60 protein-coding genes and 1 pseudogene (2 of these 61 cut by a window edge) are annotated in these 57,671 nt (G+C 37.2%); 44 read left to right on the top strand and 17 right to left on the bottom strand.

Annotated elements, in window-relative coordinates:
* A protein-coding gene (locus tag RCG25_RS16900) for a DUF4352 domain-containing protein (RefSeq protein ID WP_308079991.1) crosses the window boundary here: on the top strand, positions 1-390 show its 3' portion. It extends 1,215 nt beyond the left edge of the window; only the last 390 of its 1,605 coding nucleotides appear in the window; its start codon lies beyond the left edge, outside the window; its stop codon occupies positions 388-390.
* A 58-nt stretch (positions 391-448) separates the two neighbouring features.
* Here RCG25_RS16900 and RCG25_RS16895 read toward each other — a convergent pair whose 3' ends face one another.
* Positions 449-1,021, bottom strand: a complete 573-nt coding sequence (locus tag RCG25_RS16895; protein WP_308079990.1) for a cysteine dioxygenase — start codon at positions 1,019-1,021, stop codon at positions 449-451.
* 15 nt (positions 1,022-1,036) lie between these two features.
* A complete protein-coding gene (locus RCG25_RS16890; protein WP_308084206.1) occupies positions 1,037-1,972 on the bottom strand; it encodes a DMT family transporter in 936 nt (311 codons plus the stop codon).
* Between the two features lie 361 nt (positions 1,973-2,333).
* Here RCG25_RS16890 and RCG25_RS16885 point away from each other — a divergent pair, with 361 nt between their 5' ends.
* Complete coding sequence (locus RCG25_RS16885; RefSeq protein ID WP_308079989.1) at positions 2,334-2,573, top strand: hypothetical protein; 240 nt, start codon at positions 2,334-2,336, stop codon at positions 2,571-2,573.
* Between the two features lie 63 nt (positions 2,574-2,636).
* On the opposite strand, the gene RCG25_RS16880 is transcribed toward RCG25_RS16885, so the two are convergent.
* Positions 2,637-2,936, bottom strand: coding sequence for a DUF3243 domain-containing protein (locus RCG25_RS16880; RefSeq protein WP_308079988.1), 300 nt, complete (start codon positions 2,934-2,936; stop codon positions 2,637-2,639).
* Between the two features lie 110 nt (positions 2,937-3,046).
* Entirely contained in the window at positions 3,047-3,301 is a 255-nt protein-coding gene (locus RCG25_RS16875; protein WP_308079987.1) for a hypothetical protein, read from the bottom strand.
* A 176-nt stretch (positions 3,302-3,477) separates the two neighbouring features.
* On the opposite strand from RCG25_RS16875, the gene RCG25_RS16870 reads away from it, so the two are divergent.
* On the top strand, positions 3,478-3,825 hold the full coding sequence (locus RCG25_RS16870; protein WP_308079986.1) for a hypothetical protein: 348 nt from the start codon (positions 3,478-3,480) through the stop codon (positions 3,823-3,825).
* Between the two features lie 45 nt (positions 3,826-3,870).
* Here RCG25_RS16870 and RCG25_RS16865 read toward each other — a convergent pair whose 3' ends face one another.
* Positions 3,871-4,758 carry an AraC family transcriptional regulator gene (locus RCG25_RS16865; RefSeq protein WP_308079985.1) on the bottom strand — a complete coding sequence of 296 codons (888 nt, stop codon included), beginning with the start codon at positions 4,756-4,758 and terminating at the stop codon, positions 3,871-3,873.
* A 390-nt stretch (positions 4,759-5,148) separates the two neighbouring features.
* Here RCG25_RS16865 and RCG25_RS16860 point away from each other — a divergent pair, with 390 nt between their 5' ends.
* The 6 genes from RCG25_RS16860 to RCG25_RS16835 all read left to right on the top strand — a co-directional run bounded on the left by RCG25_RS16860 (position 5,149) and on the right by RCG25_RS16835 (position 11,122).
* Positions 5,149-6,642, top strand: coding sequence for a sugar ABC transporter ATP-binding protein (locus RCG25_RS16860; RefSeq protein WP_308079984.1), 1,494 nt, complete (start codon positions 5,149-5,151; stop codon positions 6,640-6,642).
* The gene (locus RCG25_RS16855; RefSeq protein WP_308079983.1) at positions 6,639-7,646 is read left to right on the top strand and encodes an ABC transporter permease; all 1,008 of its coding nucleotides are present in this window, start codon (positions 6,639-6,641) and stop codon (positions 7,644-7,646) included. Before RCG25_RS16860 ends, RCG25_RS16855 begins: the two co-directional genes overlap by 4 nt.
* Positions 7,647-7,666: 20 nt before the next feature.
* Entirely contained in the window at positions 7,667-8,617 is a 951-nt protein-coding gene (locus RCG25_RS16850) for a substrate-binding domain-containing protein (RefSeq protein ID WP_308079982.1), read from the top strand.
* A gap of 46 nt (positions 8,618-8,663) precedes the next feature.
* On the top strand, positions 8,664-9,587 hold the full coding sequence (locus RCG25_RS16845; RefSeq protein WP_308079981.1) for a phytanoyl-CoA dioxygenase family protein: 924 nt from the start codon (positions 8,664-8,666) through the stop codon (positions 9,585-9,587).
* 249 nt (positions 9,588-9,836) lie between these two features.
* Positions 9,837-10,784 carry an aldo/keto reductase gene (locus tag RCG25_RS16840; protein ID WP_308079980.1) on the top strand — a complete coding sequence of 316 codons (948 nt, stop codon included), beginning with the start codon at positions 9,837-9,839 and terminating at the stop codon, positions 10,782-10,784.
* A gap of 23 nt (positions 10,785-10,807) precedes the next feature.
* Positions 10,808-11,122, top strand: a complete 315-nt coding sequence (locus RCG25_RS16835; protein WP_308079979.1) for a Dabb family protein — start codon at positions 10,808-10,810, stop codon at positions 11,120-11,122.
* 60 nt (positions 11,123-11,182) lie between these two features.
* Here RCG25_RS16835 and RCG25_RS26115 read toward each other — a convergent pair whose 3' ends face one another.
* A complete protein-coding gene (locus RCG25_RS26115) occupies positions 11,183-11,956 on the bottom strand; it encodes an NUDIX domain-containing protein (RefSeq protein WP_374121004.1) in 774 nt (257 codons plus the stop codon).
* 244 nt (positions 11,957-12,200) lie between these two features.
* Between RCG25_RS26115 and RCG25_RS16820 the strand changes: the two genes are divergently transcribed.
* The 3 genes from RCG25_RS16820 (at position 12,201) to RCG25_RS16810 (ending at position 16,443) form a co-directional block, all read left to right on the top strand.
* The gene (locus tag RCG25_RS16820; RefSeq protein ID WP_308079978.1) at positions 12,201-14,582 is read left to right on the top strand and encodes a polyprenyl synthetase family protein; all 2,382 of its coding nucleotides are present in this window, start codon (positions 12,201-12,203) and stop codon (positions 14,580-14,582) included.
* A 360-nt stretch (positions 14,583-14,942) separates the two neighbouring features.
* Entirely contained in the window at positions 14,943-15,470 is a 528-nt protein-coding gene (gene hpt / locus RCG25_RS16815; RefSeq protein WP_308079977.1) for a hypoxanthine phosphoribosyltransferase, read from the top strand.
* 178 nt (positions 15,471-15,648) lie between these two features.
* Positions 15,649-16,443, top strand: a complete 795-nt coding sequence (locus RCG25_RS16810) for a rhamnogalacturonan acetylesterase (RefSeq protein ID WP_308079976.1) — start codon at positions 15,649-15,651, stop codon at positions 16,441-16,443.
* Positions 16,444-16,501: 58 nt separating this feature from the next.
* Here the strand turns inward: RCG25_RS16810 and RCG25_RS16805 are convergent, their stop codons facing one another.
* Both RCG25_RS16805 and RCG25_RS16800 read right to left on the bottom strand, forming a co-directional pair.
* Entirely contained in the window at positions 16,502-17,158 is a 657-nt protein-coding gene (locus RCG25_RS16805) for a Crp/Fnr family transcriptional regulator (RefSeq protein WP_308079975.1), read from the bottom strand.
* Positions 17,155-17,790, bottom strand: a complete 636-nt coding sequence (locus RCG25_RS16800; protein ID WP_308079974.1) for a Crp/Fnr family transcriptional regulator — start codon at positions 17,788-17,790, stop codon at positions 17,155-17,157. Before RCG25_RS16800 ends, RCG25_RS16805 begins: the two co-directional genes overlap by 4 nt.
* A 291-nt stretch (positions 17,791-18,081) precedes the next feature.
* Between RCG25_RS16800 and RCG25_RS16795 the strand changes: the two genes are divergently transcribed.
* From RCG25_RS16795 to RCG25_RS16720, 16 genes are all read left to right on the top strand, one after another.
* Positions 18,082-19,560 carry a 4-hydroxyphenylacetate 3-hydroxylase family protein gene (locus RCG25_RS16795; protein WP_308079973.1) on the top strand — a complete coding sequence of 493 codons (1,479 nt, stop codon included), beginning with the start codon at positions 18,082-18,084 and terminating at the stop codon, positions 19,558-19,560.
* A gap of 32 nt (positions 19,561-19,592) precedes the next feature.
* Entirely contained in the window at positions 19,593-20,132 is a 540-nt protein-coding gene (locus RCG25_RS16790) for an FAD synthetase family protein (protein WP_308084204.1), read from the top strand.
* Positions 20,133-20,170: 38 nt separating this feature from the next.
* Positions 20,171-20,737: an NADPH-dependent FMN reductase gene (locus tag RCG25_RS16785; protein ID WP_308079972.1), complete on the top strand. Its 567-nt coding sequence runs from the start codon at positions 20,171-20,173 to the stop codon at positions 20,735-20,737.
* Positions 20,738-20,741: 4 nt separating this feature from the next.
* On the top strand, positions 20,742-20,933 hold the full coding sequence (locus RCG25_RS16780) for a tautomerase family protein (protein WP_308079971.1): 192 nt from the start codon (positions 20,742-20,744) through the stop codon (positions 20,931-20,933).
* A gap of 19 nt (positions 20,934-20,952) precedes the next feature.
* Entirely contained in the window at positions 20,953-21,492 is a 540-nt protein-coding gene (locus RCG25_RS16775) for a 3-hydroxyanthranilate 3,4-dioxygenase (RefSeq protein ID WP_308079970.1), read from the top strand.
* Positions 21,477-22,487, top strand: coding sequence for an amidohydrolase family protein (locus RCG25_RS16770; protein WP_308079969.1), 1,011 nt, complete (start codon positions 21,477-21,479; stop codon positions 22,485-22,487). Before RCG25_RS16775 ends, RCG25_RS16770 begins: the two co-directional genes overlap by 16 nt.
* Before the next feature lie 16 nt (positions 22,488-22,503).
* On the top strand, positions 22,504-22,983 hold the full coding sequence (locus RCG25_RS16765; protein ID WP_308079968.1) for a RidA family protein: 480 nt from the start codon (positions 22,504-22,506) through the stop codon (positions 22,981-22,983).
* The gene (locus tag RCG25_RS16760) at positions 22,973-24,442 is read left to right on the top strand and encodes an aldehyde dehydrogenase (RefSeq protein WP_308079967.1); all 1,470 of its coding nucleotides are present in this window, start codon (positions 22,973-22,975) and stop codon (positions 24,440-24,442) included. Before RCG25_RS16765 ends, RCG25_RS16760 begins: the two co-directional genes overlap by 11 nt.
* Positions 24,443-24,705: 263 nt before the next feature.
* Complete coding sequence (locus tag RCG25_RS16755; RefSeq protein WP_308079966.1) at positions 24,706-25,485, top strand: 2-keto-4-pentenoate hydratase; 780 nt, start codon at positions 24,706-24,708, stop codon at positions 25,483-25,485.
* 14 nt (positions 25,486-25,499) lie between these two features.
* On the top strand, positions 25,500-26,396 hold the full coding sequence (locus RCG25_RS16750) for an acetaldehyde dehydrogenase (acetylating) (protein WP_308079965.1): 897 nt from the start codon (positions 25,500-25,502) through the stop codon (positions 26,394-26,396).
* A 25-nt stretch (positions 26,397-26,421) separates the two neighbouring features.
* Positions 26,422-27,456 carry a 4-hydroxy-2-oxovalerate aldolase gene (dmpG, locus tag RCG25_RS16745; RefSeq protein WP_308079964.1) on the top strand — a complete coding sequence of 345 codons (1,035 nt, stop codon included), beginning with the start codon at positions 26,422-26,424 and terminating at the stop codon, positions 27,454-27,456.
* Positions 27,453-28,241: a 2-keto-4-pentenoate hydratase gene (locus RCG25_RS16740; protein WP_308079963.1), complete on the top strand. Its 789-nt coding sequence runs from the start codon at positions 27,453-27,455 to the stop codon at positions 28,239-28,241. Before dmpG ends, RCG25_RS16740 begins: the two co-directional genes overlap by 4 nt.
* A 45-nt stretch (positions 28,242-28,286) precedes the next feature.
* Positions 28,287-29,558 (top strand): kynureninase, encoded by a 1,272-nt coding sequence (gene kynU, locus RCG25_RS16735; RefSeq protein WP_308079962.1) that lies wholly within the window; start codon positions 28,287-28,289, stop codon positions 29,556-29,558.
* A 41-nt stretch (positions 29,559-29,599) separates the two neighbouring features.
* Complete coding sequence (locus RCG25_RS16730) at positions 29,600-31,012, top strand: amino acid permease (protein ID WP_374121083.1); 1,413 nt, start codon at positions 29,600-29,602, stop codon at positions 31,010-31,012.
* 61 nt (positions 31,013-31,073) lie between these two features.
* Positions 31,074-31,922 (top strand): tryptophan 2,3-dioxygenase, encoded by an 849-nt coding sequence (gene kynA, locus RCG25_RS16725; RefSeq protein ID WP_308079961.1) that lies wholly within the window; start codon positions 31,074-31,076, stop codon positions 31,920-31,922.
* Between the two features lie 86 nt (positions 31,923-32,008).
* Positions 32,009-32,794 carry a hypothetical protein gene (locus RCG25_RS16720; protein ID WP_308079960.1) on the top strand — a complete coding sequence of 262 codons (786 nt, stop codon included), beginning with the start codon at positions 32,009-32,011 and terminating at the stop codon, positions 32,792-32,794.
* 702 nt (positions 32,795-33,496) lie between these two features.
* Here RCG25_RS16720 and RCG25_RS16715 read toward each other — a convergent pair.
* The gene (locus tag RCG25_RS16715) at positions 33,497-33,817 is read right to left on the bottom strand and encodes a hypothetical protein (RefSeq protein ID WP_308079959.1); all 321 of its coding nucleotides are present in this window, start codon (positions 33,815-33,817) and stop codon (positions 33,497-33,499) included.
* A gap of 169 nt (positions 33,818-33,986) precedes the next feature.
* Positions 33,987-34,499 (bottom strand): DUF3231 family protein, encoded by a 513-nt coding sequence (locus tag RCG25_RS16710; RefSeq protein ID WP_308079958.1) that lies wholly within the window; start codon positions 34,497-34,499, stop codon positions 33,987-33,989.
* A gap of 217 nt (positions 34,500-34,716) precedes the next feature.
* Between RCG25_RS16710 and RCG25_RS16705 the strand changes: the two genes are divergently transcribed.
* The 4 genes from RCG25_RS16705 to RCG25_RS16690 all read left to right on the top strand — a co-directional run bounded on the left by RCG25_RS16705 (position 34,717) and on the right by RCG25_RS16690 (position 40,148).
* Positions 34,717-35,085 (top strand): carboxymuconolactone decarboxylase family protein, encoded by a 369-nt coding sequence (locus RCG25_RS16705; RefSeq protein WP_308079957.1) that lies wholly within the window; start codon positions 34,717-34,719, stop codon positions 35,083-35,085.
* A gap of 219 nt (positions 35,086-35,304) precedes the next feature.
* Entirely contained in the window at positions 35,305-37,257 is a 1,953-nt protein-coding gene (locus tag RCG25_RS16700) for a lipoteichoic acid synthase (protein ID WP_308079956.1), read from the top strand.
* A gap of 142 nt (positions 37,258-37,399) precedes the next feature.
* Positions 37,400-39,427, top strand: coding sequence for a YhgE/Pip domain-containing protein (locus RCG25_RS16695; protein WP_308079955.1), 2,028 nt, complete (start codon positions 37,400-37,402; stop codon positions 39,425-39,427).
* Positions 39,428-39,683: 256 nt separating this feature from the next.
* Entirely contained in the window at positions 39,684-40,148 is a 465-nt protein-coding gene (locus RCG25_RS16690) for a hypothetical protein (protein WP_308079954.1), read from the top strand.
* Positions 40,149-40,418: 270 nt separating this feature from the next.
* Here RCG25_RS16690 and RCG25_RS16685 read toward each other — a convergent pair whose 3' ends face one another.
* Positions 40,419-40,862 (bottom strand): hypothetical protein, encoded by a 444-nt coding sequence (locus RCG25_RS16685; RefSeq protein ID WP_308079953.1) that lies wholly within the window; start codon positions 40,860-40,862, stop codon positions 40,419-40,421.
* A 117-nt stretch (positions 40,863-40,979) separates the two neighbouring features.
* Positions 40,980-41,435 carry a hypothetical protein gene (locus tag RCG25_RS16680; RefSeq protein ID WP_308079952.1) on the bottom strand — a complete coding sequence of 152 codons (456 nt, stop codon included), beginning with the start codon at positions 41,433-41,435 and terminating at the stop codon, positions 40,980-40,982.
* Between the two features lie 373 nt (positions 41,436-41,808).
* Here RCG25_RS16680 and RCG25_RS16675 point away from each other — a divergent pair, with 373 nt between their 5' ends.
* Complete coding sequence (locus tag RCG25_RS16675) at positions 41,809-42,297, top strand: DinB family protein (protein WP_308079951.1); 489 nt, start codon at positions 41,809-41,811, stop codon at positions 42,295-42,297.
* A gap of 323 nt (positions 42,298-42,620) precedes the next feature.
* On the opposite strand, the gene RCG25_RS16670 is transcribed toward RCG25_RS16675, so the two are convergent.
* On the bottom strand, positions 42,621-43,055 hold the full coding sequence (locus RCG25_RS16670; protein WP_308079949.1) for an OsmC family protein: 435 nt from the start codon (positions 43,053-43,055) through the stop codon (positions 42,621-42,623).
* Between the two features lie 712 nt (positions 43,056-43,767).
* Between RCG25_RS16670 and ltrA the strand changes: the two genes are divergently transcribed.
* Positions 43,768-44,961 carry a group II intron reverse transcriptase/maturase gene (gene ltrA / locus RCG25_RS16665; RefSeq protein ID WP_308079948.1) on the top strand — a complete coding sequence of 398 codons (1,194 nt, stop codon included), beginning with the start codon at positions 43,768-43,770 and terminating at the stop codon, positions 44,959-44,961.
* Positions 44,962-45,437: 476 nt separating this feature from the next.
* Complete coding sequence (locus RCG25_RS16660; RefSeq protein WP_308079947.1) at positions 45,438-46,436, top strand: aldo/keto reductase; 999 nt, start codon at positions 45,438-45,440, stop codon at positions 46,434-46,436.
* Positions 46,437-46,640: 204 nt separating this feature from the next.
* Here the strand turns inward: RCG25_RS16660 and RCG25_RS16655 are convergent.
* Positions 46,641-47,875: pseudogene (locus RCG25_RS16655) on the bottom strand (IS110 family transposase).
* A 339-nt stretch (positions 47,876-48,214) separates the two neighbouring features.
* On the opposite strand from RCG25_RS16655, the gene RCG25_RS16650 reads away from it, so the two are divergent.
* From RCG25_RS16650 to RCG25_RS16620, 7 genes are all read left to right on the top strand, one after another.
* Positions 48,215-48,448, top strand: a complete 234-nt coding sequence (locus RCG25_RS16650; RefSeq protein WP_308079946.1) for a hypothetical protein — start codon at positions 48,215-48,217, stop codon at positions 48,446-48,448.
* Positions 48,449-48,639: 191 nt separating this feature from the next.
* Entirely contained in the window at positions 48,640-49,299 is a 660-nt protein-coding gene (locus RCG25_RS16645) for a hypothetical protein (protein ID WP_308079945.1), read from the top strand.
* 300 nt (positions 49,300-49,599) lie between these two features.
* Positions 49,600-49,881, top strand: a complete 282-nt coding sequence (locus tag RCG25_RS16640; RefSeq protein WP_308079944.1) for a hypothetical protein — start codon at positions 49,600-49,602, stop codon at positions 49,879-49,881.
* A gap of 26 nt (positions 49,882-49,907) precedes the next feature.
* A complete protein-coding gene (locus RCG25_RS16635; RefSeq protein WP_308079943.1) occupies positions 49,908-50,870 on the top strand; it encodes a helix-turn-helix transcriptional regulator in 963 nt (320 codons plus the stop codon).
* Positions 50,871-50,944: 74 nt separating this feature from the next.
* Entirely contained in the window at positions 50,945-51,577 is a 633-nt protein-coding gene (locus RCG25_RS16630; RefSeq protein WP_308079942.1) for a type 1 glutamine amidotransferase family protein, read from the top strand.
* Between the two features lie 566 nt (positions 51,578-52,143).
* Positions 52,144-52,974 carry a hypothetical protein gene (locus tag RCG25_RS16625; RefSeq protein WP_308079941.1) on the top strand — a complete coding sequence of 277 codons (831 nt, stop codon included), beginning with the start codon at positions 52,144-52,146 and terminating at the stop codon, positions 52,972-52,974.
* 101 nt (positions 52,975-53,075) lie between these two features.
* Positions 53,076-53,255: a hypothetical protein gene (locus RCG25_RS16620; RefSeq protein ID WP_308079940.1), complete on the top strand. Its 180-nt coding sequence runs from the start codon at positions 53,076-53,078 to the stop codon at positions 53,253-53,255.
* Positions 53,256-53,443: 188 nt separating this feature from the next.
* On the opposite strand, the gene RCG25_RS16615 is transcribed toward RCG25_RS16620, so the two are convergent.
* The 3 genes from RCG25_RS16615 to RCG25_RS16605 all read right to left on the bottom strand — a co-directional run bounded on the left by RCG25_RS16615 (position 53,444) and on the right by RCG25_RS16605 (position 55,968).
* Positions 53,444-53,674, bottom strand: coding sequence for a hypothetical protein (locus RCG25_RS16615; RefSeq protein ID WP_308079938.1), 231 nt, complete (start codon positions 53,672-53,674; stop codon positions 53,444-53,446).
* Between the two features lie 695 nt (positions 53,675-54,369).
* The gene (gene deoD, locus RCG25_RS16610) at positions 54,370-55,074 is read right to left on the bottom strand and encodes a purine-nucleoside phosphorylase (RefSeq protein ID WP_308079937.1); all 705 of its coding nucleotides are present in this window, start codon (positions 55,072-55,074) and stop codon (positions 54,370-54,372) included.
* 177 nt (positions 55,075-55,251) lie between these two features.
* Complete coding sequence (locus RCG25_RS16605; protein ID WP_308079936.1) at positions 55,252-55,968, bottom strand: Crp/Fnr family transcriptional regulator; 717 nt, start codon at positions 55,966-55,968, stop codon at positions 55,252-55,254.
* Positions 55,969-56,073: 105 nt separating this feature from the next.
* Here RCG25_RS16605 and RCG25_RS16600 point away from each other — a divergent pair, with 105 nt between their 5' ends.
* Together RCG25_RS16600 and RCG25_RS16595 are read left to right on the top strand one after the other, a co-directional pair.
* Positions 56,074-57,360 (top strand): NCS2 family permease, encoded by a 1,287-nt coding sequence (locus RCG25_RS16600; RefSeq protein WP_308079935.1) that lies wholly within the window; start codon positions 56,074-56,076, stop codon positions 57,358-57,360.
* A gap of 120 nt (positions 57,361-57,480) precedes the next feature.
* Positions 57,481-57,671 carry the start of an ABC1 kinase family protein gene (locus tag RCG25_RS16595; RefSeq protein ID WP_308079934.1) on the top strand. 1,417 nt of this gene lie beyond the right edge of the window, so the window shows 191 of its 1,608 coding nt (coding positions 1-191); its start codon is at positions 57,481-57,483; its stop codon lies off the right edge, out of view.

The raw sequence follows: 57,671 nt of genomic DNA, 5'->3' as shown, positions 1-57,671 counted from the left end.
GTGAAACAGAAACCACATGCAGTAGGGGAAGAAATTAAACTAACAGATTCGACACTAACGGTAACAAAGGTAGAAAAATCAAAAGGAACCTCTGAAGAAAAACCTAAGGCAGGAAATGAATTTTTCATCATTACAGTTGAACTGAAAAATACAGGAAAAGAGAAGGTGCGGTTTGCACCCCATTTCTTCAATGTTAAGGATAGCAAAGGGAACATATATATGCAGCCGTTCTTGATGATCGATATTGATACAACCCTCTCATCTGGTGAACTAGATCCTGGCAGTAGTGTCACGGGCACACTTGCTTATGAATTGCCAATGAATGCGCAGTTTCAACTAGAGTACGTCCCTTATCAGCAAGTGAATGGCCCAGTAATTAATTTACAATAGATAAATAAAGTAAAAATCCCTTTACAATAATTGCAGAGGGATTTTTTTAAGTAAACTATTATTCTTCAATAATTCCAACCCTCTTAAGCTGTATCTCTTTCACCTTCTGATATTGCTCATCAGGCCACCATGCTCCGCAATCATCGGATACCACACAGGCCGCACATTTTTGTAGGTCGTAGACAATCATACCTTTGATGGGAGGGGAGTATAGGTGGAGAGTGACTAAATCGGACTTATGGGAAGCTTGCATTTTATGAATAGCTTTCTTCGGTGCATAGAAATATTTTCCTTGATGATGGTATTGATGAAACAATTCGGTAGGCAAGCCGTTGCCTTTTACCTCATAAACCGAATTAAGCGAGGTACCGGACAGGACTTGGATCCAACCGTGGGAATGGCCATGGTCATGTGGGGCACACTCTAATTGCGACCAATTCATTACAAGCAGTTCAACTTCATCATTTTTATAAAGAAGCCTTCGATTGTACGGTTTACCCTTTGATGGTTCTGGCAAGCTAGCAAGATCATCGATTTTTATATCAAGTTTTAATAGAGCCTCTTTTAATTCGTCCTTTGATGGTTTTTTTAAAGGATCTAAAATAATCTTAATCCTATTTGTAAAAGTCATGAAGTATTACTCCTCCTATAGTCGTTTTTTCTTAAAGAAGTTGAACAACATAGGCATCAGATGTCCATTAACAATAATGACTCCAATAATAATTATGATTCCTCCAGCAACACTTATGAGTAAAATTTTCTCCTGTAAAAGTAGAACCGCAGCAATTAAGGTTGTGATTGGCTCTAAGTAGAGAAACATAGATACCTTTGAAGCCTCCAGCACTTCAAGTGCCTTTCCCCAATACCAATATGCGATGCCTGAAACAAAAATGCCGAGAAACAACAAATGAGCCCATTCTGTATGGGTCAAAAGGGAAAGGGATTCCCATCCTCTATTCCTTATGATAAAAGGGGTTGTGAGGATTAGGCCAAGTAAACTCATATAAAAAGTCACCAAAAGAGGAGGGTAAGGGAGTTTTAAGGTTCTTAACAGCACCGAATAAACAGCCCAATTTAGCGTGCTAAGTATCATGAGAAAAAAGCCAATATTCATAGCTATTTGGAAGGAGTGTCCGCTTCTTGTCGAAGTGACTAGCAAAACACCAGTAATCGCAAGGACCATCCCTGCGACCTTTGTGAAGCTTATTTTTTCATGTAAAAAGAGAAGAGAGAGGATGACTGTAAAGATAGGTGAAAAGGAAATGAGCCATCCAGCAGAGGAAGCATCAATCGTTAACAACGCTGTTGCTTGAAGCACCTGATGAACAAACACTCCTAGAATGCCAAGTATCATTAAATGGGGCAAATGTTTTAAAGAAATGAATATCCGGGTCCGCAGCACAAGTAACAACAACAGCAAAAATAAGGCTCCTATTCCAAAACGAAGGACAAGCAACGAATAGGGGTCAAGCTTTCCTAAAACAGCCTTGGTAGATACAAATGAAACTCCCCAAAAACTAATCGACATCGTTGCATACATTGAAGCAGTTAATCTGGATTTACTAGTAGTCACGAGAAGCATTCCCTTCAGCAAAAGTTTGTTATTCAATCTTATGCTTGTCCTGCTAGAAAATGTTTCCTATACATGAGGAGGCTATCTTCTTTTTGTCCATTTGTTTGATTTAAGTAATTTTTTTGGATGAAGGAAACTTTTTTGAACATAAAGAATATAATGTAGAAAAAGCGGAGTTGTTCGTATGTATATAACTAGACGGATGAAGAAGAAAATTTTAGTAAATTCCTTCCTGTGTAAATGGTTAGGAATTATAAGTGAAGAAAATTATCAAGGGATCATAAAGAAGATTCAATCATAGTTATTCCTCAAGAACAATGGACGAGTGGTTTCTCATAGTCTATTGTATCAATTAATGAGGGTGTTCAATATGAGGGAACTGCATCCACAACCAATCATCGGTCAACCATGGACCGGTAGACATGTTATATTGCTTCATTGTACAACAGATAATCAATTCATAAATCTTTATAAAAGTTTTCACGCACCAATCGAGCATCCTCGGCCCAATTGTGCAGAAACTTTATCGCAATTGCTAAGCATCGGTTATCGTATAATGGCCATTACACCAATTTCACCGAATCAACTTCAATATCTATTAGTACTTTGATTTTTACAAAAAAAGGCTTGGTTTTTTTAGTAAAACCAAGCCAGTTTTATTTTCTTCATGTGTTTAAGACTGCTGAACTAAACGGACAAGCATATGTGCCAGCTTATGCTGCTCTTCCTCGGTACCAACCCTCCATAACTCTTGTAATAATCTCTCCTCGGAATTCTTAGGTGATTCTTTTGCAGCTAGGTAATCAGCAACTTTTTGTGCAGAGTTGGCTAATTGTTCTTCGTCCAATCCTAGTCTTTCACCTAATTGAACCTTCCCGCTTAGAAATTCCCTGAAATCATCAAAGCTGGTTAGGGAATCACCGTTTTTGTAAATCTGATTTTCAATTGTCTGTTCATTTAATTGCTTGTCCATGCCTATCACTCCTATTTTGGAAGTATAACAGTGAATCAATGTTTCTATCCTATACATTCCCTGTGTACTCCAAAATGAAACCTATTAAACAATTATTAAATCTCTTCCAATTAAAAGAAAAAGAAACTGAAAAGAGATACATTTACAAAAGGTACAAAGCAATGGCATCCAAAAAAACGCGCAGGGCCAAAGAAACCAAATCCATAGCCGTCACTGGAGCTGTGGTTACCAAATTCCTCTATTTCTAGTCCATCTTGCTTTATCTTTGTCACTTTACCTACAACCCATTCGCCATTAGCATTGCGAAAACGTACCAGTTTTCCAACTAGCTTTAATTGTTGAGCATGCTCATAGGTTAAATCCATCCTGACATTCCCCCCCTTTCCAATAGGACCTACTATAAAATATGAAAATAATAGAAAATGGCAAGGGTTATTACACTAGTCTAGATTATTTTAGATAGACATAGAGTGTTAGAAAAAGGGTTCAGGACATACACTTTTCATAAAGGTCTAGTTTTCGACAGAGAGGAGAGGAAGAGATGATACACGAGAGGAATAAAGCAATTCTTCTTGCTGAAAATATCAATAGCTTTATAAAGTTTCTTAAGCAGAAACATGAAAATAAAAATAATTTCAGGGTGCAAGCGGATAAATTGTATCAAATTAAACTTCTAACAGAGGAGTATAAGTTTCAAATTATTTCTGATGAACTATTTAGAATCAATCAGTTCGACTGGGACGGGAAGTACACCTATTATCTTCTTGAACAGTTTCGTCAAGGGATGAGCATTATCGATGAATACGTACAAAATAATTACGAAGATGTATTCCTTCTAACGGCAAGAATTCATACCTTAAAGAACCTAAGCTCATCCTTTAATAATTGAAAGAGGAGAACTATTTTAATTAATGGTTCTCCTCTTTTTTCAGTGTTAATTATTATGATAATATAGATTTTTTCGATGGCTTTCCTTAAATTGTTTAGGTGTTTCGCCTGTCATCTTTTTAAATAAAAGCGTAAAATAGTTTGGATTATCGTACCCCGTTATTCTTGCTATTTCCCCAATTTTTAACTCCGTTGATACTAACAAGTTTTTGGCTTCTCCCATTCTTCGATTAATTAAGTAATTGATTGGAGTCAATTGCATTTGTTCCTTAAAAACATGTGATAGGTAGTATTTATTAATAAATAATTCATCTGCTATGTCCTCAAGCTTAATATTTTTTTTATAATTCTTATCAATAAATTCTTTTATGCGATGGGCAAGGGTATGGGCTTCCTTTGTTTCGCTTTTACAATGTTGCAGCTTAATAGCTCTATGAATTAATGCAATAGAAGAGGTCAATAAGCCTTGGCAAATGATTTCATAACCTGCAGCTTGCAGGGATGATTCTTCAAATATATGTGCTAAATAGGTTCCGATTTGCTCTGAATATTCATTTTTTTGAATTACTGGTTCTAGATTTGAAGGGATAATATCAAGATCTTTTAACTGATCAATAGCAAGATTGGAGACACCGCAAAAAAAGGTCTTGAGCGGGTTTGTTGGATTCGAGTATTCTTCATGGATGACTCCCGAATTGTAGATGAGTATATCGCCTTCTCTTGCAGTATAACTTTTATTATCGATAATAAAGTTTCCTTCTCCCTCGCAAATATAAATAATTTCACTTAAATCATCATGTTTGTGACTCGGAAAATTCCAATTCGGATTACCGCCAACTTGCCCAGAGTAGGCAAGGACAGGGGGATTATTAAATTTTAAAGGTGAATCTACATATTCCTCGTTGAAAACCTTGTTAATAGAGTTCCCCATCATCTCATCCTCCATTTAGTTGCTTTAGCAGTATAATTCGCCTACCGCAAGATATTAAAGTTTTTTTCTGAAGAAAAACAACATCTTTTAGATTACCAATTTTCAAGATATGTAGAATTTTGATGTCTTTTTTTCATTTTATAACAAAAATGTTAATTAAAATACCTGTTATTTGATGTTTTACCTTTATTTTTTGAATTGTTACTAATGGACTAGTTGGAAAATTAACATGTAACAACAATGTGAATAGCAAGATATTATAGTTTTTATTTCAAGCTTAGCACGATAGTTAATTGTATTAACACTATGGCGATAGTAATATTCTAACTAATCAGATTTTGATAAGAAGGGGTGAACATTCAGTTGGAAGAGAAGAAGGAGTACGCTCTCGAAATGAAAAGGATTTCAAAATCATTTCCAGGTGTGAGAGCACTTGATGAGGTTTCCCTTTATGTGAAAAAAGGAACTGTTCATGCACTCATGGGAGAAAATGGAGCAGGGAAATCTACACTAATGAAAATACTTGCCGGTATCTATAAACCAGATAAAGGTGAACTATTTCTAAAAGGGGAGAAAGTAGAGCTTAATAATCCTCGTGATGCTTTACGCAGTGGGGTTAGTATGATCCATCAAGAGTTAAGTTTTGTATCTGAGATGACTGTTTCAGATAATATTTTTCTTGGCAGAGAACCTACCTTCGGAATGAGTAAGGTAATCAAGAAGAAGGATCAAAGAGAGAGAGCACTAAAGCTATTTCAGCAATTGAAAATTGAATTGGACCCAGATAAAAAAATGTCTTCCCTTTCTGTATCAGATAAACAAATGGTCGAAATTGTGAAAGCGGTTTCGAATCAAGCGGATATTATCGTGATGGATGAACCAACTTCTGCAATCACGGATAGAGAAGTGGAAAAACTGTTTGAAATTATTAAAATGCTAACCTCTCAAGGCAAGTCTATTATTTATATCTCTCACAAAATGGATGAGATTTTTAAAATTGCAGATGAAATAACTGTATTAAGGGATGGTTGTTATATCGACAGTAAAAAAGCAGCAGAGTTAAATCAAGATTTACTTATTTCCTTAATGGTCGGTAGAGAGCTTAAAGAAGTGTATCAAACAAAAACAACGAAAACTAAAAACGTCTTCATGGAGGTAAAAAATCTTACAAGAAAGAGCTACTTTGAAAATATCTCGTTTTCCGTCCATCAAGGGGAGGTGATTGGAATTGCAGGACTGGTAGGTGCAGGGAGAACCGAAGTGGTCGAAAGTATTTTCGGTGTGAATCCTCCCCACAGTGGTGAAATCTATATCAATCAAAAAAAGGTGCTACATAAACACCCTAAGCATGCAATAAAAAATGGAATCGCCTTAGTAACTGAGGATAGAAAACAAACAGGCTTAAATTTAACAGGTTCAGTTAGAGACAACATCAGTTTGGTTAATTTAAAGAAGTTTACTTCCTTTAAAAATATCATCTCTCGAAAAAAAGAAAATAGTGCAGTAGACCAGCAAATAACTTCTTTAAAGATTAAAACACCAAATCGTAACATGTTAGTGAAAAATTTAAGTGGGGGTAATCAGCAAAAAATTGTTATTGCTAAATGGCTATTAAATCATCCTGACATCTTAATTCTAGATGAGCCTACTAGAGGAATCGATATTGGTGCAAAAGCAGAAATCTATAAAATTATCTACGATTTTGCAAGTATGGGTAAATCCGTGATTGTGATTTCCTCAGAGATGCCTGAATTGTTTGGTATTTGTGACCGGATTATTGTCATGAGTGAAGGCAAATTAACTGGAGAGTTTACCAGAGAGGAGTTTGACCAGGAAAAAGTGATGGCATGTTGTGCAGGTATTCAGAAAGGAGAAAAAATCGGATGAACCCTCAAAAAGAAGAAGTAGCGAAATTTAGTCTAATGGATTTAGTAAATTCACAAACGGTAATAAAAACGGGGGGGACAGGAAAGCTCTTTGCGAAATATGGGATATATATTGCTTTTGCCATCTTGTTTATCATCTTATCTATTACATCTGAATCGTTTTTAACATCTACCAATATAATCAATATTTTGCGGCAAGTCTCGATCATTGGCATTGTAGCAATTGGTATGTCCTTCGTGATCATTACTGGGGGGATTGACCTTTCTGTCGGATCCATTATGGCTCTTTCAGCCGTTGTTGCTGCAAGCTTTGCTAAAGCAGACAGCAGTTATTCGATTTTTATCCCAATTATCATCGGAATTACTGTCGGATTAGCTTGTGGACTAATTAATGGTGTTTTAGTTGCTAGGTGGAAGGTTGCACCTTTTATTGCGACTTTAGGAATGATGACTGCAGCTAGAGGACTAGCTATGGTCTATACGGATGGTCGCCCTGTTATTGGTTTAAGCAGTAGTTATAACAATATTGGCAGCGGCTATATCTTAGGATTTCCTATTCCTGTAGTTGCTTTCTTGGTCATTGTTTTAGTAGGAATATTTATTCTCAATTTTACTGTTTTCGGTAGACATGTGTTTGCAACAGGCGGAAATGAACAATCTGCTAAACTATCAGGCATTCACACCAGCTCTGTCAAAATTGGAGTCTACGCTATATCCGGATTATTAGCTGGAATCGGGGGGATGGTTCTTTCCTCAAGAATTATGTCAGGATCACCTGTTCTCGGCCAGGGGTATGAGCTTGATGCTATTGCAGCTGTAGTCATTGGAGGAACTAGTTTATTTGGCGGAGTAGGGAGCTTACTTGGAACACTGATTGGAGTGTTGATTATTGGAGTAATGAACAATGGTCTAGATCTATTAAATGTTTCTTCCTACTATCAACAAATATTAAAAGGAGCCATCATTGTCATTGCGGTTCTACTTGATAAAAAGAATCACCAATAAAAAATATAAGGAGTGAGTGTATGAAAAAGTGGAAGGTATTAGCAGCAGCCCTATTAATCGTTCTAGGGATATTAAGTGGATGTTCAGGAAAAGCAGAAGAGAAAGCAAGTGGAACTGCAAAAGGAAAGCTCAAAATAGGTGTCTTGTACCAGAATTTGCAAAATGAATATATTGTTAATTTACAAGATTCCATTCGAAAATATGCAAAATCTGCTGATGTCCAATTAATTGAATCGGATGGAGAAGGTAAAGCAGAAAATCAAATTAGTCAAGTCGAAAATCTTATCAATCAGAAAGTGGATGCTATTATCTTAAATCCGGCAGACAAGGATGGGAGTGCTCCAGTTGTTGAGCAGGCTGTCGCAGCAAATATTCCGATTATTACTGTGCTCGCAGTAGTCTCCAATGAAGACAAAGCAACAGCACATGTGGGGTCTGACGATGTCGAAGCTGGAAAAATTGAGATGAAGCATATCGCAGACTTGTTAGGTGGAAAAGGAAAGATTGGCATTATCCATGGACCTAATGGCAATTCAGCTGAAGTAAACCGAACGGAAGGAAATGAAAAAGTGTTAAAAGACTTCCCAAATATAAAAGTTGCTGCGGAACAAACAGCCAACTGGTCGCGTGAAGAGGCCCTATCGTTAACAGAAAACTGGCTTCAATCACAGAAGCTTGATGCAATCGTTGCGCAAAATGATGAAATGGCATTGGGTGCCATAAAAGCACTGAGTGCAGCAGGGAAACTGAAAAATATCAAGGTAATCGGAATTGATGCGATCCCAGATGCTTTGAATTCAGTTAAATCAGGAGAACTTTCAGCAACTGTTTTTCAGGATGTAGATGCACAAGGAAAAATGGCAGTTGAGGTGGCAAAAAAAGCAGCGAAGGGTGAAAAAGTAGACAAAGACAATATGATCCCTTTCCAACTAGTAACAAAAGAAAATTTGGATAAATTCACTAGCAAGTAAGCTTTGCTTATTAATATATCAAAGATAATTAAGGAGGCAGTACAAAATGACAGCAGAAAAAAAGTTAAATAATATCCTTGAAATAGAGATTCCCTTAAATGAACGCAAGAACAACGAACCGTTAAGAGTATTAAGTGAAGAGGATTGGAAGTTCTGGAAGGAAAACGGCTATGTTGTTGTTCGTAATGCGATTCCACAAGATCATATTGAACGTTTAGTAAAGTTAATTTGGGAATTTGAAGAAAAGGACCCTAATGATTCCTCCACATGGTACACAGCTCCCCGCCGTGAAATGGCAATGAAAGAGCTGATGAACACTGGAATGGTTGAATTATATAACCATCAGTATTTATGGGATAACCGTATGTATGAGAAGATCTACAATGCTTTTGTTGATATTTGGGGTACTGAAAAGCTATGGGTAAGTATTGACCGCTGTAATTTAAACCTTCCCATGAAACCAGGCCATGAATATAAAGGATTCATTCATTGGGATGTAGATACTTCCTTAGATCCAATCCCGGTTAATGTACAAGGGGTTCTATCCCTGGTCGATACGGATGTAGATATGGGCGGATTCCAGTGTATTCCTGAACTTTATAGCACTTTTGATGATTGGGTAAAAACACAGCCTGCCGATAGAGATCCTTATAAGCCAGACACTACAGGATTTACTCCAACAAAAGTGGTGACCAAAGCTGGAGATTTACTCATCTTTAATAGCATGCAGCCACATGGTATTCGCCCTAACTACTCTGAAAAGGCACGAATTGCACAATATATTTCTATGTTCCCAGCGCAAGAAAATAATGAGGGCTTAAGAGAAACAAGAATCCAATCTTGGAGTGAAAGAATTAAGCCTGAGGGATTCGCTTTCCCAGGGGATCCGCGTAATTGGGAACAAGTAAAATATGATCGAGCGGTACTTACAGAATTAGGTGAGAAACTATTAGGGCTAAAAAAATGGTAATTCAAAATTAATTGTTTGAAAACAGAAGAGCCAATTGAAAAATATTTGCGCTCTCCTGTTTTTTTTTACACAGAAAATGAACGAGGAGGAGAATTTTATGAATGATGTTTGTATTTGTTGTGGAAGTGAGTTAGCTAAAATGGAAAGAAATAGATCGGTATGTTGGGATTGCAGTAGTGAGATGAACGAAACATACGATGAAGAATAAATAAGTCCATTATTGAAGATTCCAATTAACGGGGGGCATATATGAAGTACAGTAAAATACACAAAACAGAGCTGAATGTTTCAGAAATCTGTTTCGGTACATGGCCGATTTCTGGCCATGGAATGGGAAAGGTTAATGAAGAGGATGCAAGAAAAACGATATTCCGTGCCGTAGATTTGGGAGTGAATTTTTTTGATACTGCGGATATGTATGGCTTTGGCTATGCGGAGGAACTATTAGGAAAGAAATTGGGTTCCAAAAAGCAAGACATAGTCATAGCAACGAAGGTAGGGTTGGAATGGGACCTAGCAGGAAATCTAAGGAACAATTTGAAACCGGACTATGTAATTCGAGCTTGTGAAGATAGTTTGAAGAGACTTAAAGTTGATCAGATTGATCTCTATCAATTGCACTGGCCGGATCCAGATACTCCTATGAGTGAAACAATGGAGGCTTTAAGTATGCTTGTTGAATCGGGAAAGGTTCGTTTCGTGGGAGTGTCTAATTTTTCTATTGAGCAGATGGTAGAAGCAAGTCACTATCTACCCATCGTCACCAATCAAGTGGAATACAGTTTATTAGATAGAAAGGTAGAAAAAGAAATTATTCCTTATGCAGAAAGTGAAGGAACATCTATCCTTCCTTATAAAGTGTTGGGAAGGGGAATACTGACCGGTAAATTAAAAGAAGTTCCTCGTTTTGAGAAAGGGGACTGGCGAAGTGAGGAAGAAATTTTTCAAAAGGATCGACTCCTTCAAACTCTGAAACTAGTGGAACAATTAAAGCCAATTGCCACGGATTACGGTTGTACGGTGAGTCAACTTGTTATTGCATGGTCATTACGATGGAAAAGTGTGCCCTCAGTCATTATCGGAGCAAGACGACCGGAACAAATAGAAGATAGCTGTTTAGGTTCTGGCATTAATCTCTCTAGTGCGGACGTAAATTATATGAATTCACTTTTTAGTGAGTCAGTAGGTGCTTACTAAATACAAACTAAGGAGGGAATAAAATGAAGCATCAAATTGAGCATCTTGTCTTCTTTAAATTTAAAGAAGGGACTCAGGAAATAGATAAAAATGAACTGGTAAATCGGTTTCGCTCTCTTGAGGGTAACATTCCTGGACTGGAATCGGTGTCTGTCGGATTAAATACTACAGTTGAGCAGGAATTTGCTGACTATGAATTTGGAATGAGTATGCTATTTGAGAATCGTGAAATGTTAGCAGCGTATCAGCTTCACCCCAACCATTTGGAGGCAGTTCAATTGGTAGGGGAAATAGTAGATGGCGTGGCGGTAGTTGATTTTGAGATTAGTAAACTATAGATAAATATACAAAGAGAGTTATGACGATTAAGCAAGAATCGAATAACTCTCAGTTGTTTCTTATGTTTCATCTTGGATAGCTATTCCCTCTAACCTCTCCAAAAGTTTATAGGGCCTAACCCTAAATGCTTCATATGGGATGGAATATCCCTTCATTGCATCTAGTACTCTAGGTAAAAACTTTCCTCGTTTTATATATTGATTGACATTAGATGAATCGAGTTTCACAAAGCGAACATCCTGTGTTTCTTCAGATGTTCTTAAAACTCCTCCAGTACTTTTGCCGTGAAAAACGATGGAAACCGTGCTTCCATTTGAATAAACCCCTGTTACGCCTAGTAACTTAACCGTTATCCCAGTTTCTTCAAAGATTTCTCTACACAGTGCGGTGTCTAATGTCTCGCCATCTTCAACTCCTCCACCGGGTAGTTCCCAAGTATCTGATCGCCAATAGGTTCTAACCAGTAACGTTTCTTCCTTTTCATTTGTAATATAACCACTAACCGTCACTGTTTGTTTTTGAGATTGATGGTCACCTATTGAAGATAAAGTTTCTTGATGGAAATCCAAATAAAGCTTTCCTAACTTTAATAGTTGTTCTTTTGTTTTCTGATGCAGGTCATCCATTTTGACTCTCTTTTGGATGTTCAAATAGTCATCGTAGCTTGGGTATTGCCAAATGACCAAAATCTCATTCTCCATCTCCGTGTTCCAACAACCCAAAAGATTTGCCCCGTTTTTTAGTTGATTAGCCTTCAAGAACTTATCAAAGAAATGGTTAAACTCAGGTCTTCTTCCAGGAGTTATCGAATAAGTTTCTCTTATAAAGTACATGAGGAACCTCTCTTTTAGTAAATTATACAATCTTCGTGATGACATTGTATGTGTAGCTTCCATTCCTGTGAAAGGTACTTTCTATTGGCTCATTTTGTCAAATCTAGTAAAATAATAGAATAAGTGAAAATGTGGGTTATAAAGTTGTTAGCGATCGATTATACATAATAATATTTTGTTAGTTTTGAAAAAATGTTGTACCTAGGTGATTCCTGTAACTGACACTATTAAGTAGAGGTAATGTATGAATAGTATTAATGTGGAAAACACAAAGAATGTCGATGAATGCTATCAACTGGCGGAAAAAAGAGCGGCTCACTATTTTCAGTCGCTGTATGACCAGGTAATAAAAAAAACCTATATACCAACCTTAACGAAGGATTTTCAAGTTTGGAAACAGAACCATGTGAGACATCCATTGTTATCGTTATTGGGATCTCGAAAGAATAAACCGGATACCAAAGATTATTCCAATTATATCCGCTGGATGGATGTAACAGGGAAATTAGATTCATATCTACACCGAAGTATTTCTTATATTTATATGAGGGATTTAGGAAAATCTCTTCAATCACCAGATACCCAGACTCGAATCCTAAATGTCGTAGACAGTTTGAAAAATCATCTAACAACGTCTGATTCAGGAAAAAAGTCGGGCCTAATCAGCATGGCAGGATTGTACAGGTGGGCACAGAAGGAAGGGATTGAATCTACTTTCATCTGGCTGATGGACAAACTAAAGACAGTATCCTCCAATATTCCGGAGGGGATGGACGCGGAACATGCCCAGAGAAAGCTAATCAAAATCATTGCCGGAGTATTGATGCACGTGATAGAAGAGTTGGACAATACTCTATCAGCAAATGAACGTACGGTGAAACTAAATGAAGCGATTAGACTCGGATACTCTTATGGTTTGACCTATCCTTTTATTGATGATCTTCTAGATTCTAACGTCTTGTCTACTCAAGAGAAACAACAATATACAGATTTGATACGGACCACACTTATTACAGGATTTGTTCCAGAATTGGGCAGTTGGGGCGGTGATAACTTGAAACTAATTCAATTTATCCATGCTGAACTCCGTGAGGCCTATAAGTATATTAAAGCTTATCAGCATTCTGAAACATTGAACACATTCTTTGAACAATCCTATGTGTTTTTTCAATCACAGGAAGTGGACCGAAAAAAAGATCTGTCTAACCCTAGCTACACAAATGAAGACATTTATATACCAATTATTTTAAAATCCTCTTCATCCCGCTTAATTGTTCGATCAGTCATCAGTGCTTCTGAAGATGAAGGGTTTGACAATAGAGCTTTCTTTTATGGAATATATAACCAATTGGCAGATGATTTTGCCGATATGTTTGATGACATGAAGGAAGGGGCAGTAACTCCGTATACTTATTATTTGAAATATCATGGGTTGCGATCAGATTTAATAAATCCGTTTGAACTATACTGGGCGGTAATTAGCCATTTAATCCATAACGTGTATGACTCGGATTTACTGACCTGTGAGGTCATTCTTGATCGAGCAATTAATGGTCTCAAACGATTCAAAGCAAGAATAGGGAAGGAAAAATATTCTGAAGTGATGAAATTATTTGCTTCTGCGGATTCAGAATTCAATGGTGTCATTCAAACGATGATTCGAAGAGCGGATGATGTTGATTTTTTTGATAAACTTCTTCGTGACCAGATCATTACCACCATTAGGAACCAACGGAAAGAACAGGATGAATTTATAGATACAGTTAAAACTGTTCGCAATCAGATCAACAATATCTTGACCATCTCTAAGACCGAGAATTCTTCGCAAATTAATGAATCAATCGTGGATGCTGCCAACTATAGTTTAGCTGGAGATGGAAAACGATTGAGGCCCATTATGACTTGGGTCATGGGGGTTAACGAATATAGATTAAATCAAACTGCCATTGTTCCATTACTGAGATCGCTAGAATACATGCACACCGCCTCACTAATCTTCGATGATTTGCCATCGCAGGACAATGCTTCACTTCGTAGAGGGCGTGCAACTCTACATAAACAATATAATATTGCTACAGCGGAATTAACTGGTCTTTTTTTGACACAAAAGGCGATTGAGGAACAAGCATCTCTTGAACAGTTTGATTCGAAAACAGTGCTTACATTAATTCAATATTCAACTCAAGTAACCGAAATCATGTGTAAGGGACAGGCGATGGACCTAGGTTCCAAAGGTAAGCCGCTAACACTCGAACAATTGAATTCTATGTGCTTTTATAAAACGGGAATTGCCTTCGAAGCATCCTTAATTATGCCAGCTATTCTTGCACAAGCAGATGATTATGAAATGAAAGGTCTAAAGCAATTTGCTTATCATGCCGGGATTGCGTTTCAGATTAAGGATGACCTGCTTGATGTAGAAGGGGACAGTACTTTGCTGGGTAAATTTATTGGTAAAGATGCCGATAATAACAATTCCACATTTGTATCTATCCTCGGGCGTGAAGGTGCTAAAAAAGAGATGTGGGAACATTACTGTCTCGCCATAGAGGCATTAAATGAGGTACCGCACAAAACCACTTTTCTGAAGCACTTATTGAACTATATTGTTAACCGTGATCAATAAAAAACGATAAGTCTTGGAACTTGCCAAGGCTTTTTTGTATGCCGCAGATTATGTAGAAAAATGGAAATGAAAAAGAGGTTAGAACCGATAAATATATGGGAAAAGGATTACTGTAATGGAAATTTTTATAAGATAGGAATAATATGAACTATAAAGCAAGAATAATAAATGGAGGGATATCAATTGAGAATTGATAAATCTGAATGGCTCTCACTTAGTAAGGAAGTAAAAGTGAAATTGATCCGTTTAGCTATTTTGGAGAATTCAATTAAATATCTCACTGTTACATAGATGATAAATTACAACAAATTGTATAGAATAGAGTCATTGTGAGTCTATACAAGCTTGAAAGGTGAGATTATGGGATACGAAATCGATGGTATATTAATATCAGAAGAACAATTGAAGCAAAAAGTGAAAGAATTAGGCGCAACCATGATGCAGGATTTACAAGATGAATCGATTGTTTTTATTGTTGTCTTAAAGGGTGCTTTTGTTTTTGCAGCTGATTTAGTTCGAGAGCTTGGAGGAAACGTGACCGTTGATTTTGTGGCCGCTTCAAGTTACGGAAATCAAACGGAGACTACGGGAAAAGTACGTTTGTTAAAAGATATTGATGTGAACATTACAGGGAAAAATGTGGTGCTTGTCGAGGACATTATCGATTCAGGGTTAACATTAAGCTTCTTAAAAGAACATTTCGAGCTTCACAAACCGAAATCTATGAAGATCTGTACCTTACTTGATAAACCTGAGCGCCGAAAAGTCGATTTAAAAGCAGATTATGTAGGGTTTGTTATTCCTGATAAATTCGTAATTGGATATGGAATTGACTATGCAGAGCATTATCGAAATCTGCCGTACATTGCTACTGTCAAAGAAGTGTAAGCCTATACCGCAAAGCTTACACTTCTTTGATTATGGTCCATCTAAGATAAACCATAAAGGGAACCGTGAATTAGTACATAATTTATTGCAATTAATTGGTTTATTGAATTATTATTAGATATCCATACATAAACATAAGAAACAAAATTTTATTGCTATCGCATCTTGGAGGAGCAACATGGAGAAAAGATACAGTGGAAAAATAGCCCTGTTTTCATTGGTTTTTTTACTTTTTATATCAATAATTGGAAGCAGTTTTGTTAAGTCTGCCAAAAAAGAAAACATACAAAAAATAACGATTTATCTAGCCGGAGATTCCACAGTTTCAGATTATTCGAGCTCGTTATCCCCTAGGGCGGGGTGGGGACAGGTCCTAGAAAAACACTTCGATAATCAAGTGGTTGTAATAAATGAAGCAACACCTGGCAGGAGCTCCAAAAGTTTTATTGATGAAGGGCGACTTAAACTGATTCTTAATCAGATTGAAAAAGGAGATTACCTCTTTATTCAATTCGGGCATAATGATGAAAAAATAAAGGATCCTTCCCGTTATACAGAGCCCAATTCAACCTATAAAAACTATTTAAAACAATATATTGATGCTGCCCGTGCCAAACAGGCTATTCCTGTCCTTGTGACACCAGTTGAACGAAGATATTTTACAGAAAAAGGCGTGCTAAGCAGGACGCACGGTGATTATCCGGCTGCGATGAAGGAACTTGGATTAGAAGAACATGTACCAGTCATCGACCTGACTGCAAAAAGTCATGCTTTGTTCCAAAAGCTTGGACCAGAAAAAACGAAGGATATCTTTCTATGGCTGGATGCCCAAGAGAATATGAACTATCCAAATGGTGTCCAGGATAACACACATTTCCAGGAAAATGGTGCTAAGAAAATTGCACGTATGGTGGTCGATGGAATTGAAGAATCAATGCTTGTGTCACTTAGTAACCACATCTTAAAGAAGTAAGCTTGACTAAAATAAAGAGGGCAGACCATATAAATATGAGTCTGCCTTTTCTTAATCGCTACATTGTTAACATTAAGATATCCAAATTCGAAATGTGAGTGGCACCTGAGTCTCGAATGTTTTTTAAATGATTAATATCCAGAATGTCTATCGTTCGATTGGATAATCGGATGAGCTTTTGATTTTTCCACTTGTTCAATATTTTATTTACTGTGATTCTTGAGGTACCTATGTATCGGGCAAATGAGGTTTGGTCAATAGAAAAACTCCCATTTTCGTTAATTAGCTTTAATAGATAATGGGCCATCTGTTGTTCAACAGGAGAGTTAAGAAAGGAGATAATTTCTGCTAATATCCTAAATTTATAGATTAGTGAATTAGTAAAAATACATGCAGCTTCAGGGTGCTCGGTACAAATAGTTATTAATGCTTCATCCGAAAAATGATAGATTACAGATGGACAGGTTGTGATCGCAGAAGTTAAATAATTTTCCTTTCTAGCCCCATGCTCACCAAACAACATCCCTTCTGGAACATAATTAACTGTTCGTTCCACTCCCTCTTGAGATAGAAGTGAGATTTTGATTCCCCCAGAAGACAAGAAAAAAAATCCTCGCCCTTCACTTCCCTGGTGATAAACGACTGAATTTTCCTCTGTCTGAAGTTTTTTTCCATATTTTATATACGGACTCCATGCATATCGAAGGTTTTTCATATCAGCACCTTCCCAAGCAGTTTTTTTAATTCGTCGGGTTTTTTTATAATGAATTTCTTACCATGAATCTCTATGATTTCTTCTTCTTTCCATTGTTTTAATATTTTATATATGGTGATTCTTGTTAATCCTGTACACTTAGTTAGGTCTTGTTGTGTGAGGGGAACTTCAAAATTCTTAAATTCATAACAAATATTCAGAAGGATGACAGAGAGTTGTTGTTCAGGTAAAAGAGTGTCTAAATATATTTTATCAGCAAGAATGTGCATTTTATGAATGACGGTTTTGATAAACATATTTAAAATGGAGGGTTGGTATTTTATTAGTTTTTGAAAATGCTCACATGAAAAGAAATAGAGAATAGAGTCATTAACAACAGTAGCCGTTGTAAAGTGAGGCTGACGGTCCATTGCTTGAACACCTAATAGCTGTCCAGGTATGCCGATGTTTAACAAGCGCTCTTTTCCAATTGCAGTTGTTGTCGTTACTTTAATTAACCCCTGTTGGATGTAATAGAATCTATCCCCCGTAGTTCCCTGCTGGTAAATACAAGTTTTTTCTTTAAAAAATTGCCTAGTACCAAAATTCAAACATGACTCCCAATTTATATCACTGTCAAACAGGATTGCCACCAAATCAACTCCTAAGTGTAATTTAATTGCTTAGGTAGAGAAATTTTAGATTGTATTTTGTTAACGCTTACATTTTATTATAGCTTACTTGGTTTGTAATGTTAAAATCTCATAACAATTGGCAAAAAAAAAATTTTATGTTAACAGCTTAACAATAGTGTAAAAGAATTTAAATATAAAATCAATATAGGTTAGTTGAATTCAAAATATTCAGCAAAAATGTTAATTAGACTACATTTCTTCAAGGTGGTCAGTTTTATAATGACATTATGAAATTAGAGGAGGATGTTTATGGGAATTCGCACGGGAGCACAGTATATTGAAGCACTAAAAGCCCGAAATCCAGAAGTTTGGTTATCGGGAAAAAGAATTAAAAATGTCTTTGAAGAGCCTGTTTTCAATCAACCTATTCTTGAAATGGCAAAGCTGTATGATTTACAGCATGATTCTCAATATCAAGAGGACATTACACATATTTGTGAAGAAACTGGTGAAAGAATCTCGAATGCATTCTTGATGCCTAGAAGTTATCAAGATTTAGATGCTCGAAGAAAAACTTTTGAGGTATTTGCCAAAGCAACATTTGGTTTAATGGGAAGAACGCCTGATTTCCTAAATGTCGTCGTTACTTCCATGGCGAGCAATTCAGAGTTCTTGGATAAATATAATCCTGAATGGGGTAAAAATATTCGCGCCTATTTCAAACATGTTCGCGATCATGACTTGTTTTTAACTCATGCGATTATTAACCCTCAAAATGACAGGAGTAAATCTTCGCATGAGCAACAGGATATGTTTACCCACTTAGGTGCAGTGAAAGAAACTCCAGATGGTTTAGTTGTCAGAGGAGCCAAAATGTTAGCAACTCTTGCCCCGATTACTGACGAAGTGATTGTTTATTCCTTTCCTGGGTTTAAACCAGGGGATGAGCGTTATGCGCTTGCCTTTGCTCTTCCACTTGATACACCAGGTCTTCGCATTTTATGTCGTGAAGCCATGCAAGATGGTAAACGATCCGTTTACGACCATCCATTAGCATCGAGATTCGAAGAAATGGATGCAGTTCTAGTATTTAACGATGTTTTAGTCCCATGGGATCGAGTATTTCTTTATAACAATGTTGAAGCTGCTAATCTACTTTATCCAAAGACTGGAATTGGGCAGCAACCAGCACATCAGTCGGGTGTTAGAGGGTTAATTAAGCTTCAATTTGCTACTGAGGTGGCTTGTAAGATAGCTGACTCTATTGGCGTAGATGGATACCTAAATGTTCAAAATGATTTAGGAGAATTAGTTCAATCGGTTGAATCCATTAGGGCTTTGCTTCGGATTGCAGAGTATGAATATGAAAAGCTTCCATCTGGTGAGGTCATGCCAGCGTATGCTCCACTAGAAACCATCCGAGGGTTGCTGCCAAAAATGTATCCACGTGCGATTGAGGTGATTCAAATTATTGGTGCTGGTGGGCTTTTGATGTCTCCTACGGATGCTGACTTTGAGAATCCAGAATTAAGAGAGGATTTAGAGAAGTATTATCTTGGAAGAGAAGGAGTTTCCGCGGAAGAACGCGTTCATCTCTTTAAACTAGCGTGGGATTTATGCGGTGAGGCATTTGGTCAAAGGCTTCTTCAATATGAACGCTATTATACTGGGGACCCAATTCGTAAAAGAGCGATTTTCTATAACAACCATAAAAGGAAAAATTCTTTTGAGCTTGTTGATGAAGCTATGAAAATATTTGAACGAAAAAGTGAAGTTACAAGCTTATAAACTAATTATTAAATAACGAGGAGGTGTGAACGATTCAGACGCTAAAAGAGGGAGTCCTGACACTATCAGGTTCTGTTATTGCCATAGGTGCATTTGATGGGGTCCACAAAGGACATCAAGCTGTGATTAAGCAGGCGGTGAAAAAAAGCCGGATTTCTCATGTTCCCAGTGTAGTGTATACATTCGATCCGCCTCCTCGACATTTTTTTAATGGCGTTCAAACCTTAACTCCTATTGAGGAAAAGTTGGGTAGAATCTCGATGTTAGGTGTAGATTATGTGGTTGTTGCCAGCTTTGATGAATGGTATGCAACTCGTCCACCTGAGGATTTTATCTATGAATTATCAAAACTTAATCCAATTGAAATTACCGTTGGTTCCGATTTTCATTTTGGTAAAGATAGAAAAGGTGATGTTAGTCTTTTACAAAAGTATTTTTCGATAAATGTAGCGTCACCTGTTTACTGTAATAGTGGCAAACGTATTTCATCTACAAGAATCCGCCAGCTTATTTCAGAAGGAGATTTTCAGCAGTCTTACTCATTGCTGGGGTGGCAGGCAGGAATAGAATAACAAATACTGCTTAGGTATAAATCGGGGGTCATTACTATATGAAACTATTAGGAATTTCAGGCACTATTATTGGGGCGAAGACCAGTATTGTTGTCCAAAAGGTACTTGAGGAAGCAAAGAAATACAATCCCCATGTTGAAGTCGAACTCTTGGATTTAAGAGATTATGACGTCCAATTCTGTGATGGGAGAAATCCCTCATCCTACAACGATGACACAAAAAAAGTTCTTGAAGCCATTCATTCCGCTGATTTTTATATTATCGGTACACCGATTTTCCAAGGATCTTTATCAGGTCCGCTCAAGAATTTATTTGATTTGATTAATCCAAAAGATTTTCGTAATAAGGTAATGGGCTTTGTTGCAACAGGCGGAACATATCAGCACTACCTTGTGATTGAAAATCAATTGAAACCAATTGCAGGATTTTTCCGGGCGTTTGTAGCACCTGGGTACGTATACGTTAATAATGATCATTTAAATAAAGAGAATGAAATAATAGATTCTGATGTACAATCCAGAATCACAGCCTTAGCTAAAGAAGTGGTCTTCATGCAGGAGGCATTAAAATCGTCAGAAGAAAAATTAGTAGGAATAGTTCATTAAGTCTATGCCAATCGTTGAACTGAAAATAGTAGAAGGCAGAGAAGCAAAAGTCAAAAAAAAGCTAGTGGAAGATATTACTGATGTCATTGCTGAGAATCTTAGTGTTCCACGTGACAAGATCCGGATTCTGTTATATGAAATTCCGGCAGAAAATTGGATCGTTGGGGGAACCCCAAAATCTAGCATACCTGAATAATGAGAGGAGACGATTATTTATGTCAAGTTCATTAAAGCCAATAAACCTATGGGGATTTATAGAAGAAAACAAGGACTTACTAAAGCCGCCAGTTAATAACAAGGTCGTTTGGAAGGATTCAGAGTTAATGTTTATGGTAATCGGTGGCCCGAATAAACGACGCGATTTTCACGTGGACCCTTCTGAAGAGATTTTCTATCAAATTAAGGGTGATTGCTACGTTGAGATTATTAATAACGAGGGAAAGCGAGAAGTTATTACGGTGAAAGAAGGGGAAGTTTTCCACCTGCCCCCGAATGTTCCTCATTCCCCACATCGTGTTGCTGATACGATTGGTATTGTAATCGAGCGAGACAGAGCTACAGGTGAATTAGAGGATTTTGTATGGTTCTGTGATGAATGTGACCATGAAATGCACCGAGTTACCGTTCAATTGACGAATATTGAGGTTCAAGTGAAAGAAGCGATCAACGGTTTTAATGGAAGTCTAGAACTTCGTACATGTAAGAACTGTGGACATATCATGCCAGAAGAAGCGAGTGAATGGAAATGCGAGTAGATTTTCATACACATATTATCCCTGAAAATTTTCCGGACTTTGCAACTAAGTACCAAAATGATAGATGGCCTGTACTTCAGCTAACCTGTTCTTGTGGTGCCAATATTATGGTAGCTGGCAAAGTTTTTCGAGAAGTGACTGATCAAGTGTGGAGCCCTGACAAACGAATGAGTGATATGGAAAAAGAAAATGTAGACATTCAAGTTTTATCGCCTATTCCTGTTACATTTTCTTATTGGGCACCACTTGAAGAAGCAGTAGCCATGGCTCAATTTCAAAATGATTTTATCGCAGAGACAGTTTCACAGCATCCTACCAAGTTTATCGGGTTAGGTACTGTTCCTCTGCAAAATGTAGAGGCTGCAATTCGTGAATTGGATCGCTGTGTTCATCAGCTTGGGTTAAAAGGGATTGAAATTGGTACAAATATAAACGGGAAAAACCTTGATGATGAATCGTTTTTAGACTTTTTTGCGATGTGTGATAAATGGAATGTTCCTATTTTCGTTCATCCATGGGAAACATTGGGAAGTGATCGATTGGCCTCTCATAACCTAATGTATACTGTGGGCATGCCAAGTGAGACAGCATTAGCTGCCGCAAGTCTCATCCTCGGTGGAGTGATGGAGAAATTTCCTGGATTAAAGATTTGTTTTTCTCATGGCGGGGGTTCACTTCCTTACATCCTTCCAAGACTTGATCATGGATGGAATGTGTGGCCGCACTTGCAGATGACGGAAAAGCCGCCAAGTTTTTATGCAAAGAAATTTTTCTATGATTCGATCGTCAATAACCCGGTGAATATTAAATTCTTAGTTGAAAAATTTGGAGCAGAACAAGTGATTATGGGGTCCGATTATCCATTTTTACTCCGTGAAACTCCACCAGGGAAGATCATTGATGATACCTTAACACTTACTGAAGCGCAGAAAAGAGCCATGTTAGGTGAAAACGCATTACGATTCTTAAACTTACCGGTTAATCAACTAATCTAGCAGGAAAAGAGATGAGATGATGGTTGAAAAAGTGATGACACCAGAAGAGAAATTAGCAAGTCTTGGTTTGAAGTTGCCGTCTCTTCGCCCCGCTTCTGGAAATTATGTAAGCTGTGTTCGGACAGGGAATCTTATTTTCACCTCGGGTCAGGGTACAGATGAATACCGTGGAAAACTTGGTGAAGATGTATCTATAGAGGTTGGGTATCAGGCCGCGAGACAGTGCATGCTTAATCTTTTAGCAGTTGTTAAACATGAACTGGGTGATCTCAGCAAAGTAAAACGGGTGGTAAAAATTCTTGGGTTTGTCAACAGTACTCCTGATTTTACAGCTCAGCCTAAAGTAATGAACGGTTCCTCCGATTTATTGGTAGAAGTGTTTGGGGAAAAGGGCAGGCATGCGAGATCTGCTGTAGGGATGGCACAGTTGCCCCACAATAACACAGTTGAGGTTGAGATGATTCTAGAGGTCGAGGATGGTGAACATGATGAGTAAATTGCTTGAAAAACAACTACAAATTAATGACGCAAAGCTGTTTATTAATGGGGAATACGTTAATGCTATTTCAGGAGAAACCTTTGACACTATTAATCCAGCAACCAATCAAAAGTTAGCTTCAGTCGCAAGTGCAAGTGAACAGGATGTAGAAAGAGCTATACAAGTTGCACAACGAACTTATGAAAGTGGTATTTGGAGCCAAATGCCAGTTGAGGAGCGAGCGAAAATTCTCTGCCGTATGTCTGACCTAGTGATGGAACGTGTAGATGAACTAGCATTAATCGAAACCTTAGACGTGGGCAAACCAATTAAAGAAAGCAGAGATTTTGATATTCCTAGAGCAGCATCCAATTTACGATTTTTCGCTGAAATGGCTAAATATATCCATCATGAGCATTATGAACAATCCAAGCATATGAGCTATACAAAATATGCTCCTGCAGGTGTAACAAGTTTAATCATTCCTTGGAATTTACCTTTTATGCAAATGACATGGAAAGCTTCTGCTGCCTTAGCTGCAGGAAATACGGTAATTGTAAAGCCGGCATCCTATACTCCCCTTAGTGCAGTCATGTTAGGTGAAATTGCCAATGAAGCAGGATTACCGCCAGGAGTGTTGAATATACTTACAGGACCAGGTGGAACAGTAGGTACCGCAATGACTACTCATCCTAACGTTCGTCGAATTTCCTTTGTTGGGGAAAGCTCAACTGGTAAAACCGTTATGAGAAATGCAGCCTCACAGTTAATCCCCGTATCATTAGAATTAGGTGGAAAATCGGCCAATATTGTATTTGAAGATGCAGATTTAGACGAAGCGGTTGCGGGCTCGATTGAGGCGATTTTTAGAAATCAAGGAGAAATTTGTTTAGCAGGTTCACGATTGTTAGTGCAGGAAACCGTTTATGATAAATTTCTCGAAAAATTTGTAGCAGCCGTTAAGAAAATCAGAGTAGGTGACCCATTGGATGAGAGTACTGATATGGGTGCGGTTATATCCAAAAGCCATTTAGAAACTGTTGACGATTATGTGCAAATTGGAATTGCAGAAGGTGCAAAGCTTGCAATTGGCGGCAAGCGAGTAGATGGATTAACACAGGGGAATTTTTACGAGCCGACGGTACTCTATGATGTAAATAATAAAATGAGAGTAGCTCAGGAAGAAATTTTCGGCCCAGTTTTAGTAGTCATTCCGTTTAAAACGGAAGAAGAGGCTATTCAAATAGCTAATGATTCTATCTACGGCCTAGCGGGCGTCGTTTGGTCAAATGATTTAAGACGTGCCCATCGTGTAGCTGCCCAAATTAATTCAGGCTTGTTCTGGATCAATTGTTGGTACTATCGGGATTTAAGAACTCCATTTGGAGGTTCAAAGGCTAGCGGGATTGGCAGGGAAGGCGGCCGCCACAGCTTTGAATTTTATACAGAGGCCAAGACCATAACAATGAAATTATAAGATGGAAAGTGATAAGGTGGCTAATATTGGCCACTTTTTATCTATAGGTTGTGTTTAAGAACAGTGTTGATTTTTCTAACCTGTTGATTGGAGCGGAAGGCACGAAGACTCCTGTGGGAGTACGGGTCAGGGGAGACCCCGCAGGCGCTTGCGCCGAGGAGGCTCGCCGAAACGCCCACGAACCGCTCGTGCCTGGAGCGGAAATCAACAGACAAATTTAACAAAGCTTATCTATAAATATAGCAAAGGAAGGTGCAGTTCAATTGAAAATTTTAGTAGAATCGATCGCTCATGAATTACTTGATGCAGAAAATCATCAATATTCAGTAGCTCCCTTAACACAACGCTATTCTGAGTTGAATGTGAATGATGCTTATCATATTCAGCTCGAAGTGATTGATAGAAAGATAAAAGAAGGGCAAGAGGTTATTGGAAAGAAGGTAGGGCTTACAAGTGCAGCGATGCAGCAAATGCTGGGTGTGAATGAACCAGATTATGGCCATCTATTAAATGATATGAAAATAGCAGATGGTGAAACGGTGAAAATAGCTGAATTCATAAGTCCTAAGGTGGAAGCAGAAATTGGTTTTATTCTAGAACACGACTTAGTAGGACCAAATGTAAATTATCTCGATGTATTAATGGCTACAAAATATGTGGTGCCTACTATAGAAATTATTGATAGTAGAATAACAGATTGGAAAATTAATTTGGTTGATACAGTGGCAGACAATGGATCATCAGCAAGGGTTGTCGTCGGAACTAAGCTAACCACGATTGAAGGCCTGGATTTACGAACGCAAGGAATGGTTCTTTATAAAAATGAAGAGCTTGTGGCTACCGGATCCGGAACAGCTGCGCTTGGCCATCCAGCACAAGCAGTGGCCTGGTTAGCAAATAAATTGCATGAATTTGGTATTCACCTAAAAGCAGGTGAGCTCATTCTTCCTGGAGCACTTTCTGGTGCCATTGCAGTAAACGCTGGCGATACGATTACCGCAAAATTCGGCCCATTAGGAACAGTTTCTGTCACATTTGAGTAGGGGAGGTTTTAATCATGGAAAAAATAAAAGCGGCAATTATTGGTTCTGGTAACATTGGTACGGATCTTATGTATAAGCTTGAAAGAAGTGATTGGATAGAATTAACGGCCATGATTGGGATTGACCCAGAATCGGATGGCTTGAAACGAGCACAGGACCGAGGACTTCGAGTCTTTTCAAATGGAATTCAGGCATTAGTAGATTCGCCTGATCTTGCAGATATCGTTTTTGATGCTACTTCTGCAAAAACACATGTTAGACATGCAAAAGTATTAAAAGAACTAGGGAAACTAACTATTGACCTTACGCCTGCTGCTAGAGGTCCATTTGTATGCCCTGCTGTAAATATTGATAGTAATTTAAATGAATCAAATGTAAATATGATAACATGTGGCGGTCAAGCGACAATTCCGATCGTTTATGCTATTAATCGCGTTGCAGATGTAACATATGCAGAAATCATTGCGACCATTTCCAGCAAGAGCGCAGGACCAGGAACTAGGGCAAATATTGATGAGTTTACCATAACTACACGAAGAGGGATTGAAGAGGTTGGCGGAGCTGATCAAGGGAAAGCAATTATTATCTTAAATCCAGCTGAACCGCCTGTAATTATGCGAGATACCGTTTTTTGCGAAGTGAAACATTTGGAAAAGGACAACATTCTGCAATCTATTAATGAAATGATAGACACTGTAAGGCAATATGTCCCTGGTTATCGATTAAAACAAGAGCCATTATTTGATGGAAATAAAGTGACCGTTTTCTTAGAAGTGGAAGGTGCGGGAGATTATTTTCCGAAATACGCAGGCAATTTAGACATCATGACAGCTGCGGCGACAAAAGTAGCTGAAGATTTTGCACGTGTCCAATTGGAACAAAAAACAGTTGGAACTGCTACATTGGATTAATTATTTGAAGGGAGGACTAAGAAAGATGAATGGTAATAAAGACCTGCCAATCAAAATTACCGAGGTATGTTTACGGGATGGGAGTCACGTCGTTGCACACCAATACACAGAGGAACAAGTACGTTCGGTAACCCGTGCTTTGGATAATGCGGGAATGCATTATATTGAGGTGAGTCATGGTGATGGCTTAGGCGGATCAACACTCCAGTACGGGCGTTCATTGGTAAATGAAATGAAATTAATCCAAGCCGCTGTAGAGGAATCTAAACAGGCAAAGATTGCCGTATTGCTGATTCCTGGAATTGGTACTGTCCATGAATTGAAACAAGCTCACGGACTTGGGGCTGGATTGGTTAGGGTAGCAACCCACGTTACAGAGGCAGATGTATCCGCACAGCATATTGCAATGGCAAGAGAACTTGGCATGGAATCATTGGGTTTCCTTATGATGGCGCACATGGCACCAGTTGAAAAATTAGTGGAACAGGCCAAACTCATGGAGAGCTATGGTGCACAAGCAGTTTATGTGACGGATTCCGCTGGTGCATTATTACCGCATCAAGTTCGCGAACGAATCCGTGCCCTTAGAGAGTCTTTAGATATTGAAATTGGCTTTCACGCTCATAATAATTTATCACTTGCCGTTGCCAATACACTGGTTGCGATTGAAGAAGGAGCCACTCGTATTGATGGAAGTGTTCGCTGTTTAGGAGCCGGTGCAGGAAATACACAAACAGAAGTGTTAGTTGCGGTATTAAACAAAATGGGAATCGATTTGGGAATTGATATTTACAAAATGATGGATCTTGCTGAGGATATTGTAAAGCCCTTAATTCCTGGCTCACAGGAAATTAGTAAGGGGAGTTTAGTTATGGGATATGCAGGTGTCTATTCCAGCTTCCTCCTTCATGCGGAACGTGCAAGTAAACGATTTAACCTCGATCCACGTGATATTTTACTTGAACTTGGCAAAAGAAAGGTCGTTGGAGGTCAAGAGGATATGATCCTTGATGTTGCGGCTGAAATGGCCAATAAGAAAAAAGTGGAGGTTCAATCATGACACTAATGCAAGGAACAGAACAAGAAATTGTTGAATACCTATTAGCTGCAGAAAAGGAAAAACGAGAAATTGAAAAAATCACCACTAATTATCCTTCCCTCACATTTGAACAGGCATATGAAATACAGCAGAAATTAATCGAACGAAAAAAACAAGAAGGATTACGCCGAATTGGTGTCAAGCTCGGATTAACTAGTAAGGCGAAGCAGGAGATGATGGGTGTCCATGAAGCAATCTATGGTTACTTAATGGATGATATGCTTGCACCTGAATGGGAAACGTTGAAATTTAGCGAGTTTATCCATCCGAAGGCAGAACCTGAAATTGCCTTCTTGATTGAAGAGGACATTCAAGGTACTTCTGTAACAGCCGAGGACATATTACGAGTAACAAAATATGTAGCACCAGCTATTGAGATTATCGATAGCCGCTATTTAGATTTTAAATTTACACTCGTTGACGTGGTAGCAGATAACTGTTCTTCCTCCAAATTCATTGTAGGAAACAAGTGGGTATCACCAGAGACTCTTAATCTGAAAGAAATTGGCGTTTATATGTCTAAGAATTCAGAGGTAGCTACAGTTGGCTCTAGCGCAGCTGTTTTAGGCCATCCAGCCACTGCTGTTGCATGGGCTGTAAACAAGCTTGGAGAAAAGGGATTAGGCCTAAAGAAAGGCGACATCGTTCTTAGCGGTGCAATAACTGAAGCGATAAGCTTTCAATCGGGTGATACGATTGTCGCACAGTTTGCAGACCTAGGAAGTGTCTCATTCTCCTGTAATTAATATAGGTAATCACTATTAGTAATGGAAGATTGGAGGTCATTTCGAATGAAGTTTACATTAGAATACGCAAAACAACTGGACAAAGAAGATATCCTTAATAAATTTCGAGAAGAATTTTACATAAAGCCAAATTCAATTTATATGGATGGGAATTCATTGGGGCTTCTTTCAAAAAGAGCGGAACGTACACTATTGGAATCTTTAACAGATTGGAAAGAGCATGGTATCGATGGTTGGACAAAGGGGAAACATCCCTGGTTTTTTTTATCGGAAAAGTTAGCGGAAATGATGGCGCCATTAGTTGGCGCCTCAGCAGATGAAGTGATTGTTACTGGATCGACAACAGTCAATTTGCATCAGCTTGTGGCAACTTTTTATAAGCCTGAAGGTAGGCGGACGAAAATTTTAGCGGATGAATTAACCTTTCCTTCTGATATTTATGCTCTCCAAAGTCAGCTTCGCATTCGCGGGTATAACCCAGAGACACATTTAATTCGTGTGAAAAGTCGGGATGGTCGTTTTTTAGTAGAAGAAGATATTATTGAAGCAATGACGGAAGAAATTGCTTTAATTATTTTGCCAACGGTACTCTATCGCAGCGGTCAAATCTTAGACATGAAGCGATTAGCCAGCGAGGCTAACAAAAGAGGGATATTAATTGGATTTGATGGATGCCATTCGATAGGTGCCATACCTCATTCGTTTAGTGATTGGGGTGTTGATTTTGCGTATTGGTGCAATTATAAACATTTAAATGGCGGCCCAGGCAGTGTTGGGAGTCTATATGTAAATAGTAAACACTTTGGAACAAATCCTGGTCTTGCTGGCTGGTTTGGATCTAAAAAAGAGAAGCAATTTGACATGGAACATACTTTAACACCCGCTGAATCTGCAGGAGCCTATCAAATTGGGACTCCGCATGTTTTAAGTCTGGCACCTTTACTTGGTGCTTTGGAGATTTTTGCAGATGCGGGGATTGAGAATATTCGTTCAAAGTCATTAAAGATTAATCAATATTTAATGGACTTGTTGGAACATGAGGTACCGGATATGGGTTTCAGTTTTGGGAACCCTTTAGAGGATGTCCGACGTGGTGGTCATATTAGTTTAGAACATAATGAAGCTGCAAGGATATGCAAAGCATTGAAAGAAAATGGTGTTATACCTGATTTTAGAGCTCCTAACATTATTCGTCTTGCACCAGTTGCACTTTATACCTCTTATAAAGAAGTTATTGAGGTCGTGCAAATTCTTAAAAAAATCATGGCGGAAAAACAATATGAAAAGTTTGAGAATGAACGAGAAGTCGTAGCATAAAGAGATGGGTTACATTGATACTTTAATTGAGGAGGAGCTAAATAGTGAACAAACATATTCCTATGAATAACGGAAATAATTCTCAAAATGGATTGAAGCGTGAATTAAAAACCAACCAGCTTTCGATGATTGCCATGGGGTGTGCCATTGGAACGGGTCTTTTCCTGGGGAGCGGTCTAGCCATTAGTACAGCAGGTCCAGGTGTATTACTAAGCTATGGAGTTGGTGCCATTATCGTCCTCCTTTTAATGGGGTGCCTATCTGAAATGACGGTTGCTCACCCTACTACAGGTGCTTTTGGCACGATTGCTGAGAAATATGTTAGCCCACTCGCAGGATATCTTGTGAAATATTCTTATTGGGTTGCTAACGTTCTAGCTGTTGGGGTAGAGATAAGTGCGATTGCTGTATATATGAAGTACTGGTTTCCTCATGTGCCTGGAATGGTTTGGATAGTATTGTTTGCGGCAGTTCTTATTTATGTAAATGCTACAAGTGTAAATGCTTTTGGCACATTTGAATATTGGTTTTCCATGATTAAAATAAGTGCCATTGTTGGATTCATCTTACTTGGATCATATATTTTATTTGGCGGTACACACCAATCGAATTTGGGACCAGAGAACTTAGTAAATGACAGAGGTTTTTTACCATTTGGATGGTGGGGAGTGTGGGTTGCGACTTTTATTTCCTTATTTAGCTTTTTGGGCACAGAATTGATAGCGGTTACAGCTGGTGAAGCGAAGGATCCAGATGTTGCAGTTCCAAAAGCGTTGAAAGCTACGGTTTTCCGCTTATCCACCTTTTATATTTTGACAATTGGCATCATGCTAATGATCGTTCCGTGGAAATCAGCAGGTGTGGAAGAAAGTCCTTTCGTAAAGGTAATGGATCTCTTAAATATTCCAGGGGCATCAGGAATTATGAATTTTATTATTTTAACAGCAGCCCTATCATCTATGAACAGCCAATTATATGCTTCTACTCGTATGATGTTTTCGCTTTCCAAAGGAAATGATGCTCCAGCATTTTTAGGGAAATTAAACAAAAAAGGAGTTCCTCTTAGAGCACTGGCTGTTTCTACACTGGGGATTTTTCTCGCTGCTTTAGTTAGTGCTGTATTACCTGGTTCTTCATATGCATTTATGATGGGAATTTCCATGTTTGGTGCAATCTTCACCTGGTTTATGGTGTTTGTTTCCCATTTATTTTTCAGAAGAAAGTGGGAGAAATCTGGCGGCAGGAAATTGCCTGTCAAAATGGTAGGTTTCCCATATTTAACGATTATTGGAGCAATCCTTTTATTGAGTTTAATGATTACAACTTGGTTTACAGACTTTAAAATCATGCTTCAATTCGGTATTCCATGGTTACTTTTTTTAACAGTTACTTATTATATTTTTAAAAAGAGAGCATCCACTCAAAATTCTAATAGAAAACAAAGGATATCTTAACCGAAAATGTTTATTACGTTATTAGCAGGATTTTAATCAAAATCGGGGAGGCAAAAATACCATGAGTACCCAAGAAAAAAACACAAATATAGAACTAGAAAATGAGATTCAAACAGATTTCCAAAAATCAATGTCTTATGGAGATTACCTCCATCTTGATAATATTTTATCTAGTCAAAATCTGGTATCAGATCACCATGATGAAATGTTATTTATTATTATTCATCAAGCAAGTGAGCTATGGATGAAATTAATATTACATGAATTGACAGCAGCTATTAGGTATATAAGCAATAATGACCTGGAACCATCATTTAAAATTCTGTCACGAGTTTCAAGAGTACAGCAGCAATTAATACAGTCATGGAGTGTGCTTTCTACCTTAACCCCTTCAGAGTACTTGGAATTTAGAGATAAACTGGGAAAAGCTTCTGGGTTCCAATCTTATCAAAATCGTTTAATTGAATTTGCTTTAGGAAACAAAAATGTTCATACGTTAGCAGTCTATCAGCATCAACCGGAGCTATACGAAAAAATGCAAGAGGCGCTTCGTAAAACAAGTATATATGATGCAGCAATCAATGCTCTAGTTGCACGTGGATTACCTATTGATCAAGAGGTTATCGAGAGGGATTTATCAAAAAACTATGAACCCAATGCCAGTGTAGAAGAAGCATGGCTAACAGTGTATCGTCATGTTGACCAATACTGGGATTTATACGAATTAGCTGAGAAATTAGTCGATATTGGTAATCAGCAACAGTTATGGCGTTTTAATCATATGAGTACCGTTGAAAGGATTATTGGCCATAAGCAGGGGACAGGAGGCTCTTCGGGTGTAACCTATTTAAAAAGAGTCGTGGATCAGAAGTTTTTTCCTGAACTTTGGAGTTTACGAACGAAGCTTTAGTTGTAGTCTTTTTTATCCATTCCCATAATCCATATACTTATATATTATTAATAACATAAGATATGACGAGGGGATGGTGGGGCATTGTGAACACAGACCAAGCTTTTGACTTTTTAAGGCAAGCAGGAGTGACAGAGGATATCTGTATTCAAACGGTCCGGCGTTGGCTTCGTGAAAGAAAGATTAATTACGAAGGCAATGGACTTCGAAAATCCGGATACATACTCGAGGATACCGATCAAGCTTTTGACATGTTAATGGACGCAGGTGTCCCGGAAGGCATGTGTACTCCATTAGTGAGACTATGGCTTAGAGAAGGCAAGATTCAGAATGTAGGCAATGGGAAGCTCGTCACAGAAACGATTCCCAAGGAAATAGCCACAAAGCGAGTAGGTCATACTGACCAGGATAAGATCATCCGCCAATTAAAAGTCAAAATTAAAGCACAAGATGAGCATATCGAAGGTATGGAAAAGCTCCATCAAAACTCAATCAATACATTAATACAGCAAAGAAATAAACTAAAAATAGAGATTGCCCACATAGACAAAGAAAAAAATGAATTACAAAAGGAAACGAAAAAATTACTTCAAGAGAATATTGATTTGCGGAATGAACTGTTAAAGCTTAAAGAGGAACTTTCTAGAGGGTCTAAAAGAGAACAAGAGCAGACGCATACTCCGCCTCCTCCAATGCAGACCAATTATCGGCAAAAACTAGGACTTTCAAAAACAGCAGGTCCTAAGGAAGTTCTAGCAGGATATAAAAAATTATTAATAAAAACACATCCTGACCACGGTGGAAATGCAGCCGCTTTTCATTATATTAAAACCGACTATGATCAGTTTAGAAGTGGGTTTAAAGGGAAATAGGTTTTATATGGATAACACACGTTATTTCGCATGTGAAATAATGTGTTTTTTTTTGTTTTGTTCGGACAGAATCCTTCAGAAAGTAGTGAAGGCAAATCAGATGTGAGAGGGATTCGGACACAAATGTCTTTGTATTTATTAAAGCTGTCCGAATCGTTCTCTGATTCGGACACGAATGCGTTTGTATACATCAAAGCTGTCTGAATCATTCTCTGATTGGGACACGAATGCGTTTGTATACATCAAAGCTGTCCGAATCATTCTCTGATTGGGACACGAATGCCATTGAAAGTATCAAAGGTGTCCGAATCACCCACTGATTGGGACACGAATGCCATTGAAATTATCAAAGCTGGCCGAATCACCCACTGATTAGGACACGAATGCCATTGAAAGTATCAAAGCTGTCCGAATCACTCACTGATTGGGACACGATTGCCATTGAAAGTATCAAAGCTGTCCGAATCACCCACTGATTGGGACACGAATGCCATTGAAATTATCAAAGGTGTCCGAATTACCTTCTCATTCGGAAACGAATGCCTTTGACTGCATAAAAGCAGTCCGAATCAACCTTTGATTCGGACACCTATAGCAAATTAAATTGAAGTGAAATTGTTGAAGAGTTTATACGAGCATGAGGTAATGTTCAAGTATGCAAAAAAACAACCCCAAATCAGGGGTTATTTTTTTGCTCTAAGGCTAAATGAACATCGTTCCTGCTACTACAATACTTATTAGTGAGCCAAAGATTAATCCAACAGTTGCAAAGGACATCAATACAGCCCCATGGACCTTACTTCTGTCAATATACGTCATAAAGCCCATAACTAGCGCTAAGATTCCGAAAACAATTGGAAGAAATAGAAACGAAATAGCTGCAAACAACCATCCAAAAACAACAAACGCCATGCCAGTTTTTTTACCGGTAGATTTTTCTGGATAAAGGACCGTAACGCTACCACAACTGTGACAAATAGTTGAGTTGGCTAATTCAGCAGACCCACCTTGCGATTGATACATTTTTACATCCACCCCATTCTAATTTATTAAATTATGATATATTGTATTTTGAATATAAAGAATATTATAAAAATTAAGTTTAGAATACCATATTTTCAAAAAAATTCAAGTGAAACGAATTAAAAAAAGAAGAACACGACAACGTATCGTGATCTTCTAGATTCATTCATTAGCAATCAGTATGTTTCTTTAGATGAAGGGGTGGTGGGATTAACCAGCCTTTTTCTTTATTTAGACGTAATACCTTTCCACCAAGTGCCATTTTTTGAGCATGGAATTGACCATACATCATAGCAACATCTTCACGAATTGATTTACCAATTACCTGACTGCAGGCAACTAATCCAGCTGCAATATCAACAGACAGACCAGCAGCAATTGCTGGGTCAGGAATTCTTGCACCTACTGGAATATCCTCTAAACATGCTTCCGGAGGTTCAGGTGCTGCAGGAGGTAATCCAATGCCGTTTTCCTTTAAAAGTTCCTCAATTTGCTTTTTTTCCTGTTGGCAGTTTTCAATTGCTTCGACGATTAGCTTTTTCAAATCATCGTCACCTGCATGGTTCAGCATTGTTTGGTACCCAGCAATCAAGCTATTTCCAGCTAAAAGAGAAGCCCATATATCAAACACTTCTCCGTAATGTAAAGGCTCTTCTTTAGGGTTTCCATTTAATATTCCCATCGTAACCCTCCTTAAATTATAAGATAATTTATTCACTTGAAGTGCCACCTTTCTTGAAGCACATCAATTAGTTTGTCCATTAGAATAAAAATAATTAATGTTTTGTATGACTAAAAAAATTCATTTCGCGTGATTGCATTGAAAGTATAAATTCACTGAAAATAATTAACCTAAAATGGAGTGGTTAAATTAAAGTGGAAAGAAAGGGAGAACAATAATGGAACAAGCAGGAGTAAACAATTCTATCCAAACACACTTGAATAATTATAAACAAGGAATTGGAACCTACACGCAGATGATGCCAGATTTAATTGGTGCCTACAATGAATTTACGGGTGCGTGTTTTAAAGAAGGAGAAATTTCTCAAAAAAACAAACACTTAATTGCGCTTGGAATAAGTGTCTATTCGCAGGATGAATATTGCATAATTTATCATACAAAAGGATGCATTGATCAAGGCTGTACTGAGAAAGAAATTTTTGAAACAATTGGAGTGGCCGCAGCACTTGGAGGCGGGGCGGCCATGAGTCAAGGAGTCACACTTGTTCAGGAGTGTATGAACCAACTCTCAAATATGAAGCATTAATGATAGAAGAAGCAGGATTCCTTTGGGAACCTGCTTCTTATTTTTCTTTTCACTCTGTTGGGGGTTAATTTACAATTATGTACCAACATTTCTTGGTTTGTTCATAATCTGTTCATAATTAACATGTATGCTAGATGTTAGGTGATTTGGAACTAATCACATATATCCAAATCAATAATATTTTGTAATAATACGTTTCTAGAAGGCAGGTGTAAAAAAATGAATACATTACTTCACAGAGGTCAAAGTATTTTCAATAAATATATTGGCTTTTTCTTTTTGACTGTTTTTTTCCTTTGGGTTAAAACATATATCATTCAATTAACACAATTTGATTTAGGAATAGAAAATCCCTTACAAAGGTTTCTGTTATTTTTCAATCCTTTAGGATCTTCGTTACTTTTTTTAGGTTTATCATTTTTCCTTAAAGGAAGAAAAAAATATATAGGTCTTATTGTTATCGAATTTCTTATGTCTTTTTTATTGTATGCGAATGTGTTATTTTACCGTTTCTTCAATGATTTTATTACATTGCCAACTTTAACTCAGACGCAAAACTTTGGAGATGTAAGTGGAAGTGTGACTTCTCTATTAAGACCATATGACGTTTTATTTTTTATTGATATTGTTATTTTAATAGGATTGCTTGCATTTCGTTTGGTTAAAATTGAAATCAAGGATATGAATCGAAGAAAGGTTTCTGTTCTTTTTTCATTGTCATTAGCGATTTCTTGCGCCAATTTATCTCTAGCAGAAGTCGATCGACCTCAATTATTGACAAGAGGATTTGATCGAAATTATATTGTTAAATATTTAGGAATGTACAATTATACTATTTATGATGCAGTTAAGAGCACGAAGGCCTCTGCACAAAGAGTTATGGCAAATAGTGATGATATGACAGAAGTGATTAACTATACAAAATCTAACTATGCTGAGCCGAACCCTAACTATTTTGGTGCTGGAAAAGGAATGAACGTAATTTACTTGCATCTTGAATCCATGCAAAACTTCCTTATTAACTACAAGTTAAATGGGGAAGAAGTTACACCATTCTTAAATTCATTAGTTAATGAAAAGAATACTCTATATTTTGATAACTTTTACCATCAAACGGGTCAAGGTAAAACATCAGATGCTGAATTTATGCTAGAGAATTCATTATATGGATTACCACAGGGATCCGCTTTTACAACAAAAGGGCTTAACACTTACCAAGCGGCACCAGCCATTTTAGGCCAACAAGGGTATACGTCCGCTGTGTTCCACGGGAATTCAGGAAGCTTTTGGAACAGGAATGAAATTTATAAGTCATTAGGTTATAACAAGTTCTTTGATGGCAACTATTATCAGTTGAATTCTGAAGACCTGGCTGAATATGGTTTAATGGACAAACCTTTCTATAAACAGTCCATTCCATTATTAGAAACATTGCCAGAGCCATTTTATACAAAGTTTATTACTGTCAGCAATCATTATCCGTATCCAATTCCTGCGAAGGATGCTACGATTGCACCGGCAACAACAGGTGATAAATCCGTTGACCAATACTTCCAGACAGCAAGGTATGCTGATGAAGCTTTAAAGCAATTCTTTGATTACTTGAAGCAATCTGGACTCTATGATCGTTCCATTATTATTATGTACGGTGATCATTATGGAATCTCAGAAAATCATAATAAAGCGATGAAACAAATTATTGGAAAAGAAATTACTCCTTTTGAAAGCTCTGGTTTACAACGAGTACCTTTATTCATTCGTGTACCAGGGATGGAAGGTGGAGTGAACCATGAATATGGTGGACAAATAGACATTCTTCCGACTCTTCTTCACTTACTAGGAACAGACACAAAAGATTATGTTCAATTTGGAACTGATTTGTTATCAGATCAGCATGATGACCTTGTACCGTTCCGAAATGGTGACTTTGTGAGTCCAACCATTACTTCGGTTGATGGTAAATTCTATGACTCAACTACAGGGATGAAACTTGAGCAGGAAAGAATAGAAGAAGCAAAAAAATATCAGAAATCAGTTATGCAAAAATTAGCACTTTCTGATAAAGTGGTAAACGGTGATTTATTACGATTCTATACCCCTGAAAACTTTACTCCAGTTGACCGCTCGAAATATGATTATAAAAAAGCGGACAGCACAAGTACAGAAAAATAAACAAGAAAGACTGCCTAAGAAATTCCTTAGGCAGTCTTTTTATTTACTTTAAAAAAACTTCTTATCACTGATTGTTGCATTAATTTGAATCCTTTTCCTAAAGCTAATAGAGGAAAGTATGGAATGATAAGGGTGAGAATGGATGCAAAAAATTTGGCACATTTACAAAACTGATTGGGTCAATATTTTTAGAGTACCAACCGTATTGTTTTTAATTGTGGCACTTATGGTTTTACCGTCGGCTTATGCCTGGATTAATATCAAGTCTATGTGGGATCCATATAGCAATACTTCAGGTATTAAAGTGGCAGTTACGAACGAAGATACTGGTGCAGAGCTTAATGGGAAAAGGATTAATGTGGGAAATGAAATCATAAGTACATTAAAAGCTAATCATAAACTTGGATGGGTATTTGTCAAACAGGAAAAGGCAGTTCATGGTGTAAAGAGTGGAAAATATTATGCCTATTTGCTAATTCCAAAGGACTTCTCTCAAAAATTAACTAGTATTTTAGAAATCAATCCGCAAAAACCCAAAATTGAATTTGGAGTAAATGAAAAAATTAATGCGGTTGCACCAAAAATCACTAGCTCGGGTGCCTCAAGTGTTACCGCTCAAATTAGTCAGGCGTTTATTAAGACGGTCGGGAATGCTATTTTTTCTGGTTTTTATAAGGTGGGTGTGGAGTTAGAGAAAAACCTGCCAAATATCCAAAAGGTAGAAACTCAAATTTTTGAACTTGAAAAGGCTTTACCTCAGATTCAAGAAATGGGGAAAAAAGCGATTGAACTTGAAGGAAAGTTACCTGAATTGCATGAGAAAGGGCAGAAAGTGATAGAGCTTGAACAAAGAATACCAGACATTCAAAAAGCAGGGGAAAGTATATTAAAGGTTGAAAGTGCATTACCTCGAATACATGAAGCTGGTGACAAAATACTAGAGCTTCAAGATAAGATGAATGATTTGAAAAGGACCACTTCCGTTATTTCAGATGTTTTAGCGAGCATTTCAGATATAGAAACAAAAGTAAAGGAGGCCATTGATCGGGTAAAGGAAACGGACCAGGTTAACACAGATGAAAATCAGGTAGGGTTAAATCAGTTACAAGCTGAATTAGAAAAAATTCAAGGAACAATCCAAGAAATTCATGTAGGTCTACAGCAGAAAGTGAGCACAGTGGAAAACGATCTGAATTCAGCCTCAAGTTTTATTAGTAATGATTTGCCTGTTGTTGAACAAAAAGTTCATAAAGCAGCTGATTTTGTAAGGACTGATTTACCAAAACTTGAGGATGATATTAGAAAAGCAGCAAACCTAGTGCGTACAAAACTTCCCGAAGTGGAAAAGCTAATTCATAAAGCAGCCGATTTCGCCAGGAATGATCTTCCTGGGTTCGAGGCAGAAATTAGAAATGCAGCAGATAAGCTCCGCCAATTTGAGAAAAGTGTGAATATCCGTGACCTGATTGAATTTCTTAAACATGACCCTGAAAAAGAGAGCAGCTTTCTTTCTAGCCCAATTTTATTAAATACAAAAAGGATTTTTCCTATTCCTAATTACGGTTCAGCCATGTCACCTTTTTATACGATGCTGGCACTATGGGTAGGAGCGACTCTCCTAATAGCCTCACTCCGAGTAGATGTAGAGAATTCTAATGGTACATATCGTGGTTATCATTTATATCTAGGAAGACTCCTGACTTTTTTGACTATCGGAATTTTTCAGGCTGCCATTGTCTCCTTAGGTGATTTGTTTTTAATTCACACCTATGTAGTCGATAAACTTTGGTTTGTTCTGTTAAGCATTCTTGTCAGCATAGTCTTTATCATTATTACGTATACATTATGTTCCGTGTTTGGAAATATAGGAAAAGGATTAGCGATTATATTTTTGGTGCTGCAAATCTCTAGCTCTGGTGCGACGTTCCCGGTAAGTACGACCTCTCCAGTTTTTCAAGCAATTAATCCCTACATGCCATTTACATACGCTGTTAGTATGCTTCGGGAGACTGTTGGCGGAATGGTAAAAGAGGTTGTTACTAAAGACATCATCTATCTTCTTGCTTTTGCAGCTGTAAGTTTCCTTCTAGCCCTTGTTTTGAAAAAGCCTTTAGAAAATCGGATACAACAAACCGCCCAAAAAGCAAGAACAACTAAGATCATTCCATAATGAAAGAGCAGTTCATTAGAGTAACGGGTTGAGTTTCCTATCGCAATTGTCTTACATAAAAATGTTCATAATGAACGTTATAATTGGATATATATGTTAAGATGATATATAGTTTTTGAATTGATGTACTTACGAACGGGGCAGTTTTGTTGATGAAGAAAGAACACCCGAGTTGTACATTTAACTTCTATTGCGAATGCAATAAAAAATATCATTTAGGCAACCCTAATCATATAAAAATATGGGAGTGGTTGCTATGAATAAAGTAGTGCTAATGTTAGTCACAGTATTTTTCTTAACTGCTGGTAATGCTTCGGCTGCTAGAGTTACAGCAGTAGGAGGAGAGAAATATGAAGTGAAGGACCAAGCTACAAAGATGTTTATATATGACACAATGCAGGTATGGATGCGTCATAGCTTGGTCGATTATTACCATAATAAATATCATGCAGACTCTATAAGATGGGGAGAGCTAAAACCAGAAGGAATTCATGTTTGGATAAAGCAGCTTAAGCCTAATGAAAACCACAGAACGTATACCCATCATATAAAAATTTCTTTACAATATGATAAATTAATTATCAATGACAAGAAAGAAATAAAAACAAAGGATACATTTACTTATGCGGTTAACGCAGATTTACTTTCACTTTGTTCTGAATCAGGTAAATCTGAAAAGGAACTTAAATTAATCAATTCTTATCATAAAGTGCGACCATAGCTGGTTGCACTTTTATTTATTAAAGTTATAGACAAAAGTTAATGATTAATACGAACAGATTAAGTAATAAATGGCACTTTGTTCAGCTAATGGGAGCTATGTTGGAATAACAGGCAAACCTTTTTCTTCTTGAAGTAACGAGCAGATTAGATTAAGAAGGATTTCTAATATAACAAGCGAAATTGTACTTCACCAATTTTTGAGAAGGTTCTGAATATAAACAGAAAAAGCCCCTTTACACTTTTAAAACAAAGTGGAGGAGCTTTTTCCTTAAGGAATCAAACCAAGTTCCTTTGCAATTTCAATTAACTTATCACTACGTTTCCAAAAATCACCCAACGACTCAATACTATTAATTTGGTTCTGGGAAAGTGAAGATTTCGGAACTATAACGTCAACATTAGCCTCAACAGTTTTCATTCCAGTTTTTTTTGCAAAGTATGTTCTATGGTTACCATTACTTTGAACACAATATTCCCCATTAGGAAATAAAATTAAGTCTATGTCATTACCAAACCGCTTCGGGTCATATCCGTTAGCTTTTATCGATTTTTCTATTTTATCAAGTCGTTCTTGTCTTAATCCTGTTTCGTAAGTTAGACCCACAATTTTATCCACAGGGACAGTTGCTATACCACTGGTACAGACATATTCGTCTTCATAACCTTCCATCATTTCCTTTAAATGTCTCCAACCTGAATAGTCAATATTCACTTATAAAACCCCCATGTTTTCTCTATTTTACATACTCCGATGTTACCGAAGTTTTCGAAACTGACTGGCTTCCAATAAGGGGAGAGGGAAAACAGTTGTAGGAGTGTTTTGTAAACATTATTCACTATAGGAACCCAATTTACGGGAACTCAAATATTCCATCCATTTCAAGAGAAGGTGTTTGTAGTCCCTTTTATCGGAAAGGACGTGAGGAGTGGCTTCTACTTTGAAAATCTGATAGGTTATCATGTTTGATGGCTCCAAAGTGAAACTTTCAAGTCCACGGAGTACAATACCCATATCCACTCGGTTTTTATTGCCTTTGAAGTCAAAGTGGTCATCCATAAATTCAACTTTCAACTGAATAGGAAGTTCAAAGTCGGAGTGAGAGGGCGATAATTGCTCATAATCGTCTATATTCCAGTCGGAGATGGTAATCACAACATTTTCCCTACCGCCCGTTGCATTTGTTTTGAGTTGAACAAATTCTTCTGTTGCTTTTTGTAAATAGGATTCCAAGTCAGATGGACCTAAACACGGTAAGGCAATCGCCATTGGCTGATAAGATGGCATGGTAAAAACTCCATTCTATAGGGATTTTAACTCAAGTAAAACACAGGGAAAAACCCTTGTAAATACAGTATTTTTTCGCTTGCTGAACTGAACACTTCAAGTTTCGGGTTTCTCTCTTAAAATTTTTTTGCCTGAAGAACAGAATCCCGTTCCAGTGGAAGAAGGTGATGTTGAACAATCCTTGTTTCTTGAATACGTTAGAGAGATTTGAGAGTAGAAGGACAATGCAAATTGTGAAGAATTGCACTTAAACTTTCGGGTGCTTGAGTTTAAGAAGGGATTTCTGCGGCGATCCTTTTTTAGTCAGTAAAGAAAGGTTTATTCTATACATGTATAGAATAAGTAGTTATATCTGTTAAAGGTGGGTGTTTGGATGCTTCAACAAGAATATGGATGGGTTCGACAGACTAGAGGAACTCTGTTAGATTTTTGTGGGAAATTAGATCCTAATTATTTTACACATACAAATGGATTCGGTTGGGAAAGTGTAAGAGACACATTGGTTCACATAGCTGATTGCTATGTTGCATGGCTTGGCTCATTTGTTTTATTGAAGACGAAAAAACCACTTACTCCAAGGGAAGAATTACAAAATCTCAGTTTAGAGCAAATAATAGCACGATTTGAACAAGTGGATTCAATAGTAAATGAATTATTAGAACTACATGGACAAAATTTAAACATGCTAATTGAGAGAGAAATCCCTTGGAGAGAAGCACCTGAACTATTATCTATTACTCCTTGTAAATTGCTAATACACACCATCACTCACGAGTTTCATCACAAGGGACAAATAGTAGCAATGCTCCGTCAGATGGGTTATGAGCCCCCAAATACAGATGTATTAGGAACAGAAGATTAATATATTATAGAAGTATTTTGGCGATGTTTAATGGACATTGCCTTTTTCGTTGAGTAAGTTTGTGAAGTATCGTACTTAAAGTAACGGGTGCTTTTGTTAAGGATGATGATCGCTGCGGCGGTCATTTTTTCTTGTTGAAGTAACGTGGCAGGATAGTGGAACAAGGGCTTTTTTGAGGATTTGTTTAATGTATTAGTTTTTCAACACTAAAAAAGGCAGCAGTTTCGCCACCTTTACCTTAATAAGAAAATAGAGATTTTTAAAAGACCCGTATTAATTTGTAGGTCTAAGAAATGAAGTTTTACATCTTTGGATAAATAATATCATTTGGAAGTAACTTTGGCTTGAACTTCAATTTTAACATCTGCTTTTTTCAATATATTGCCGACATCACACCCTTTATCTGCTGCTTCTGTCGCTCTTTGTGCAGATTGAATCTGTTCTTCAGTTGCTTCAGCAGATAATACGATGTTAGGATAATGGGTAATTTTAAACTCATTATCAGATATATTTGCCTCAGAGTTCACTGTAAGTTCCGCCACAGGCAGTTTTCTGCTTTCGAGTACAAAAGTAAGTGTTGCTGTATAACACGTCGTTACAGAGGCAACGAGAACCTCTTTTGGATTTGCTCCGTTACCACTACCTCCTAAGGATGTAGGAATAGCGATTTTTGTATCAAGGTACTCCGCTTTAAGTGTGCCATTTCCTGTAACCCCACCATCCCAAAAAGCATTCACATTTATTTTCATATCAGCCATATTATCACTCCTTAAAATTAATAATTTGCATATATATAATGCCCACTTTTCTAGTGAGTTAACAAGAAAACTTCATTCAAAATTTAGTAGGAGATTGAGATGAGTTGCACTTAAAGTAACGTGGTGGCTTTAGTAAATCAACAATTGGACTGCTGTTTCACAGTCCTTTTTCATTATCGTTATTCAAGTAAAGGGGCAGGTGTGCGGCCGAGCATAGGTCGTATCATATAGCGGGTGGGATTCCCGCCGAGTAAGAACTAGCCATTCGCTCGTAGCGAGTCTTGGAGGACTATAGGTAACTCTAGTCTTTAAGCGTAGACAGTTAGGTAGCGGGCCGAAAGCCAAATGGTTGAAGGGATTGAGCTCCATAAACGTTAGTAAACCGAGAGGGCTGATGCCTTACCTGCGTGTAGAAAGCAACATTTTATCCTTCGTCAAAGGCAAGAAGGATAAAACCTCTCTGGAGTCAGAGACCTTGGCACGTTACACATTGATATGATACGGCAACTAGGGAGACCCTACCGGTCTTTTCTATTTTATTGAAGAGTATGGTGTACAAGCGATAACAAGCAAGGAAACCAAATGCCGTGTAGGGAGTCGGATAGCAGCGTAGTACCTATGAAGTTGGGTAATGCCGATGGAGGAAAGGCTAGCTACCAGTTATCACTCTTACTAGGGACACATTTACTACACACAGAGGTAAGTATAATAAATGGAAACAAAACTACTAAGGATAGCAGAATTAGCAAAATCTGATCCTAAAATGAAATTCACATCACTTGCACACTTATTAAATGAGCAATCGCTAACACAGTGTCATCATGAACTATCTAATAAAAAGGCGACTGGTGTTAACGGAACGACTAAAGAACAATATAGCGAACACATGGAAGAAAACATAAAGGATTTAGTAAGTAGGCATAAAAGCAAAAGTTATCGACCTGTTCCAGTAAGAAGAATGTATATCCCAAAACTCAATTCAAACAAGAAAAGACCTTTGGGGATACCTGAACATGAGGATAAAATTGTACAAAAGGGTATTACCAAAATACTAAATACCATTTATGAAAATGATTTCCTAGATTGTTCATTTGGGTTCCGCCCTAATCGAAACTGCCATGATGCGCTGAAAATACTGAACTATTATATTGAAAAGAGGTCAGTAAGTTATGTAGTGGATGTGGATATCAAAGGTTTCTTTGACAACGTGGACCACAAATGGATGATAGAATTCTTAAAACTTCGAATCGCTGACCCTAACCTTCTGATAATAATCAGCAGGTTTCTTAAAGGTGGATACATGGAAGAAGGGAAGAAGTACAAGACAGATAATGGTACACCGCAAGGTGGAGTAATATCTCCGATATTAGCCAATGTTTATCTCCATTATGTTCTGGACTTATGGTTTGAGAAAGTGGTTAGGAAACAATGTAAAGGCCAGGCATATATAGTAAGATACGCAGATGATTTTGTTTGTTGTTTTCAGAATAAAAGTGAAGCCGAGCAATTCTTCCATTCATTAAAAGCGAGATTAAAGAAATTTAACCTGGAAATAGCTGAGGATAAAACTAAAATAATTCCCTTCGGTCGGTTCGCAGAAAATAATGCAAGGCGAGAGGGGAACAGTAAACCAGCTACCTTTGATTTCCTAGGGTTTACCCACTATTGCGGGAAAAGCAAACAAGGGAAATTTCGAGTAAAACGAAAATCTAGCAGGAAGAAAGTCCAAAGCAAACTAAGAGAATCTAAAGAATGGCTGAAGACTAATAGAAATAAAGATATTCATACAATTATGGATAGATTTAAACGCTCACTTATAGGTTATTACAACTATTATTGCATCACAGATAATACCCAAACTGTTAACAACTTCAAAGAGAAAATCGAGTATTTACTATTTAAATAGCTAAACAGAAGAAGCCAAAGGAAGTCCTTTACATGGGATAAATTTAGGCTCTTCCTTAATAAATATCCACTACCTTCACCAAGAATCAAAGTGAATATTTATGATTTAAGAAAAGAGATAAGCTATATTCTGTAAATGATGACTAGGAGGAGCCGTGTGCATTAATAGTGCAAGCACGGTTCTGTGAGGGGGGAGAACACAATCTACCGTAAGGTAGAGAGGTTCCCTTTTACTCGACTAGCTCAACAAGAAGCTTTAAATATCTCCCGCTTTTTTACCGATTTATGGTAATGTTAAAGTAGTGAATATTTATGAAGAATTAATATGTAATAGGGATTGTCCTCTTTCAATATTTTATGTCTTTTGTTGGTTTAGTTGTTCTATTGTTATTATTCGATATGCTATTAGGGGCGGGATTTCAGAACGAAATTGGTTACAGATTGGATCACTGAGACTGCCGAGGGGGAAATGTGTCAATGAAAAAACGAGCACTTGGTCATAACGGTCCACTGGTTTCTGAGATTGGTCTAGGTTGTATGGGGATGTCATGGCTATATGGTAATGCTGAACGAAGCGAAAGTATTGCAACAATCCACGCAGCACTTGAGGAAGGCATTACACTCTTTGATACAGGAGATTTCTATGGCGATGGACACAATGAATTACTTCTCCGTGAAGCATTCCAAGGCATCCAACGGGAAAATGCGTTCATTTCAGTAAAATTCGATGGCAAGCTCCACTCTCAGGGCAAGAGTCATCGAAAGAGTGATAACCACCCTCATACAGTAAAGAATTTCCTTGAGGATACCCTACTGCGCCTAGGTGTTGAATACATCGATCTTTATCAACCAGGCACAGCCTGCATCGATCCAAACGTACCAATTGAAGAAACGGTTGGTGCAATTGCTGATATGGTAAAGAAGGGATATGTGCGTTACATTGGTCTTTCTGAAGTAGGAGTAGATACAATTCGTCGCGCACACGCTGTACATCCTATTAGTTGGCTGCAAATGGAATACTCACTATTTAATCGGAGCATCGAATCAAATATCTTGCCAACTCTACGGGAATTAGGTATTTCGCTTTCGGCTTATGGTGTTCTCTCAAGAGGTTTATTGAGCGGTACATGGTCAAAAGATCGGGTTCTAGGTTTGGATGATAAACGCAGTAATGGTCCGCGGTTTACCAAGGAAAATATTGAAAAGAATTTAGCCCTTGTAGAGGCATTGCGTGAAATTGCTGAAGAAAAGCAAGCAACCATCGCACAGATTGCCATCGCATGGGTTTTATCCAAAGGAAAGGATGTTATCCCATTGATTGGTGCAAGAACACAGTCACAACTTCATGTTTCACTCAGCGCAGTTGACCTGAACTTAAGTTCAGACGACCTTTTACGAATTGAAGAAACCGTACCTTCGGAACTTGTAGCCGGCGAATATTACCCGGTACCACGGAAAAAATGGTTCTTCAACTAAAGGGGGCTGGAGTTACATATGAGATTTCGGCAAATGATCGCTACGGCGGTCATTTTTCTTGCTGAGCTAAACCAGCTAATAGTTTGTCAATATTTTTCATTAAAAACTTAAAATATATCATGCTATACTAAAAATAAGCATGCCAAATAACCTTCCGTTTGTTTTGATCTGGAAGGTTTTGTGTTATTTAGTTAGATATAGGTTTTAATCTATATCTTGGAAAGCCGTTCTGTTCTTTAAAAGGGCAAATATCCAATGTAAGAGTTTGTTTACACAGGCAATAACAGCTACTTTAAAAGGCTTACCTTCATCACGTTTCTTATCGTAAAATTCTCGCATTCTTTTATTGCGGGGTATGATTTCATCCGTTGTTTTCTTTTTACGACAATCACGAATGGCACAACGAACAGCCATATACAAGGCATGTCTAAGTCTACTAGATCCTCTTTTAGTAATTCGGTTCTTGGTGGCAGAAAACTTACCAGATTCAAAGACACTAGGATCAACTCCAGCGAATGCTACAAGCTTTTTAGGGTCATTAAATCGATCTATCTCCCCAATCTCTGAAATAATCGTTGCAGCGATTTTTCTCCAATACCAGGAATAGATTTGATGATATTATATTCTTCAATACCTTTAGCGAGGGCATCTATCTCTGACTCTAACTTTGCTAGATGCTCTTTGTATTGAAGAATCATTTTAATATACATACCAAGGCTTAAAATATGACTCTGATAGACTGTCTTTTCAAAATGATTACGTGAAGCCGCAGCTTTAAGTTGAATCGCTTTTTCCTTTGCCCACCTGCTTGATCGACTCTTACAAAGAACATTTATCTTGTCTGTGATTACTTCTTCGCTTGCATTCAAAATATCCTCAGAAGAAGGGAACTCTGAAAGAGTTAAAAGTGACACCACCGAATATAAATCTCCAAAAACCCCTTTATATTCAGGAAACACTTGTTCAAGCACTGCCTGAAATTGAAGCTTTGTTTGAATCATCACACCAGTAATATTTTCATGTTGCCTAGTAAGGTTGCGAAGGTTTAATAACTGGACTCCACGCTTTTTATAAGGCTCTAATTCCTCCTTATAAAACAACTCACAGAGAAGATAAGCATCAATGGCATCTGTCTTTACTTTTCTTAAGCTTGATGATCTAGCCTTATAGGAAATCAATGGATTGATGATAATTAATAAATAACCTCGTTCTTCCAAGTAATGAACTACTGGTGTTTGATAATGCCCCGTAGCTTCTAAAATTATTGAAGGCTTCTTGCCAGATTCTTTTTTTACATCCTCCAGAAATGTTACTAGATAACTAAGCCCCTCAACAGTATGAGACACTTTAAAACTCTTACGATATGGTTTGCCTTTATCTAAAAATGCTTGAACCTGACTTTCCCCTTTTGAAATATCCAGACCAACGACTGGATTCATTCTAAATCCTCCTCCTAAACTAGTGATTTGCCAGTACCCCTAAATCCTCCATGCAGTGTCACAGCTTCGCTTGTTATACGAGATCTAAGTCCCAACCAGCCTCAATCATGTTTCTACAAGTAGGGGGCGAACCGTTTAGCTGACGGGGTCGAAGCCCCACGGGCAGTTACGTTCTACCCTGGCTACTGTTATAATAAGACCATATAAAAAATGGTCAACCAGAAATATTTACTAATCTGGTTAACCTTATAATACGAACGGGCAGGTTAGCTCAAGATGTATAAGTGATTAAATCATACAAAAGGATAAAGGTAAACTTTCTTAAAAGGAGAGATACCTTTGGATTTTCGCACGTTTATTGTAGTGCTGGCTTGCTTAAATTTCATATTCCCTTCTTTTGTTTCAGCATCTTCAAAACCTAAAATTGATACCTGTTTGAAAACTGTGTCTAAACAGGAAACAGAACTTGAGAAAATGTATACTAAGCGGTGGGCTTTGAGCGAAGCTCTTATGGAAATAGACCAGGAAATATTTAGACTTCAACAGGAAATTTTGAAAGAGGTAAATAAATAAAGCATTTTTCAGAAACGGGTGCTGTGATCTAATAAGGATTCACCGCCTTTTTTGTTGAATTCCTTATTTAACAAATGTAGCAGGATAGTTGAATAAAAGCATTTGACACTAGAATTCCTGATATTTTGATTTTTTTTCTGGAATGGGTGATATAGTTAAAATGTGGAAGATTGATAAGGAGGGATAACTAAATGAAAGACATTTTTTCATACAATGGAGAAATTGAAAAAAATGCTTATATGAATTGGAGAACTCAAAGGTACAACCCTACTCATAATATGAACGTTATTGCAAAAGGATTTAGTGACTCAGCTTTATTATTAGCAAAAGATATATTGAAAGATAATAGGGATAAAAAAGCCGATATTTTGATTTTTCCACTTTTGTTTAATACGAACCATAGCATTGAAGTGTATCTAAAGGCGATTTGTTGGCAGCAAAATCTATTATTGAATAAGAATGAGACTTTTGAACCGAATCATAATTTAAAAGGGCTATTTATAAAAGTAATTGAATTAGAAAATGAGTTGAATTCAGGTGACCAAATAACATTTCGCGAGAGGTTAAGTAGTCTGGAGATGTACATTGATGAACTTTATGGGAAAATCGAACGAACGATAGAAAAAAAGGGAAATTTTAAAACCATTCACGATATAACATTTTCTCGTTATTCTTTAACCAATGATTTTGAACCACAGTTCTATATCAATACATTTGATAATGTAACAGTGGACTTGGAGAACTATCTTGCAGTATTTAAAGGTATTTTTGATAACCTTGATGCTCTATCAACACATTATTATGCTTTACTTGAAGGTAAACAAGAAAGTGAATATGAATCTCGAGAATGAAAGTTAATTAAAGGAGAATTCCGTGACACTAAGATTTTGCGATTTTAAAGGAAGATTAATTATTGAACGATGGCACTAATTTAGCAAGACGTAAAAATGGTTTTCTGCTAATGGACTTTATTGTAAAAATTTTAAGTTATACAAACACATACCAAACATCGTTTCCAAATGAGAGTTAGGGGAATCGATCCAAGATGGATTAATGCCTTTTTTTGTTGAATTCCTTATTGTAGAAACGGTGCAGATTAGTTAAAGAAGTTTTTCTTTTCTGGATAGGTGCAAACTGTGTAGGAGGACCTTATGAATGAATTGTATAAGTTGTTAGACTTATTAATAAAAAGAGAGATTTCCATTGACAATGGTTTTACCATCTTTGCAAATTCACAACTAGAGAATGAACAATCAGGTTACAGAGTTGATATTGAAGAGCAATCACTAGTTGGCTCTAATAACGGAGATTGGAAGGAAACTTGGTTCGTTATCGGGCAAGATGATATAGTTGGAGATCATATTTTTATAGAAAGCTATCGGAAAGGAACAGTTAATGAGTTATACCAAAAATCGGAAATATATATTAGATAATAAATTTTATATAGTGGTGGAATTATATGCCTAAAATTGACAATATGTTAGCAATTCTATGGATGCTTCGTTCAGGTGAAAAAATTACTGCAAAACAAATTTCAGAAAAGTTAGAGATGAATATAAGGACTGTGTATCGTTATATTGATACAATTTCAACAAGTGGCGTACCTATAATTTCAGAACCAGGACATAACGGTGGATACACTTTATTGAACAATTTTATTGAGGCTCCTCTTTTTTTTGATTTTGAGGAGCAAACTTCACTATTTCACGCTGCTGTTTTTGCAGAAGAAGCCGGATATTATGGAGGTGAAGCACTAAATAGGGCCATTTCAAAACTAAGTAAATACTCAAATCAAGAGCAGGAAACAAAAATAAACCAACATTTAACTAGTCTTGAAGTAATAAGTCGATTAAGTTCACTCTCTATGGAACCTTTTTTGAAGGAGTTGGAGCAGGCCGTTGCTGACGGGTACTCAGTAAAAATTCTTTACCATAAAAGTAGCGAAAAGCAATTAAATTATAGATTGGTCGATCCGTACAGAATTATCTTTTGGAATAATAAGTGGTATGTGATTGGATTTTGTCAACTTAGGAATGATATCCGTAGTTTTAGAGTAGATCGAATTGAAAGTCTAATGCTAACCGAAAATAAGTTTAACCGGCCAGAAAATTTTTCAGCACGTGACTTTTTTATAAAAAGTCTTCTTCCTACTATAGAAGATAAGGAAGGGATTATTTCTTTGGTTATTTATGGGGATAAAAGTGTATTGGCTGATATTTGCCAACATTGGTTTTTAGGACATTATTTACAAGAACGGACTTCAAATCAAGCAGTTTTTCTTCTTGAAAAAGATATGATACATACATATGTACCTTATTTACTTTTACCGTACAATAAATCTATTAAAGTTATTGAGCCAATAAGTCTTAAAAAAAGACTTATTGAAGTTCTGTCGGAATTAATAAAATTTCATCAAGTATGATAACTTCCCTGACGTTACCTGTCAGGGAAGTTTTATTATAATAGCTATATCAATTGTGATTGGAGTGTTATTGGATGCAAACAAAAAAAGTTTTTCTATATGTATTTAATACAATGTCGGACTGGGAATATGGATATTTAATTGCTGAACTAAACTCAGGAAGATATTTCAAAAAAGATTTAGCACCTTTAAAAGTAATTACAGTAGGAGCTAATAAAGAAATGATTACTACTATGGGAGGACTGAGCATAAAACCAGATATTTCCCTTGATGAATGTACTCTTGATAGTAAAGATCTTTTAATTTTACCAGGAGGGACTACTTGGAGTGAAGAAATTCATCAACCTATCTTGGAAAGAATTGGCCAACCTTTAAAGCTTGGCACTATTGTTGCTGCAATTTGTGGTGCAACTGAGGCCCTTGCGAATATGGGATACTTAGATACTAGAAAGCATACAAGTAATAATTTAGAATACACTAAAATGGTATGTCCTAACTATAAAGGAGAAAAGTTCTATGAGGTGGGATCTGCGGTATCTGATGCGAATTTAGTTACTGCATCAGGAATAGCTCCTCTGGAATTTGCGATGGAAGTACTGAAAAAATTAGATGTATTTGCACCAGATACATTACATTCCTGGTATAACCTAAATAAGACTCATAAATCTGAATACTACTTCCAGTTAATGAATTCAATAAATAGCTGAGCTAAAAAATCTACTTAGCAGTTTTATATTAGTTCAAATAAAAATAATGAAGTAACTGAAAAGCTCACTTTCTCTATTTTGTTTTGCAGAGAAGTTGGGCTTTTTAATTTGGAATTTCCTTATCGTTGTAAATCCGCATTTTCCTGACGCTACCCCTTATTGAAGATACGTGCAACATTCCTGATAGAAGTTTGTGAACAAATGTACTTAAACTTTAGGGGGCGAGAGTTAAAGATTGGGATGGCTGCGGCGATCGTGGACTGAGGGGACAGTTCTGGTGGTCTCTTTTGTGGACCAGGAGAAGCGGTCCTTGTGGCATTCACTATTATTTAGCAAGGTATCTAAACTATTTTTAGTACTTTATCTTAATCTGCCGTTTTAAAACTTGTCAAGGGGATGGTTCTGGTGGCTTTTTTCTGAGCCAAGAGAACCATCCCTGTGGTTTTCCCCTGGGATTTCATCCCCTGTAGTTATCAAACAAAAATTTTCAAGTTTCGTTTTATACTACTGGTAGGCCTAATATCATGACTCTTTCTAGAAAGAAATAGATTTGGGAGGATCATAGTTTGAAGAAACTAAAATATTCAATAGTTTTAAGTTTAATAATTTTGCTTTCGTTGTTTTCTTTCGGTCATTTAAGTTATGCCAAAAATATTGATTCGGGTTATAAATCTGAGAAATTAACAAAACAAGAAAAGAATTTTTTAAAAGAGGTAACTGGTCATACAGATGAAGAAATAAACCAGTTACCCTTAGAGGTAGCCAAGCAATTAGTTAAGGATGGAGCGCTCATTCAAGATTCAAATAGTCAATTAGTCTCGTTTGAAGGAGAAAATAATACCCAAGGTGATGTTACTACTATGAGTACCATTTCACCTACTACAATGAAATTAGCAGGAACGGTTTATAAAGTCATATCGGATCGAACAAATGATGATAAGTTTTATATCTATGGTAATTTCCAATGGTTAAAATCTCCATTTTATACACTTGTTGATAAAATGACTTTTGGCTTTCCTTCAAGTTCTGGTCTTTACCTTCCAACAAGTAGTGGTTCAATTACCCAGCATCAACATAGATATAGTCAAGACCCTCAGGGGAATGGAAACTGGGTTGACTACGCTATTGATTATTCTCCAAGTGATTGGGAACCAAGTGCCGGAGTTGCTGGCGAATTTGATTTAAGGGCCTCTACAGATTTTACTTTACACAAAGGGTATATGGGACAATATGTTTATGTCCCGAAAGTAAATAACGGTACAATCAATATTAAAATTGAATATGGACACAAGTTATATTCTGGTTCACCTACCGTCTCAGTATATCCAGCAGGTCTAGCAATAACTCCAACAAGTTCAGTCGACACAGCGTCCTATGCTTTAACACTTACTTATTAATAAGCTTGTTGAGCCTCCAATAATCTTGTTGAAAAATTACTTAAGAAAGTTTTATTTTGTATAAAAACATAATATACCAAGATGAAAAGTGAGGTTTATAGATGACATATCTTTCTTTAATAGGAATTCCACTGTTAGGTGTTATTTGGTTTTTAAATTTTGTTAGTTTAATAAGCAGTATCAACAGTGGGAAAAATGTACGAAATCAAACAATTATTGGCGCTGCTTTAACCTTTATTGTTATGTTTCTATTTATTTATTGGTTTACGGGTATTCATTAATAAGGGCAGTAGGACCAAACCACAGTGATGGTCCCACTGTTCTTTTTTTTCTGGTGTATATGGTACATGAGAATCGTTGCTGCGGCACTAATTTTATCTATACCATTGAGTACCAACCTTTTTACACTTTTATACCTGTGTTTTTTTGGAAAATAACAACAAGTCCTTTGTGTAAATTTGGTATTTTATTAAAGAAATAATTGATTTTTAAAAGGGATGGTAATGTAAGAGTTGACTCGTTGGGCAATCTCTTGATCTAACATTTCAATTTGCTCAGTTAGGAAATCAATGTGGGTTAATATCGTTTTGAGCATTAAGTGTTGATGTTGGTTAACGTAGCCCTGAAGTGCTAATTCAAGTTCCTCTTTTTTCTTTTTCATTGTACGACGAGCAAAGTTTGCTGAGTTTCTCAGGATCATCTTCGCTATCAGCGATAGCTCGAAGCATATCTTTAGAAGAAATCCCCATAATATCTGAACAAGTTCTCGAAGTTCTCTTTGAGTACGATTTGGAATGAAACTAGCTTTGAGAAGCCTAGTGCGGAAAGTGTGCAGTAACTGGAGCAGAACTTGGAAAAAGTGATTGGCACAGTCATCATAAGATTCCTTTTCATATATCAAAGGATGACTGTTATTCAAACATGATAGTGTTACATGAAGCCGTTCATCGACTTGTTCATCTAAAAGATGTTATTAAAATCAAATCTTTGTTTGAGGTTTTACAATTAAACAATAAGCAAAAGGAAAAAGTCAATGAACTCCGAAAATCATGCAAAAATCATATAATTTGATTTGGAATAAACTAGCTTCACAAAGTATATAGAATTGGATTAGTTGGAACGCCGTATACGGTGAAAGTCGCACGTACGGTGTGGACAGGGGGAAAAGGGAGCGATAATCTCAAACCCTTACCTATCTGTATCAACAAGCTAAAAAAAAAAGATATTAAAAATGGCTCAGTATGGTGAACTGAGCCATTTTATATTTAACTGAAAAAACAGATAAAAAAGGCAGAACAAATTCGGCTACATTTTCGATTGCATTTTCGGGTTTTTGCGATAGGAAACGGAAACTGTTATCATTAGGGCTGCTCTTTTTGTACTTACCCTTAAATTTTATCGAATAATAGTTTCAAGAGCCATTTCGATCATGTCGCTGAAAGTGCTTTGACGCTCTTGGGAAGTGGTATGTTCTCCAGTAAGGATATGGTCACTTACAGTTAAGAGAGTTAGACCCTTTACACCGAATTTAGCCGTTTGATAATAAAGTCCAGCTGCTTCCATTTCCACAGCAAGGACGCCGTGTTTACTAAGCTTGCTATACGGATCTTCCTTTTCTGAGTAGAAAATGTCAGATGATAGGACAGTTCCAACATGTAGATTAAGCCCTTTTTCTACTCCAAGTTCGTAGGCGTTTTTTATCAATTCAAAGTTCCCGGTTTGAGGTACAGCATATCCAGGAAAACTGTCACGAATAATCATTGAATCCGTTGCGGCAGCTTGTGCAATAATGACATCACGGATTTTTACATCCTGTTGAATAGCACCACATGTCCCAATTCGGATTAAATTCTTTGCTCCATATTCTGTGATGAGTTCATGAATATAGATGGATGCAGAAGGCATACCCATCCCAGTGCCTTGAACAGAAACACGCTTTCCTTTATATGAACCTGTAAATCCTAACATACCACGAACATTATTATAGCAAACTGCATCTTCCAAAAATGTCTCAGCGATATATTTTGCCCGTAATGGATCTCCAGGCAGTAAGACAGACTCTGCAATTTCTCCAACCTTTGCTTCTATATGTACACTCATTTCATATTCCTCCCATAGAATTGTAATAGGTGTCCCACTTGTCCAAAGTAAGCATAGCATATTGACCTAATACAATCTGTTATGGAGATAACTTCATTTTTGTGAACCAGTTAACAAAATATTCGTTAGAGGGATAACTGAAATACAACGCTTTCATTTGGTATATTAGTATAGGTATTAAATGTTATACCACTTTCGAAGCGTGGGAACTTCCTCTGTTTCACTACACATGGCTTCTAACCGACTTTTATCTAGTAGATAAAAATATTTATCGCGAATATCAATAAGACCTTCATTTTGAAAATCACCCAGTGTTTTCGATATGGATTCTCTGGTGACACCCAGCATACTTGCTAGTAGGGATTGGTTGATTTTAAATTCAATTTTAAAAATCGAATCACTTGGTTTTCCAAAATTATAATAGAGATCCATTAACAGATTTGCTGCTTTGGTACGGACATCATAAAAGGTCAAGTAGCGAACTAACCGGTTTAACATCCGTGTTCTCTCAACGAGAATCAAATAGGCCTTCCTTAAAATAGAAGGATACTTATCTACAATTAAAAGGAAATCTTGTTTCGTAATTTGCCAAGCTGTTACATTTTCAAGGGCTTCAATAGAGGAAATTCGGTGGTTGTCATTTGACAAAGCTTCCACTTCTCCTACGATATCTCCTGGCATGGCAATGCTAAGAACGATTTCTTTTCCTTCATGATTACGATAAATTTTCACCATTCCTGAGCGGATGATATACACATCATCACCTTGATCATTTTCAAACATAAGGACATGATTCTTTTTAAATTTTTTTTCCTTAAGTAGTGGAAGTAAATGGGGTAAATCAACATTAGGAATATCAGAGAAAATGGCAATTTCTGAGATGCTGGTAATCATGAACATACAACCTTTCAGGTTTGGGTAACTTTTAAAAATATTGGTAACATAATTATAACACGAATTACATCCTTGAACTCGTGTAAACAAAAGGGGTAACTTTGATTGAATAAGTTATTAAATGGTTTATTTCATATTGAAAAAGAACAATCGAGTATAAAGACAGAGGTACTTGCCGGATTAACCTCGTTTATGACAGTTGCTTATATTATTGCCGTAAATGGTGCTATTTTAAGTAAAGCGGGAATGCCCTATGAGGCGGTAACACTAGTAACAGTGATTTGTTGCTTTTTGGGCTGTATGTTGATGGCACTATGGGCAAATTCTCCTTTAGTTATTATTCCAGGAATGGGGGATAATGCATTTTTTGTATTTACCCTTGTCTTTTCGCTGGGGTTATCGTGGCAACAGGCACTTGCTGTAGTTTTTTTAGCAGGTATCGTCTTTTTGCTTACTACCGTTACAAAAGGAGCAGTCTATCTATCACGTTCCATTCCTAAATCGATGATTAACTCAATGACGGCAGGAATTGGCCTATTTATTGCTTTCCTAGGATTGAAAAATGGTGGGCTGATTGTGGCAAGTGAAGGAACTTTTGTTAAGCTAGGTGACTTAGGGAGCCCTCATACCCTTACAACGTTACTTACATTGCTGATATTGGTTCCACTTTTCTTGCGTAATGTGAAAGGGAATTTTTTAATCGGAATTATTGCTGGTACCCTCATTGGTTCATTACTTGGTATCGTGGATTTTTCGACTCTTAAGGATTTTAGTTTTTCCTTTAGTGGATATGATCAGATCTTCTTTGCTTTTGATTTCAGTCAGATTGGTACGGTTAATTTTTGGACAGCAGTATTTTCATTATCAATGGTTATCATTTTCCAAAACATGGGTGCGCAACTTGGGATGCTTGCTGATAAGTCTAAGTTCCGAAAGTCCTTTCAGGCCAATGCTTTTTCGGTAATTAGTGCAGGACTGTTGGGGTGTAGTCCAACGACAACTGCTGCAGAATCAGCTACTGGTATTGCTGCAGGTGGACGCACAGGGTTAACCTCGTTTACGACAGGTTTGTTGTTTTTACCAGCATTATTCCTAGTGCCACTATTTAAAATAATCCCGAATGAAGCTATTTCGCCTGTCCTTATCATTGTAGGGTGTTTGATGGTTCAGAGTCTTAAGGAAATACCTTTCAATGATTTTACTGAAGCCTTTCCTGCTTACTTAATGATGGCGATCATGCCTCTATCTTTTAGTATTGCAAACGGGATTGCATTTGGCTTCATCGCCTATCCAATTCTTAAGGTTGTAACTGGCCAGAAGAAGGAAGTATCGGTCACAATGTATGTCATTGCCTTTTTCTTTCTACTTTATTTTATATTAGGTTCGCTCTAACAAAAACCAGGCTGCTGCCTGGTTTTTCTTTTATAAAATTTAATATACAGCTTATATAAGTTACTGGTAAAATTTATAAAAAGATTTTTTCTCGTCAAGCTTTTTGAGAGGAGCTTAGAAATGAAACCTAATAGAAATTGGTACCGTATGTGGCGAATCCTATCCTTTGCTTTATCAGTATTATTAAGATTTTACTGGTATCGATTGGCAAGAAAACCTTTGTCCGAGCGCGAAAATCTATGGGGCAGAATTGGTAGAGAATTTCGTCAGATTTTATTTGAACTAGAGGGTCTATTAATTAAAGTAGGTCA

It is taken from the genome of Neobacillus sp. PS2-9 (genome assembly GCF_030915525.1).
In the GTDB taxonomy this organism is placed as follows: domain Bacteria; phylum Bacillota; class Bacilli; order Bacillales; family Cytobacillaceae; genus Neobacillus.
The sequence above is the reverse complement of the archived record's forward strand: the minus strand, read 5'-3'. Positions and strand labels throughout refer to the sequence as shown.

Excerpts from the sequence above, each read along its gene's own strand:
- RCG25_RS16775 (WP_308079970.1), top strand. The coding sequence starts at position 20,953 with ATGTCAAGTTCATTAAAGCCAATAAACCTATGGGGATTTATAGAAGAA.
- RCG25_RS16700 (WP_308079956.1), top strand. The coding sequence starts at position 35,305 with ATGAATACATTACTTCACAGAGGTCAAAGTATTTTCAATAAATATATT.
- RCG25_RS16770 (WP_308079969.1), top strand. The coding sequence starts at position 21,477 with ATGGAAATGCGAGTAGATTTTCATACACATATTATCCCTGAAAATTTT.
- RCG25_RS16845 (WP_308079981.1), top strand. The coding sequence starts at position 8,664 with ATGACAGCAGAAAAAAAGTTAAATAATATCCTTGAAATAGAGATTCCC.
- RCG25_RS16865 (WP_308079985.1), bottom strand. The coding sequence starts at position 4,758 with ATGATGGGGAACTCTATTAACAAGGTTTTCAACGAGGAATATGTAGAT.
- ltrA (WP_308079948.1), top strand. The coding sequence starts at position 43,768 with ATGGAAACAAAACTACTAAGGATAGCAGAATTAGCAAAATCTGATCCT.
- RCG25_RS16855 (WP_308079983.1), top strand. The coding sequence starts at position 6,639 with ATGAACCCTCAAAAAGAAGAAGTAGCGAAATTTAGTCTAATGGATTTA.
- RCG25_RS16885 (WP_308079989.1), top strand. The coding sequence starts at position 2,334 with ATGAGGGAACTGCATCCACAACCAATCATCGGTCAACCATGGACCGGT.
- RCG25_RS16690 (WP_308079954.1), top strand. The coding sequence starts at position 39,684 with ATGAATAAAGTAGTGCTAATGTTAGTCACAGTATTTTTCTTAACTGCT.
- RCG25_RS16710 (WP_308079958.1), bottom strand. The coding sequence starts at position 34,499 with ATGGGAATATTAAATGGAAACCCTAAAGAAGAGCCTTTACATTACGGA.
- RCG25_RS16640 (WP_308079944.1), top strand. The coding sequence starts at position 49,600 with ATGAATGAATTGTATAAGTTGTTAGACTTATTAATAAAAAGAGAGATT.
- RCG25_RS16750 (WP_308079965.1), top strand. The coding sequence starts at position 25,500 with ATGGAAAAAATAAAAGCGGCAATTATTGGTTCTGGTAACATTGGTACG.
- RCG25_RS16875 (WP_308079987.1), bottom strand. The coding sequence starts at position 3,301 with ATGGATTTAACCTATGAGCATGCTCAACAATTAAAGCTAGTTGGAAAA.
- deoD (WP_308079937.1), bottom strand. The coding sequence starts at position 55,074 with ATGAGTGTACATATAGAAGCAAAGGTTGGAGAAATTGCAGAGTCTGTC.
- RCG25_RS16760 (WP_308079967.1), top strand. The coding sequence starts at position 22,973 with ATGATGAGTAAATTGCTTGAAAAACAACTACAAATTAATGACGCAAAG.
- RCG25_RS16660 (WP_308079947.1), top strand. The coding sequence starts at position 45,438 with ATGAAAAAACGAGCACTTGGTCATAACGGTCCACTGGTTTCTGAGATT.
- RCG25_RS16705 (WP_308079957.1), top strand. The coding sequence starts at position 34,717 with ATGGAACAAGCAGGAGTAAACAATTCTATCCAAACACACTTGAATAAT.
- RCG25_RS16895 (WP_308079990.1), bottom strand. The coding sequence starts at position 1,021 with ATGACTTTTACAAATAGGATTAAGATTATTTTAGATCCTTTAAAAAAA.
- kynU (WP_308079962.1), top strand. The coding sequence starts at position 28,287 with ATGAAGTTTACATTAGAATACGCAAAACAACTGGACAAAGAAGATATC.
- RCG25_RS16820 (WP_308079978.1), top strand. The coding sequence starts at position 12,201 with ATGAATAGTATTAATGTGGAAAACACAAAGAATGTCGATGAATGCTAT.
- RCG25_RS16860 (WP_308079984.1), top strand. The coding sequence starts at position 5,149 with ATGAAAAGGATTTCAAAATCATTTCCAGGTGTGAGAGCACTTGATGAG.
- RCG25_RS16850 (WP_308079982.1), top strand. The coding sequence starts at position 7,667 with ATGAAAAAGTGGAAGGTATTAGCAGCAGCCCTATTAATCGTTCTAGGG.
- RCG25_RS16680 (WP_308079952.1), bottom strand. The coding sequence starts at position 41,435 with ATGCCATCTTATCAGCCAATGGCGATTGCCTTACCGTGTTTAGGTCCA.
- RCG25_RS16715 (WP_308079959.1), bottom strand. The coding sequence starts at position 33,817 with ATGTATCAATCGCAAGGTGGGTCTGCTGAATTAGCCAACTCAACTATT.
- RCG25_RS16615 (WP_308079938.1), bottom strand. The coding sequence starts at position 53,674 with ATGATCCTGAGAAACTCAGCAAACTTTGCTCGTCGTACAATGAAAAAG.
- dmpG (WP_308079964.1), top strand. The coding sequence starts at position 26,422 with ATGAATGGTAATAAAGACCTGCCAATCAAAATTACCGAGGTATGTTTA.
- hpt (WP_308079977.1), top strand. The coding sequence starts at position 14,943 with ATGGGATACGAAATCGATGGTATATTAATATCAGAAGAACAATTGAAG.
- RCG25_RS16890 (WP_308084206.1), bottom strand. The coding sequence starts at position 1,972 with ATGCTTCTCGTGACTACTAGTAAATCCAGATTAACTGCTTCAATGTAT.
- RCG25_RS16740 (WP_308079963.1), top strand. The coding sequence starts at position 27,453 with ATGACACTAATGCAAGGAACAGAACAAGAAATTGTTGAATACCTATTA.
- RCG25_RS16620 (WP_308079940.1), top strand. The coding sequence starts at position 53,076 with ATGACATATCTTTCTTTAATAGGAATTCCACTGTTAGGTGTTATTTGG.
- RCG25_RS16840 (WP_308079980.1), top strand. The coding sequence starts at position 9,837 with ATGAAGTACAGTAAAATACACAAAACAGAGCTGAATGTTTCAGAAATC.
- RCG25_RS16795 (WP_308079973.1), top strand. The coding sequence starts at position 18,082 with ATGGGAATTCGCACGGGAGCACAGTATATTGAAGCACTAAAAGCCCGA.
- RCG25_RS16785 (WP_308079972.1), top strand. The coding sequence starts at position 20,171 with ATGAAACTATTAGGAATTTCAGGCACTATTATTGGGGCGAAGACCAGT.
- RCG25_RS16630 (WP_308079942.1), top strand. The coding sequence starts at position 50,945 with ATGCAAACAAAAAAAGTTTTTCTATATGTATTTAATACAATGTCGGAC.
- kynA (WP_308079961.1), top strand. The coding sequence starts at position 31,074 with ATGAGTACCCAAGAAAAAAACACAAATATAGAACTAGAAAATGAGATT.
- RCG25_RS16880 (WP_308079988.1), bottom strand. The coding sequence starts at position 2,936 with ATGGACAAGCAATTAAATGAACAGACAATTGAAAATCAGATTTACAAA.
- RCG25_RS16835 (WP_308079979.1), top strand. The coding sequence starts at position 10,808 with ATGAAGCATCAAATTGAGCATCTTGTCTTCTTTAAATTTAAAGAAGGG.
- RCG25_RS16765 (WP_308079968.1), top strand. The coding sequence starts at position 22,504 with ATGATGGTTGAAAAAGTGATGACACCAGAAGAGAAATTAGCAAGTCTT.
- RCG25_RS16670 (WP_308079949.1), bottom strand. The coding sequence starts at position 43,055 with ATGGCTGATATGAAAATAAATGTGAATGCTTTTTGGGATGGTGGGGTT.
- RCG25_RS16695 (WP_308079955.1), top strand. The coding sequence starts at position 37,400 with ATGCAAAAAATTTGGCACATTTACAAAACTGATTGGGTCAATATTTTT.
- RCG25_RS16605 (WP_308079936.1), bottom strand. The coding sequence starts at position 55,968 with ATGATTACCAGCATCTCAGAAATTGCCATTTTCTCTGATATTCCTAAT.
- RCG25_RS16780 (WP_308079971.1), top strand. The coding sequence starts at position 20,742 with ATGCCAATCGTTGAACTGAAAATAGTAGAAGGCAGAGAAGCAAAAGTC.
- RCG25_RS16870 (WP_308079986.1), top strand. The coding sequence starts at position 3,478 with ATGATACACGAGAGGAATAAAGCAATTCTTCTTGCTGAAAATATCAAT.
- RCG25_RS16645 (WP_308079945.1), top strand. The coding sequence starts at position 48,640 with ATGAAAGACATTTTTTCATACAATGGAGAAATTGAAAAAAATGCTTAT.
- RCG25_RS16635 (WP_308079943.1), top strand. The coding sequence starts at position 49,908 with ATGCCTAAAATTGACAATATGTTAGCAATTCTATGGATGCTTCGTTCA.
- RCG25_RS16675 (WP_308079951.1), top strand. The coding sequence starts at position 41,809 with ATGCTTCAACAAGAATATGGATGGGTTCGACAGACTAGAGGAACTCTG.
- RCG25_RS16805 (WP_308079975.1), bottom strand. The coding sequence starts at position 17,158 with ATGAAAAACCTTCGATATGCATGGAGTCCGTATATAAAATATGGAAAA.
- RCG25_RS16810 (WP_308079976.1), top strand. The coding sequence starts at position 15,649 with ATGGAGAAAAGATACAGTGGAAAAATAGCCCTGTTTTCATTGGTTTTT.
- RCG25_RS26115 (WP_374121004.1), bottom strand. The coding sequence starts at position 11,956 with ATGTACTTTATAAGAGAAACTTATTCGATAACTCCTGGAAGAAGACCT.